The sequence below is a fragment of the Bartonella acomydis genome (genome assembly GCF_039543025.1).
GTDB lineage: Bacteria > Pseudomonadota > Alphaproteobacteria > Rhizobiales > Rhizobiaceae > Bartonella > Bartonella acomydis.
In genome coordinates, this window is the sequence record NZ_BAABIY010000044.1 from 1 (window position 1) to 43,537 (window position 43,537).

Sequence of the window (43,537 nt, forward strand, 5' to 3'; positions counted from 1 at the left end):
ATCTGTGCGTTTTAAAGATACTTTCCAGTTAGGTGCTTTTGGCTCTTCTTTAGAAGGTGGATTAGGTTTTAATGCTAAATTGTCTCCACAGTTTTCTCTTCATGGAGATCTTGTTTATCAGCATAAATTCAATAAGGCTGGTTTTTCTGGAACGAGTTTTTCTGGAGGAGTTCGTTATCGTTTTTAGTTTGGTTCTATGGTGATTAATGTTTCAAAAAGCCACAAGTTATACTTGTGGCTTTTTTCTTTCTGTCCATTATTTTTCTGACAATTTGACAACAATTCGTTTCGTTATTTTCAAAGTTCTTTCTCTTTAAATTTTCTTGCTTTTTGTTTGGCTGTTTCCTCATTCATATAAATTTATAAACTGTTTTGAGAGAAACTTTTTGGAGAGAGGAGATGAATCCATTTCTTTTCAGTTGTATTGTTGTGGATATCACAACTTTAAATAGTTCTCTTTTTGCTTTTAGCTTTACATAAATCGTGCAACGGATTAATAAAATACAAAATGTATTATATGCATTGTGCTTAATTCATAAAAGCAATTATGTAAAAGGCGGGTTGTTGTTTTTCATAAGAAGGGGAAGAAAGTTTATAGAAAAATTATGATCAAAATATTTAGAAGTCACTTCTCTTTATGTCATTTTACAACGATTATTTTTATTTTTGTACATAATGCTGATGCTCATGATCAATCTGCTGGAAAGAGACAATTTTCATGTAGCGAAAGTGCTTCATTTTATCGCTGCAATGATGGAAAAGAACATAAAATTTCCAAAAAAACTTATACAGCTACGGGTGAAAATCCTAATGCAGTCATAGAGGCATGGGGGAAAAATACAGTGATTGAAGCAGATACTATTATCATTAACGGTATCTCCTATGTAAATGGTCATACAGGAAAAAGCTCTTGGATAACAGGAATAAAAGTCTCCCAGCAAGGGGGAGGGTCTCTCTTTGATTCCATCTTAAAGGGTGTATCGATAGGTGCGCAGGTTGATGAGGGAGGAGCTTTTGAGATGCGAGATGGGGTGCTTGAGGTAACGCGAATAGGGGTCGGTGTTACTGGTAAAGAATCATTTGCTTTTTTACAGAATGTAGAAATTAAAACGGATAGCGGTGCGATAAGTCTTTTTAGCCAAACTGGTGCAACAATTCATATGAAAGGAGGGAAGATTGATTTTGCCAATGGTATCGGAGTTCAAACTGGAGGAGAAGGAAAAGTTACTTTAGAGAATGTCGTTATGAGAGGAAGAAGAAAGCAGATAACAGACAGTTATAGTAAAAATGCTGCTTTTTCTATGCTTCAAGGTCAAGGCTTTATTGATATTCAAAAAAGTATTGTGGATGTTAACAATGCTCATGGAATTTTACTGCAGGGGAATGATAATGGTACTGCGCATTTCAAAAATTCTATGGTTGTTGTTAGAAGCAAAGCTTTTAATGGTATGCAGTTTTTTTGGGAAGCTATATTTGACAAAGAGACAATAATTCTACCTGGAAAAGCAACTGTCCAGTTGGCAAAGACAGGATTTTTTGTTCTTGAAAGTGCAGCGATTTATAGCCGAAAATTCAACAGTCTTGTTCAACTCTCACAAGGTTCAAAGCTTTCTGGAGATTTATTGTTAAAGGCTAAAGAAAATTCTACTGTAAAAGTTACAGCAGATGCTTCTACTCTTATAGGAGGGGCTTATGTTGATGAAAGCTCTACTGCTGATTTAGAGTTAAAGAATGGTTCAAAGTGGGGTTTATCACGACCGGAATATGAAAAATTACAAAATGCGCATTCTTTTGGCTCACAATTGGGTGATTATTCGTTCCTCTCATCGCTTAATCTTACGGATAGTTCTGTTATTTTTGAAAAACTAAAATCCAAAACAGGTAATGATTATCAAACACTGCTCGTTGGAAAAGGCACAGGTGAGGTTTATCGTGCACAAGGAAATGCGCATCTTTATCTCAATACATATTTGGATAAGGGAGGAACACTTCAAGAGCAAAAAACGGATCGATTTTTAATCCATGGTAATGTTTCTGGAACAACAACAGTTTATGTGCAGAGTGTTTCTGGAAGTCCAGGGCAATATACGGGAGATCATGGAAATAATAAGGGCATTTCCATTATTCAGGTTTATGGAGAGGCAAAGGAAAATTCTTTTCAGCTGCATGGAGGTTACGTTACGCTGCAAGGTTCACCTTATCGGTATAGCCTTTATGCTTATGGTCCAAGTTCCTCTTTGGGAAAGGCGGACGTTGGGCAAAAAGTTCTTAAAGGGGAGGGAGATTTTTGGGATTTTCGCCTCGAAAGTGAGTTTGTTAAATCTTCCTCTTCTCGGCCAAACCAGTTTCCTAATGTTGGCGAAAATGAGGATATATTCCACAAAAACTTTGAAGATTTTCCTTCTGATTTTTCCAATAAAGTTAATTCTTCTATTGTTACATCTATTGGTACTGCTGTTACTGAAGCTAAGATCCAAAGTCAGTCCCCTGTTTCTCGCCCACCTTCTACTCTATCGAATTCTGTGCTGGAAGAGTCCATGACATCTGTTGTCATGGAGCTTGAGGCTTCAAAAAAACATTTTTCTGTGCCTAATGTTGCTGTATCTGTTACTGTCTTACCAAAGGATACTTCTATTCGCTCTGACGTGGATCGTATTTCCCTTATTTCTAAGCCTTTTTCTGAGTTTTCTCCCCATATTAAACAAAATGTAAGGGCCGTTGTCCCACAAGTGTCAACTTATCTGCTTTTGCCAAATAGCTTATTCCATACTGGATGGATGGATATTAGCAGTCAAAATAAGCAGTTGCAAAAACTGCGAAATGTTTCTCATCAATGGCTGAAAGTTGATGAAAATCCTGCTCTGTTTTTTCATATTTATGGCGGAAGTTATCGTTATGTCTCAAATTTATCTGTGCTTGAATATGGTTACGCAGGCGAGCTTGATTATAACGCTATAGAGGTAGGTACTTTGCTGAAAAATATCGAAAGTGCGTATAGTACTACATCTTTTGGGGTTATGGGAAGATATGGAAAATTATCTTTACAACCCTTGAATGTTAAACAAAGTCAAGAAAGCATGTTTGATAAATGGTCTTTTACAGCTTATGGCAGCATGCAGCATGAAACGGGATTTTATATGGATGGTCTTTTTTCTTATGGCCTATTTAGTGGGAATATTCTTACTCTTGCAAGGGGTAAAACAGTGATATTAAGGGGGAAGCCTTTAAGCGTTTCCTTAACTACTGGTAAAGCGTTTATGATGGGGTGTAAAAGTTTTGTTCTGGATCCACAAATACAATTTATTTATCAAAATCTTCAGTTTCGTAAGACACGTGATGTTGATGGTTTTGATATAGAAATGAGAAGACCAGATACTTGGATGATGCGTGTTGGTGGACATTTAATTAAGGCACTTGCAGCGTTCGAAGAATCATATGCGATTTCTTTCTATGGTAAACTTCATTTTGTTCGTGATTTTAGTGATAAACAATTTGTGTATTTGGGGAACTCTTTCCTATTAGGTAGCTTTGGTTCTTCCCTGGAAGCAGGATTGGGTGTTTATGCGCAACTGTCTAAAAAGATCACATTTCAGAGCGATCTGACCTACCAGCGTAAATTTACGAAAGCTGGTTTCTCTGGGACACATTTTTCTGGTGGCTTCAGCTATCATTTTTAATTGCATTTTCGGTGAAAATTATAAGGCACAAATTGGTGCTTTATTGTGTTTTTTTCTTGATTTTAGCTTTACATATAATCCAAAACAAATTACATGAAATTTACTAAATGGAGCTATCGGCAGATATGTCTCTTCAGTTTTTTATGTGAACGAGAGAAGAAAGTTTATAGTAAATTATGATTAAAGTCTTAAAGCACCGTGTATGTTTATATGCCCTTACAACGTCTGTTTTTTTCTTTGTGCCCAATGTAAGTGCTGGAACACAGGATTCTAAGCTTTCGTGTAGTTCCCTTTTTAAGTCCTATTCATGTGATGCTCTTGGAAAAATTAAAAGTACTAATTTTGTTCATCCTGATATTGCCGATGTTACAGTTATAAAAGGGTTTGGTAAGCAAACCATTCAGGTGGGAGAGAAAAAAAATAATGTTAAAAGAGACTTACAATTAAAAAAAGTTGGTCTGATTATATCAGAAGTATTTTCACCCAAAAAAACGAAAGTTATTTTTGAGTATAGTTCTATTACCGGCAGTGGAAAAAATACGCGTAGAGGTAAAAAGGTAAGTGATCACAATAATGACGTAAGTCAGGCAGTTTTCGGTGTGGAGCAAGGTGGCGCTCTTTTTGTTAAGAATAGTAAGGTTGATGTCACTGGTATTCATGGTTTAGTAATGGAGAGTTCAGAAGGAGTTTTCATTCCTGGCGGTAAGTCTTTGTATGGCGTATTGGATAATGAACTTTTGTATGGATCATGGGATTGGCTTTATTCTGGGGTTGTTTTTGAAGATTCAGATATTACGGTTAAGGGGCATGGGGCTCGCGGGATGTATTTTCAAGGAAATTCTTCACAAGAAGATTATGAAAAGGGAGAGGCACTGACTAAATTAGGGGAGATTTTTTTAAAGAAAACTTTCTTTAAAGTTCTTGGCGGTACAGCTGTTTATATTGATGATGCTAGAAGAATTCCTTATATCACTGTATCAGATGGTTCACGTATCTTTGCTAATCGGTTGTTAGAAGTTAAGAATAATTCGCAGGTGGTAATTGAAGCTAATGCCTCTTTTCTTGTAGGAGGAGCACACATTGATAAAAGCTCTTATGCTGAAATTGAGTTATCTAATAATTCAAAATGGACTGTGACACCAGGGAAAAATAATAACGGGAAAAGTATACAGTTTGCAGATTCATCTGTTTCATTTATGAGGGTTATTGACAGTTCTATTTTTTTCCAGAAACCGAAAGACGCTCATTATCAGACTCTTCAGATTGGCAGATTGGATGATGATAATAGTTTAGACTATGCTTATGTTGCAAGCAATGCGCATCTTGTTGTAAATGCGTCTCTTGCTACGAATGGTCAAAACAAGGGAATAAAGGCTGATAAACTTTTAATTTATGGTGATGTTTATGGAAAAACAAAAGTGCGGGTTGTGGAGGTTTCAGCTGCCTCAGCGCAGGGAAGGAATCATAGGCAAGATAAGAAAAAGGAGAATCACAGTGTTTCAATTGTTCAGGTTTATGGAAAAGCAGCAGCGGATTCCTTTAAACTAGCGGCTGGTTACGTAGCATTAAGGGGCACACCTTATCGATATCGTTTACATGCTTATGGTCCAGATTTTTCTCATGGACAAGCAAAAGATGAAAACAGGTTAGCTAAGGATAAAGATACCCAATATAATGGAGACTTTTGGGATTTTCGTCTTGAGTCTGAGTATGTTCAGCGTTCTCCTCATTCTGTTCAATTGAAAAACGCTCAGTTGAAAAAGAACGTGTCTCATTCTCGCGTACCTCGTTCTATTGGATCTGGTGCTGATCATAATGATGTTGTTACCGGTCATAATGGTTCTGTTCTTTATCCTGAAGAAGGGGTCAAGGCTGTTGTGCCACAGGTTCCAACATATCTTTTGTTGCCAAATGCTTTGTTCCATGTTGGTTTAATGGATATTAGCAATCAAAACAAACAGCTTGAAACATTGCGTGCTGCTGCTGGAGGCCTTTTGGAAAATAGTGAAAATCTTGCTATTTTTGTGCGAGGTTATGGCGGAAATAATCGTTATGTTACAGATCTTTCTGAGCTTGAATATGGTTATGGCGGAAATCTTGGTTATCATGCTATAGAGGCAGGGGGGGTGCTAAAAGAAGTAGAGAGTGCCTATCATAGTACTAGTTTTGGAATTATGGGAACTTATGGGAAAATTTCTCTACAGCCTCAAGATGTTATAGAGAGCAAGAAGAGTACATTTGATAAATGGTCGGTTACAGCCTATGGTAGCGTTCAAAGTGATAGTGGTTTTTATCTAGATGGTTTGTTTTCTTATGGTTTTTTGAAGGGTGATGTTCTCACTCTTGAAAGAGGAAAAACAGCAACATTGAAGGGAAATCCTCTCAATGTATCCTTGGTTGGCGGTAAGAGGTTTATGACAGGATATGGAGGTTTTGTTTTTGATCCCCAGATTCAGGTTGTTTATCAGATCCTGCAATTTGGTAAAACGTCTGATATTGATGGTTTTGATATTGAAATGGGAAAACCTGATCAATGGATAATGCGAGTTGGTGGTCGTTTAAGCAGGGCACTTTCTGCGTCTCAAACGGGCAACATTATTTCTTTCAACGGAAAGCTTCATTTTGTTCACGGTTTTAGAGAAAAACTGTTCGTGCATTTTGGAGATAAATTCCAGGTGGGTGCTTTTGGCTCTTCGTTAGAAGCTGGAATGGGATTTAATGCTCAGTTGTCTTCGAATTTTGCTTTGCATGGAGATGTGACTTATCAGCATAAGATTAGCAAAGCAGGTTTTTCAGGAGCGCATTTTGCTGGTGGTCTTCGCTACCGTTTTTAGATACCTTTGTAATATAAGATAAGTTTTACATAAGTTATAGTAGAGTATTGTGTGAAGTATAAATGAATATTGAATTTTTATACTTCGCATTGTTCGTATATTTCATTTAGCATTATTAGCGAATATTTTTTATTTTAAGTAAGGGGAGAAGAAGAAAATTGGTGATAAAGTTATGGTTAATGTATCGAGAGATTATAAATTTTTATTTATTACAACGGCTATTGTTTCTTTTTTGCCAATCGTAAATATTAATGCAAATCCTCATAATTTGGGAACTTCCTGTGAAGAAACGGAAAGTTCTTATACATGTAATGATGGTAAAAAACATACGATTAAAGATAAAACCTATCATTTAAAAAATTCTCAAGACAGCTCTCCTAATACTATGCCTCGTGCAGCCATATTCATAGAAAAAGCAGGAACTGTTGTTGATGCATCTCAGATAACAGTTTATGGCGATAATTCAAATAAAATATCTGCATATGGTGCAGTTGTACAGGATGGAGGAGCGCTTGTTCTGACGGATTCAAACTTTAAAGGTGTTGCTGGTTTTTCTGTTCAGAGTGCAGTTGTTAGCATGACAGACGGGGTGATAGAGGGGATTGCGCACGCGATTTATGCATCGGGGAAAAAAACAGATGTTGCTTTAGTTCGTGTAAATATTGAGACTAAGCTAAATGGTCTGGGAGATATAGGATTAATTAGTAGTTTTGGTGCAAAAATTAGGATGTCAGGCAGCAGCGTTACTTTTAATGGAAGTGGTGCGTTTTCATCACAGTATGGGGGACAATATACTTTTGATAATACTGTAATTAAGGGAATAGGAAAACAAGAGGCTGTTATAGTCGATGAGGGAAGTATTAATAAGCTACCAGAAGCTTTTGATGTATTTCAAGGCGGTGATATTCAATTGAGGAATAGTTCTCTTCAGCTTAGTGATATGCATGGCTTTTGGATTAAAAATTCTTCAGGCGATGTAGATGATCAAGGCAAGTTGTTGTGGCGAGGCTTTGATGGGTCTGGTACGTTTAAGAAAACAAATATTAAAATTGAAGAATCAGATATTTCTGTACAGGGTGAGAGGGCACACGGTCTGTATTTTGATGGTTTACATCCAGACGAATGGTTTGATCAATTTTGGATATTTACCTCAGATGCTGAAAACCGTTTACAAGAAAGAAGAGTTATTAGAGGAAAGGCGTTTGTTCAGTTATCACAGACAGCCTTAAAAGTTCCGGATGGTATCACCATTTACAGTACTGGGACTGATGGTTATGGTGCTGAAGCTATAGTTAAATTGAAAGAAGAAACAAATGTCTCTGGTGATTTATTACTCAAAGCTGAAAATGATTCTTCTCTTCTTGTGCAAGCCTATCATTCCACACTTACTGGAGGAACACGTATTAAAGATACGTCTCGTATTGATTTGCACTTAATGCAAAGTTCAAAATGGTATCTTACTAAAAGTAAAAAAGGTTTGCAAGAATCAGATTTTGCGAATTCATCGCTTTCAACTATTTCTCTTAGGGATAGTACAATTGTTTTTGATCATTATTTATCCAAGGGCTATCAAACGCTGCATATTGGGAGAAGAAGTAATACAGATAAAATAACATTAGACGAGGACGAATTCGTATACAGTGCAGAGGGTAATGTTCAGATTAAGATGAGTGCGTCTCCTAATGATGATGGTTTGTTTGATCCTCAAAAAACTGATCGCATTTTGATTTATGGTAATGTTTTTGGATCTACGCTGCTTAAGATTGAAGGTTTTTCCAAGATTTCAGAAAAAGAAGTAGGCAGTAAAGGCAACGAAAGCATTTCACTTGTTCAAGTTTTTGGAACAGCAGAAGAAGATTCATTCAAACTTTCTGGTAATTATGTTGCAATCGATGGTTTGCCTTATCAATATCATCTTCGTGCTTATGGTCCCAATTCTTCTCGTGGGGTGGTGCAGTTTGAGAATAGCTTAGTGGAAGCAAGTGGGGATTTCTGGGATTTCCGCCTTGAAGGTGTTTACATTAGTTCTCCACCAAATTCTTCGGAGACTTTACCTGTCACTCCTTCTTCATCTGAGCCATCTGTGCCTGTGAAACCTATACTACCAGATCCTGAGCCGACCTCACCTATACCTGTTCCACCTTCTCCGTCTGAGCCGTTAGAGCCTGTCGACACTACATCTTTAGATCCTGAGCTGATCTCACCTATACCTGTTCCACCTTCTCCGTCTGAGCCGTTAGAGCCTGTCGACACTACATCTTTAGATCCTGAGCTGATCTCACCTATACCTGTTCCACCTTCTCCGTCTAAGCCGTTAGAGCCTGTTGATCCTTCGTCTTCAGACCCTGAGCCGACCTCACCTATACCTGTTCCACCTTCTCCGTCTAAGCCGTTAGAGCCTGTTGATCCTTCGTCTTCAGATCCTGAGCCGGCCTCACCTATACCTGTTCCACCTTCTCCGTCTAAGCCGTTAGAGCCTGTTGATCCTTCGTCTTCAGATCCTGAGCCGGCCTCACCTATACCTGTTCCACCTTCTCCGTCTGAGCCGTTAGAGCCTGTTGATCCTTCGTTTTCAGATTCTGTTCCTGTTCAGTCTGATATTCAACAAGAGTTCCGAATTAGAGCTGTTGTTCCGCAATTGCCAACATATCTTTTGTTGCCTAATGCTTTGTTTCAGGTTGGCTTGATGGATTTGACAGTTCAAAATAAAAAATTAGAAAATATAAGAAGTGCTGCTGGGGGACTTTTGAAAAGCGATGAAATTTCTGCTTTTTTTGTTCGTGGTTATGGTGGAAGTCACCATTATACTTCAAACTTGTCTGCTTTTGAATATGGTTATGGAGCTGAACTCGATTATACGGCTCTGGAAGCAGGTGTTTTGCTAAAAGAAATTGAAAGTCTATGCAGTCGTACATTGCTTGGGGTTATGGGCACTTATGGAAGCCTTTCTCTGTTTCCTCAAGATGTTGAATATAGTAAAAAGAGTGCGTTTGATAAATGGTCTGTTGCTGCTTATGGAAATATGCAGCATAATACCGGTTTGTATATAAATGGGGTATTTTCTTATAGTTTGTTTAGAGGTGATGTTTTTACGCTTGTGCGAGATAAGACAGCAACGTTAAAAGGAAAACAGTTTAATACTTCTTTGACTGGTGGTACAATGTTGACCTTGAGGCATAAGAGTGTTGTTTTTGATCCACAGATTCAGCTTCTCTATCAGCATCTTCAATTTGATCATGTGCATGATGTTGATAATATTGATGTTGATTTGGGAAAATTTGATCAATGGATAGCGCGTTTTGGTGGGCGTTTAAGCAAGTATCTTTCTTCTTCTGAAGAAGGGCGTGTTATTTCTTTCTATAGTAAGCTTTATCTTTCCTATAATTTTAGAGAGAGACAGTTTGTTTCGTTTAAAAAAGATTTTCAGTTAGGAGCTTTTGGCTCTCCTTTAGAGGTAGGTCTTGGTTTTCATGCTCGATTATCTCCAAAATTTGCACTTCATGGAGATATAACTTATCAGCATCGGCTTACTAAAGCTGGGTTTTCAGGGGCAAGTTTTTCCGCTGGTTTACGCCATCTTTTTTAGCTATACATAAAATATAGAATAATTTATACATAAGTATAGATTTTTATGTTAAGTATTAAATTAGTTATTCTTTTTTGTATTTATTATATTTTAAGAAATTTATATATTAGATACATTTAAATGTTCTTCGTCAATAAATAGGGGTGAAGAAGAGTTATGGTAAATGTATTTCATAAACATGCATTTTTATGCACTTTTACGAAAGTTGTTACAAAAGTTGTTTTTTATTTTTTGCCAATTGGTTATGTTAGTGCTGCAGGAACTTCGGGTGATCTAGGAGAGGCATTTTATAAAGCTGATGATGGTAGAGTACACATGCTTGCAGATAGAGTCTATTACTTAAAAAATTCTCAGGATACATCTCCTAGTTCCGCGCTTATTGCAGCTCTGTATGTAGAAAATCCAGGCACTATTGTTAACGCATCTCAGATAACAATTTATGGCGATAATCCAGATAAGATATCTGCATATGGTGCATATGTAAGAAATGGTGGAAAGCTTAATATCATAGCTTCGGATTTTAAGAATATACCTGGACTTCGTGCTCAGAATGCAGTTATTAGTATGACTGTAGGGGGAATTAAGGGAACATCACATGCTGTTTATGCATGGGGAAGAGAAACGGATATTTCTTTAGTGAGTGTGAATATCGATATTGTACCAGATAATTTGAATATGAAAGGGCTTGGACTTATTAGTGGATTGGGAGCAATGGTGAGGATGTCAGAGGGTACTGTTACTTTTAATCAGACTGGCTCTTTTTCCACACGGTTTGGAGGGCGCTATCTTCTCGATACTATGGTTATTACGGGACTAGGTAAGAGAGAGGAACCTGTAATAAATGGTGATGGGGTGGTCCCAGAAGCTTTTGAAGTTTCTCAAGGCGGTGATGTTCATTTGAGAAACAATTCGATTCAGCTGAAACATATGCATGGTTTTTTGGTTAAAAATTTTTCAGGCTATGCAGATGAAAATGGCAAGTTGTTGCAAAAATATAATCTATCAGATAGCTTTAAGAGTACAAGTATTAAGGTAGAAAAAAATAATATTTCTGTACAAGGGGAGGAAGCACATGGTCTGTCTTTTAATGTTTTAACGCCAAAAGAGCTTGCAAAAATATTAGGACAACGAGATGATGAAAAACCTTTAGAAGCCAAGACAATCGTAACAGGGAAGGCATTCGTTCATTTATCACAGACAAATATGACTGTTCCAGACGGTATTGCTATTTATGCGAAGGGGGCTAGCGACTATAAGCTTAGCGGTTTTCTTGAATTATCAGAAGGAACAAAGATCTCTGGTGATTTGTTGCTAAAAGCTGAAAATAATGCTTCTCTATTGGTGAAAGCGAATTTTTCTTCTCTGACAGGAGGGACGCGTGTTGACGATAAATCGACTGTTGATTTAGAGTTAACCCGTTATTCAAAATGGTATCTTACTAAAAGTAAATACAACGGTTTACAGAAATCTATTTCATCACTTTCATCTCTAAGTCTGTCCGATAGTACATTAATCTTTAATGATGAAGATATATCGAATGGTTATCAAACGTTGCGCATTGGGAAAAAGAGAGATGAAAGATTAAATAATAATGATGAAGAGGGACTACATAGGCAAGCATATAGTGCAAAAGGAAATGCTCAGATTAAGCTTAGTGCATTTTTGGATGATGAAGGGTTGTTTGATCCCCAAAAAACCGATCGGATATTGATTTCTGGTGATGTCTCTGGAACGACATTCATTCATGTGCAAAATTTTCCAAAATATGCAAGTAAAGAAGTCTATGAGGGAAGAGATCAAAGCATTTCACTCATTCAAGTTGCTGGAAAAGCGCAAGCAGGTTCTTTTCAACTCGCTAATGGTTATGAGGGTTATGCTACGGTGAAAGGTTTACCTTATCAATATCGTATTCGTGGTTATGGTCCAGGTTCGCCCTTTGGAGAAGCGGATGCTAAGCAAAGATTAGTGGAAGGTGGGGGAGATTTTTGGGATTTCCGTCTTGAAGGTATCTATCTTCATTCTGGATTAGGTTCTTATAATGGTCCATTTGGTAAACCTTCTTCGTTTTCATTATCTCGTCCTGCGGATTCTTCGCCTTCCGATCCACTCCCTACGTTGTTGATGTCTGACTCTCCTTCTTCTTCATCATCCTCTGATCTTGTTGATCCTCCACCTTCTCCCTCCAATTCACCCCCTACGTTGTTGATGTCTGACTCTCCTTCTTCTTCTTCATCCTCTGATCTTGTTGATCCTCCACCTTCGCCTTCCAATTCATCCTCTACGTTGTTGATGTCTGACTCTCCTTCTTCATCATCCTCTGATCCTCCACCTTCGCCTTCCAATCCACTTCTTGCGTCATTGATATCTATCACGTCTTCTGTTCCGGTATCTCTTTCGTCTAAAAATTCTGCGTCTCCTTCTTCTGCAGCTATTGATGCAAAGTCTTCTAAACTTTTTGCTCTTGTTTCTCCTTCCTCTCATTTTCCTGTCCCGTTTGATGTGCAATCTGAACAAGGCATTAGAGCTGTTGTTCCTCAATTGCCAACGTATCTCCTTTTACAAAATGCTTTATTCCATGTGGGCTTGATGGAGATGATCTCACAAAATAAAACATTAAAGACCATGCGGGGAGCTTTTCATTCATCTTGGAAAGATGGTGAAAACACAGTCTTTTTTCTGCATGCTTATGGGGGGAGCCATCATTATGCTTCTAATTTATCTGCTTTTGAATATGGTTATAATGCTGAGCTAGATTATAATGCATTTCAAGCAGGTGTTTTGTTAAATGAGATTGAGGGTTTATACAGCCGTACACTCTTTGGGGCTTTAGGAAACTATGGCAATCTTTCTCTAATACCTCAGGATGTTGAATACAGCAAAAAGAGCCCATTTGATAAATGGTCTGTTGGGGCGTATGGAAGTCTACAGCATGATACAGGTTTTTATATTGATGGGGTGTTATCGTATGGTCTTTTTAAGGGAGATGTTTTAACGCTTGCACGGGGCAAGGTTGTAGCGTTAAAGGGAAAACAGTTTAGTGGTTCTTTAACGAGTGGCAAAACGTTTGCAATAGGCTATAAAGGTGTTGTTTTTGAACCACAGGTTCAGGTTATTTATCAGAATCTTCAGTTTAATCAGGCATATGATGTTGATCATATTGATGTTGATTTGGGGAAATTTGATCAATGGTCAGGGCGTGTTGGTGCGCGTTTAAGCAAGACACTTAATGTGTCTGAAAAGGGACGAGAGGTTTCTTTTTATAGTAAGCTTTCTTATTTGCATAGTTTTGAAGATAAGAAATTTGTTTTTTTTAAAAACGATTTTCCGTTAGGTTCTTTTGGTTCTTCTTTGGAAGCTGGGCTTGGGTTTAATGCGCGCCTTTCTTCAAAATTTTCTCTTCATGGGGATGTCACTTATCAGCGTCGCCTTAAGAAAGTTGGTTTTTCTGGAACGAGATTCTCTGGTGGATTGCGCCATCTTTTTTGACAAAGTATATTCTGTTGCTTTTACGTAAAAAGCAACAGAATATACAGCCTTTTTAATTATGCAATTTTCTCTTATTGCATCTCAAGGGATCTTTGTTTTTTTATGCCATAACGAATCTTGTTATGATTTCGAGTGCCTATAGTATAGTTATGAGTTAATGATTCCACTGTGATTTTGAGAAAGTTGAATGATAAATACTTTATATACGTGGCATAATGTTAAAAGAGTTATCTATATCTGTTATTGGTATTTTTTATCAATGTGAGTGGGGAAAGATTGACTGTTAGGGTGCTTTTTTTCTTAAAAAAAACATAAAATCTATGAATTCTTTGTAGAAGTTAATATATTATCCTCTTTGTTAGGAAGACATAGAAGATATTCATTTGATGGTTTTACAATCATTGATGTTTCAAATAAAAGTGTTGAAGAAAAGCAAAAGATTAAAAAAAATCACTGCTGGTGTTGTGGCAGGAATAACGTTTAGTGTTTTTTTGTAAAGATTTTTTCAAAAAGTTTCTTGGTGTATTTTGGCTGATTTATTTACAATGTTTATTTACAAGCGCAATGATTTTTTTGAATTTTGCAGTTTTTAAAAAAGCAGTTTTAAGTCGCATATCTTTTGATATTGAAATGGGCATGTTAGTATTTCCGGTGGTAATGGCGAAAGTGCTCTTCGTCAGATGCTTTAAGTGGGCAATAGCTCTGATGGAAATTTATCGTGTAGCACGATTTTATCTGGGCGTGCGATTATTTTGTAGTATGTTGAAGGGAGGAAGTTTTTGCTCTGCTGTAGAAGGGAAAAACAGTAATATTCAAAGATAAAAACTTAGACATTTTTAAGATATTTTTTCGTTTGAGGTGTGTTTTTTAGAGAGAGGGGAATGTTTATCATTACTGAAAGAGTGATGAAATTGTTTTTATCTGTCTTGTTATTGCTGATATTTCTTTTAAGCAGTGATGTTGATAATCCCGCATTCACCACTTTCACTCCCAAAGGCTAGGTTCTGCCCTGTTTGATTCCAATTTAGGGCTGAGATGGCACTTTTCCCACAGTTTTTAAGAAGAATTTCTTTGCTATTGCGAAAATGTGCACATAAAATCATTCCATCATTGAAACCTACTGCGACAATCTCTTTGCTTGGATGGCATGAAACGGTGGTAACAAGTGCATTTGCTCTTGTGCCAAGTTCCAAGGGTGTTTTCCCCATGGGGCCATCTTTTGTCTGAAAAGGCCAAATAATTGCTGCGGAGGCACCTGATGTTGCTAGCCATTTCCCTTTTGCACTCCATGACCAGCTTTTGACTTTGTTTGGATAGCCATTCATGCGTAAATGTTGATTGTCATTAAGACGCCAGCCATGAAGGGCATTTTCTTGCATAGTGGAAATCACATAGCGGTTGTCTGGTGAGAAGGTGACGCCACAATGGGCTCCTTTCCATACTAATGTGGTTGGGGATATTTGCGTTGAGAGCCAATGAAGGGTAACCCCATTGTAATGGGCAACAGCAAGCCGCAAACCTTTGGGGGCGAAAGCAAGGCCTTCCACACTGCGTTCATGAAGCAGTTCTTGCTGCTCTTCCCCAACATGTGTCCATGTCGTGCGTGAGGAGGAAAAGGCAAAAACTTTTTGTGGTCCAAAAGCAACGTTGTTAATCCACTTGCGGTCTTGTTTTTTGAATAGTTCTGTACAACGGTCTGCTGTTGTTTGACAAATTTTGCCATCTTCTCCACCAGTGATGATTGCTGTGTTATCAGGGGAAAAATGGCTTGAAATTATTCCTTGGTGTACGTCAAGGATTTGGGGGGAGGGAGTTAAAAAAACAATGAAGCCTTCCACGGAAACAAAGGCTGGTTTATTGTCTATAAAACCGCAAGAAAGGCAGTAGCTTTGCAGATCGTAATGGGTAATGCTTGGCATTGTTCCTCGCTTATGCACAATTTTCAAAATCAGTTTTCAGTGTCTTGCCATCAAGATTGCGACCGATAAAAACAAGTCGACTTTCACGTTTTTCATCTTCACGCCATGGACGTTGATGTTGTCCCTCAAGAAGCATGTGTATGCCTTGGATAACATAACGATCATCGTCTCCTTGAAAGGCAATAATGCCTTTTAATCGCAAAATATCAGGACCTTGTTGTTGTGTAATTTGTTGAATCCATGGAAAAAACTTTTCTGGTTGAAGAGCACCTGTTTTTAAGCTCACAGAAGTGATGGTAAGGTCATGCATAGCGGATACAGGGTGATGTTCATGATCATGCGTGCATTCAGGACCACAGACATGATGTGAATGCTGATGGCAGTTGTCTGAATGCTGCTGGTCGAGAAAATGGGGATCATCCTCTAAGATGCGTTGAAGATCAAAAGAGCCATGATTGAGGAGTTTTTCAAGAGGGATATTGGCACGCTCTGTTTCATAAAGAATGGCTCGGGGGTTAATGGCAAGAATGAGTGATCGGGTATGGGCACGCTCCTGTACACTGACAAGATCAACTTTATTTAAGAGAACAATATCAGAGAAAGCAATTTGTTCTTCTGCTTCTCGGCTCTTTTTTAGTTGGGAAGGCAAATATTTTGCATCAACAACTGCTATAACGCTGTCGAGAGCCATTTTGTCATGGATAGTATCATCCATAAAAAAAGTTTGTGCAACGGGAATGGGATCTGCAAGCCCTGTTGTTTCTATAATGATAGCATCAAATCGATGAGAGCGTTGCATCAGACTTTCCAGAATACGAATAAGATCACCACGCACAGTGCAGCAAACACAGCCATTATTCATTTCATAAATTTCTTCATCTGATTCAATGATAAGGTCATTATCAATACCAATTTCACCAAATTCATTGACGATGACGGCATAACGCTTGTTATGGTTTTCGCTAAGAATGCGATTGAGAAGAGTGGTTTTTCCTGAACCAAGATAGCCGGTGAGAACTGTAACAGGAAGTTTCGTGGGCATATTTTGTGTCTTTTCCATGGGAGCACATCTTATTATTGTAATGCATTTATTTCAAATCGCTTGATATCATCAAGTAAATTACGAAGTCCGCAAAGAGTGTGTGCAAAAATTGCTTCTCCTGCTTGTGATGTTGCTTGGCTTGCATTGCCTGCTGCTCCTTGTCTGTTTAAATCAGCCATTTTCCATCCAAAGGCATGAGGGCCATAAGCGCGTAAATAGCGATAATTGGCAATCATATCAGCTTGCTTATTATGAAAATTTTTAGCCTTTTCCATATGTACCTTTTCTGGTGCTAAATAGAGCATGAGGGAGGTTTCTATGAAGCCTCCATGGATATCAAGATGCTGTTTGGAGCGCTCCATAAGACCTTGCGGGAGACCAAAACGACTCCAGCTTGTCGCAACTGCAAGCATTGAAAAACGCCTTCGTAATTCAGTGATAACAATGCTCATTAAAGGCGAGTTTCCTCCATGAGCATTGAGCATAAGAAAACGTTTGATTCCTTTCTGATAGCAGTGCTCACCAATAGTTATCCATCGCTCGATAGCATGAGAAAAGCTGAGGGTTTTTGTGCCTGTAACATCCATATGCTCACCAGAATAACCAATCTTTTCAACTGGCAGGAGTGCGATAGAAAATTGCTCTTTCGTTTGTAAAGTGAGTGCTTTTGCAAAAGCTTCGGCGATAATCCAATCGGTTTCAAAGGGGAGGTGATCTCCATGATATTCGTGTGCGCCTAGGGGTAAAAGAGCGAGAAACGGCGTATCGGATAGCATAAATTATTACCCAAAAAGAAGTTCATAGAGATAAAGTTATCAAAAGCAGTAAAGTTACAGCTTTCAATTTAACCTATCTATGAGAGAAACACAAATATAGGAGTCTGTTCGTTTCAAATAGGGCGGAAACAAAAATAAAAGTTTTTAAATGGTGAAGCGTTTATTGAGAAAAATTATTTCAAGTTTTGATACGTTATGATACTTTCCAATATTCAAAGAGTTTAAAAATTAAAATTATGTTAATTTTGTGTCTTTACATACAATACATAATGTATTATATAATATATCTTATTGTGTTGTATGTGTTTATATAAATTATAAATATAAGTTTTGGTTTTTATATATATGAATATTCTTTTACTTTTTCAGTAAAGAAAAAGGGGAGCAAAGAAAGCTATGTTTAAAATATTTAAAAATCGTGTGTGTTCATTTGTCTTTACATTATTTATTCTTTTTTTTGTACAAACTGTGGAGGGGAATGCAAATTTTGTAAAAAATCAATTTCACGAGGAAGAAATTATTTCTACACTAGAAAAAAATGTAGTTATTAAAGCGGAAGATAGAGCTATTATCTATGATATTGGGAAACAAAATGAATTTTCTTTTGAGAAAAGTGAAAAAGTTGCTGCATTTTCAGGTTCAGCCTTTTGGGGGGGGATAGGGGTTGTATCATTTCTTATTTCTTTATGTGTGGGGGATTTTATTGGTGCTGTTGTATCTCTTTTAGGAATGTTTTGTACACTTTAGCAAAAGGCTCATCGACAAAGCCGATGAGTTTTTTTATTCATGCCATTCTGTTTAATAAAATAATATTGTATTGGATAGAAAAATTACTTTAGTTAATATTAAATGTATCTTTAATTGATATTATTAAAGTTTAAAATTATATAATTGATGTTTTGCTTTTCAAAGTAGTGAGATTTAATTTTTTACAGTTTATGGTTATTTTATCGTTATATGCTTAGCAATTTTACCCTCTTTTATCAGCCTTTTCATATTGTCTATCTGCTTTTGTGTAAAAGTTATTTATAAAAAGCACGTTAAAAGTTTTTTATGTTCCATGATAGGATAAAATAAAAAATATTTCCGTCTTCAGAGCTCTCATGCAATAAGAAAAATGATAGATTATAAATACAAATTAATGAGATGAATTTAAAAGTAATAAGGGATTATTTATGCATGAGAAGGAAGAGTTTTAAGTAAAAGATTTTGTTTGGTACGAAGACGCACAATCCACTGATCTTCACGAATAGCAGTATTATGCATCGTAATAAGTTCATTTTTTTTAATTTCAGCTGTTACGGTTGCTTTTTCTAAAAGTCCACAGGGAATGGCTTGGTGTGTGCGGGCTTCTGTATGGCTCATTAACCAAGCACGATAAGTATAAAGGCCGATAAAATCTAGCTGATCACCAGGATGTAAATCTTTTTTAGCAACAGCACAGACTTCTGCTACGGGGTGATCAAGAGGAGCCATATCTTTTTTGCCATAAAGCATAATTCGTGCACAGGTTAAGGGAACTTCCATTGCTGTGAGATGATAGGGGCGATGAAAGGTAAAGTAAGGACCCTGACCAATTTTTAAATCTTCCATACGTTCGCGCAGACGCGGATGTGCTATTTCTGCAATGACAAAAACACCAGGGGAAACGCCATGACCTGTTGAGTAATCTACAACACCATAATGTTTTAAAAGACCACCATCTTGTTTTGGGATAAGCACTTTGCTTAAATCTTGTAGGGGAACTTGTGGACCATGCATTCCTGGACAATCGGGGAGAAGACCAGTGGCATTGGCAATTGCTGCCATTTCAACCATCGTTTTTGAACCATCAATAAATTCAACCAACATGCGCACATTCATATTACGCCGTAACGCTTCTTCTTCATAAGCATCAGGTGTGGCATCAAAAAGCAGAGGATTATTTTTTCCCTTCCCAGCTGCCACAATCTTATGCCCAAGAGCTGAAACAAACTCGATGAGCTCCATACAAGAAGTTGGTTCATCGCCGGCACCAAGTGTATAAATAAGTCCTCGTTTTTCTGCTTCATGTTTGAGATAAGCGCCAATTGTAACATCTGCTTCAACATTCATCATGACAAGATGTTTGTTATTCTCAAGCGCTTTGATACCAATTTCTGCTCCAGCTTCAGGATAGCCTGTTGCATCCACAATAATATCAATTTGTTCATGGCTCAAAACAAGGTCAATATCATCGGTTGCCGCAATTAAACCTTTTTCAATAGCTCGCGTAAGGGCATGGGCATTTTCAACTTCCCGTACATGCCCATCTTCGCCATAGGCTAATATTGCGGCATCAAAAATACGCGTGGGCGTTCTTGTAGCAATAGCGGCGACTGTTATACCCTCCATATGTACAACAGTGGACAATAGATCTGTTCCCATTTCCCCACAGCCAATGAGCCCAATACGAATGGGGGGATGCTGTTCTGCACGCTGCTTCAGATCACGTGCTAAACCTGTTAGGTTCACATTGCTTGCCATTCTTTTTTTCCATTTGAAAATTACCTTATCAAAAAGGTATTTTCTACTTAAAAGGTGCCTTTGCTTTTACAATAATTAATCTTTTATTCTTGATGCTCTAATCAATGGGTTTTATAAAAGCAAGAGGCCTGGGCAGCTTTTATCAAATAAAATAGGAAGTACGTTATGCAACAAAAAATGGCAGTACAAGATGTCGTTAATTTTATTGGGAAAGAGATAGGAGTATCGGAGTGGCGTCTTGTGACACAGGATATGATTAATCAATTTGCATGCGCAACAGATGATCATCAATGGATACATGTGGATGAGGAAAGGGCTAAAAAAACACCTTTTGGTGGCACTATTGCTCATGGTTTTTTAACATTATCACTTTTGTCTACGCTTGCTTATGAGGTTCTTCCAGTGTTGGAAGGTATAACAATGGGAATTAATTATGGTTTTGATAAAGTACGCTTTATGAGTCCTGTAAAAACAGGTGTACGGGTGCGTGCTCATTTTGTTTTAGATGATGCTGAGATTCGTCCCTCTGGTCGTGTTGTTTTTCATTATGGCGTTACGGTGGAAATTGAACAGTTAAAAAAACCAGCTCTCACGGCTCAGTGGCTTGTTGTGGCTGTGGTTGGAGAGGAGTCTACAAACTCTTAAATCGTTTTGTGCTTTGTTCTGTCGCGTTTTTGTACAATTATTGTCAGATAATCACTAAATAGTAACATTGAGAATGATCTTAAGGGTGATAACACTTATGATGATAGGGGTTTTATAACGTTGCTCAATCCATCGCGGATTGCCATATCGCCTAAATTTCTTAAGATGTATAGCAAGTGAAGTAGTTTTGGTGACAAGAAATAATAGCTATGACGGCAAAATCCGTTATCATGCGAAGTGCAAGGAATAAGAACAACAATTTGCTCTTATAGAATGGATGGCTTTAATGAGTTTTTCCACTGTTTTGAAAGAGAACTCTGCTCTGCATGCATAGATTAAGGAAGAGCTGAAATGATGATAAAAATCACAGAAGCTATTTCCCCATGTTCTGTTACCATATGCATAAGTGGGAAAAGGTAAAAGACAAGAATAAAGAGAGTTTATGCTATGGGAAGAAAGACGAAAACTTTTGTTATTCTAGTGTTTTGTTCTATCGAGTTTTTGTACAATTTTGTCAGAGGACCATTGGGTGATGACATTGAGAATAATCAAAAGGATGATGACACTTGTCATAATAGAGGTATTATAACGCTGGTAGCCATAACGGATTGCCATATCACCTAAGCCTCCTCCGCCAAGATAGCCAGCAAGTGAAGTAGCCCCTATCAGAGAAATTACCATGACAGCAAACCCCGTAATCAGGCTGGGAAGTGCTTCAGGAATAAGAACATGCCGGATGATTTGCAGACGGTTTGCTCCCATGGAGCGGACAGCTTCGATGAGACCTTTTTCCACTGTTTTAAAAGAGAGTTCTGCCAGGCGTGCATAAAAGGGAATTGCTGAAATGGTGAGAACAAAGATCACAGAAGGCATCCCCACACCCCTTCCTACTACCATACGCGTAAGAGGAAGAAGATAAAATGCAAGAATAATAAAGGGAATGGCACGAATGCTATCAATGATGATACTTAAAGGGCGATGAATAAGAGATGAGGCAAAAATCCCTCCTCGTGCAGTGGTATAGAGCAGGAGGCCAAGGGGGAGGCCTATCATAAGTGCCATCAAAGAAGCGCTTATCGTCATCAATATTGTCTCAAAAACAGCATTGGGGAGTTCATGAGATAGAACATTAAACATAACCTAAAACCTCGCAATATCGTCCCTTTTTGGTCAACCACTCTACGGCCTTTTTTAAAGCTTCTTTATCTTGGGCTGGAAGACCTAAGAAGAGTCGTCCGATAGTTTCACCTTGTACTGTATCAATGCCACCATGCAAAATACGTGCTCTTAAACCAATTTCATCTTCTAGAAGATGGAGAAAAGGTTGTTGGGCAATTTCACCAGCAATATTAATTTCAATGACAGCTTCTTTTCCTATGGATTTGAGATCTTTGGCAAATTTTTCAGGAAGTTGTGGCATAACAAGTTTGAGCATGGCAATAGTTGTTTCTTCTTGAGGTGAGGTAAAAATATCTTTTACACGTCCTTCTTCCACAATCTTCCCTTGATTGAGGACAACAACGCGATGCGCAATGGTACGCACAACTTCCATTTCGTGGGTAATGAGCACAATAGTGAGGTGAAGACGTTTATTAATATCGGCGAGAAGTTCTAAAATAGATTGTGTAGTTTCAGGATCAAGAGCAGAAGTTGCTTCATCTGATAACAATATTTTAGGATTCGCAGCAAGAGAGCGTGCAATACCAACGCGTTGTTTTTGTCCCCCTGAAAGTTCGGCTGGATAATTATATTCTTTACCAGATAATCCTACCAATTCAATGAGTTCAAGGGCACGTTGATGGCGCAGCTTTTTATTTATACCATTTAATTTAAGGGGGAGTGTAATGTTATTGAGAATATTTTGTGATGAGAGAAGATTGAAATGTTGAAAGATCATTCCAATACGTTGGCGATAAGGTGCCCATTCTGTCTCTGTGAGATTGGAAATATCTACACCTTCAAAAAAAATAGATCCTGCATCAATTTGTTCTAATCCATTTAAACAGCGAATAAGTGTTGATTTTCCTGCTCCACTGCGTCCAATAATGCCAAGAATTTCACCTGCATGGATATCTAAGGATAGATTATTAACCGCTGGAATACCAGCCGTCTTGTTAAAACAACGGCTGATATTTCTTAAGGAGATAAGAGTGGGTTTTTTCATTCAATATTACCAAGATTTATGGCAATACTACCAAGATTTATGGCAATACTACCAAGAGAAGGGCACAATTACCAAGATGTTTGAGCGGCTGGCCCAAAAATTTCTTTGATTTTTGCACGGACAGGTTCGCTGTTGTAGGCAGCAACTAATTTTTTGACCCATGGCTCATCTTTTTCGCTCGCGCGTACAACGATGATATTATTATAAGGATTGTTTTCAGCCTTTTCCCATGCAATCACATCTTGTTGTAAGTTTAATCCAGAGACCAAAGCCCAATTGGTGTTTATGACCGCGATATCAAAATCATCAATAGTGCGCCCTAACATGCCAGCATCAAGTTCACGAATTTGCAAATTTTTAGGGTTTTCAATAATATCAAGGAAAGATGCAAGAATATCGTGGGGATCTTTAAGTTTAATCAGACCTAAAGAATTGAGAAGAAGTAAGGCTCTGCCCCCATTTGATGGATCATTTGGAATGCCAACATGTGCTCCATTACGCAGTTCTTTTATAGCTTTTATTTTGTGCGAATAGACACCAATTGGGGCAATAAATGTATAGCCTACAATCGAGAGTTTATAACCACGTTGTTCTATTTGATTTTTAAAGTAGGGTGTATGCTGAAAAGCATTGGCATCAATCTCTCCTGCATTCACAGCATCGTTAGGCAGAGTGTAATCAGAAAAATAAACAAGTTCAATATCTAGACCAGTTTGTTTTGCTTGTTCTGCTGCGGTTTGCCAAATAGTAGCTTCATGCCCCTCCATAACACCAAGTTTGATCTTTGCTTTATCTGCAGCCATGGAAAAACTCATAGACAAAAAAAGTACAAAGAGAGAAAGGAATAATCCAGTGGGAAAATTTCGGGATAATTTCTTTAATGTCATGGCTTTTGCCTTTCTTTATTCTTTTCTAAGAGATGTCTTGAGAGAAGATTCAATGTCTTATTTTAAAGAAATTTGAGACTATAAAAGCTTCAGAAAATATTCAATCATTTTATTCAAAAGTAGAATATTATTTTCCTATGTTGTAAGCATTTTTTACAAAATAATAAAATGTGCGAGCAGTCTTGCTACAAAATTCAGGAATAAATTCTTCATTTTTCATTCTTTGTTTGGGGAACCAAAGACAATTTCAAAACTTCTTTAAGTGACGATTGGCAAAAATCCAAGCGGTCAGATGAGGTTTTGCCAGTAAAGCCATAAAGAAAAGTACATTCCATAAGGGAATATTGCACAATCAAAATAATAGATCGTGCATATAGGGTACTAGGGGATACGCTTTTCTCGAATTGTGGTGCATTTCTTTGAATCAGCAAAGAATTGATCACCATGTAACTTAAACACGGAAATTTTTTGCAAAGACGTATATTTTGTCCTTTGCACTTTGGAGAGGAAGAAAAGAATGTTCAAGAAAAGTTTTTTATCAACGACAGTTATTTTATTCGCTTTGGGGGGAGGGAAGCTGGGAATGACTGCTGCTTATGCGGGCGATGTAACAGTTGCTCATGTGGCATCAGACCAAACCGTTTTGCGTACAGGTCCAGCGGATACTTATAAAGTTATCGCAACTGTCCCTAAAGGAGAAAAAGTGCAAATTCATGGCTGTCTTTCCAATAAAGCTTGGTGTTCTCTTCGCTATAATGGAAAAGTTGGTTGGGTATTTGCAGGTTATTTAAATGTCAACAATGTGCCTGAGATCTCTTTTACAGCGATGCGTGCTAAGCCAAATTCTAAGATGAAAGCTAAAAAGCAACACGTAAAACAGATTATTTCCAATTTTAAAAACCTGACTGTGCCTCATAAAACACGGAAAAAGACGCCAAAATTTTACAGAACGGATATGATTATTGATGCCACTGGAGTCAAAACAAGAGATGAACGAACGATTTTTAATCCATCGCCGAAGGCGCAAAATGTTTCTGTAAAGCATGTCAATGCTTATAATCCTTTTTTTCCTGATGATGTCAATTTCAAGAATTTTGAGCGCAATGAAACACGTTACCGTATCGTAACTTATCCTGCTCCATAAGGGTAAAAAATTTATCGTTGTTAGGATAACAGAAAAAAATGATGGCAGCGTGAAGCGGAAGAATACTTCATGCTGCTCTTTTTTTAATTTTCCGCTTTAGGTTTTATCAAATTACGAGAAATAAGGAGTTCAGCAATTTGCACGGCATTCAATGCTGCTCCCTTTCTTAAATTGTCAGCAACAACCCAAAAGGCTAGGCCATTTTCAACGGTGATATCTTCACGAATACGGCTAATAAAGGTGTCATCTTCACCAGTACATTCATAGGGAGTGGTATAACCTCTATCTTCGTGTTTATCGATAACTTGGCAGCCAGGTGCATTACGCAGAAGGGTTCGTGCTTCATGGGCGCTTAGAGGTTTTTCAAATTCAACGTGAACCGCTTCAGCATGACCGATAAAGACAGGAACACGAACAGCAGTGGCTGTTAATTTGATCTTAGGATCAAGAATTTTCTTCGTTTCAGCCGTCATTTTCCATTCTTCTTTTGTATAGCCATCTTCCATGAAAACATCGATATGGGGAATAACATTAAAGGCAATGCGTTTGGTGAATTTTTTTACTGAGATTGGATCTGCAACAAAAACCGCTCGTGATTGTTCAAAGAGTTCATCCATTCCTTCTTTTCCAGCTCCAGAAACCGATTGATAGGTGGAGACAACGACACGTTTAATGTTTGCTGCATCATGAAGAGGTTTTAAAGCTAAGACCAGTTGAATAGTTGAACAATTAGGATTGGCGATAATATTGCGCTTGGAAAATTCACCAATGGCTTGTGCATTGACTTCGGGCACAATCAACGGCACATTTGCTTCATAGCGCCAAGTGGAGGAATTGTCGATGACTACACAGCCGGCAGCAGCGATTTTAGGGGCATATTCTTTGGAAATGCTTCCCCCCGCAGACATGAGACACAGATCGGTATCGGAAAAATCATATGTATCTAGTGCTTTTACTTTTAAGGTTTTATCACCATAAGAAACCTCTAGCCCTAATGAGCGCCGTGATGCGAGAGGAACGATTTCATGGGCAGGGAAACCACGTTCTTCTAAAATTGTGAGCATTTCACGACCGACATTTCCTGTTGCGCCAACAACTGCAACTTTAAAACTCATTTTTCTGTACTCCTGTTCCTCTCCACATTTCTCCCTTCGGGCTATACTCAGGAGAAGGTGCGTTGGTCAAGGAATATTTGGGTATCTTGTCTGATTTTCAGAAGGTTAATCTTTATGCACAGGTCTTATGAGTTAGCAGATAAGCTTATTTGGCATGGTCGTATTTTGGGTATCTTTGAAAGTAGAGAAAATTTGAATATTTTATGCTAAGCTTGTACGAAGATGACTTCGATAATGTTTCAATTTTTTAAATTCTTCAGCTTTTATCCGTTTCTTTAAGACATTTGTCTTTTGTAACAGTTTGTGCTGTGCTTTTTTACATCAGCAAATTTTTTGTAGAAGTCTCTATACCTTTATCTTTTGTAATAAGCTTCTAAAAGGTTTTTATTGCAGAAAGTTTGAACAAAATTATGAAAATAAGTTGCTGTTTTTTCATAAGAAATTAATTGCAAGATTGCTCGTTGTTTTTTACGGGTAAGCATTCTAAAATTTTTCAAAAGCAGAGATTCTGCTTTGCTTGATATTCTCTCATCATCATCGGGATTTGTCGTCTCTGCTTTTGTTGAGATATCTGCATAAAAGAAGGAAATTAAGACATCCAGTATATCGGCAATTTCCTGTAAGCGTCCTGCGCTCACACGATTTATGCCTTTTTCATATTTTTGAATTTGTTGAAAAGTGACACCTTCTTATGTGCTATTTTTCTCATTATTTTGCAAGGGACGTGCTTCTGAGGCAAGCATAATGGGGACACCATCACGGATAGGATAAGCAAGTTTTGCTTTGAGTGAAATTAATTCTTGTGTTTTTCGGTTTAATGAAAGTGTTGCTCCTGTGATTGGGCAAACAAGCAATTCAAGCATTTTGGGGTCAGTCGTTATTTTTTTCATATTTTATCCTGCATTTGTTTCAATGGTACTCCGCTCCTGTTTGTTTCATCAGCGAGCGCTCCGTTAAAGCAAGAAGAGTTTGGGCACGGCTGCCAATATCTGGGGCCTCCAGTAAAGCTTGTTTTTCTGCTGGTGTAAAGGGGATAAGGGCTGAAAAAGCGTTCACCAATAGCGGGGTAGGTGCTTGTATGATACTGTTCCAATTATATTCCATTTCATTTATCGTGAGATATTGTTCAACAATATTGAGTAAATTTTCTCGATTAATGTCTTCTGCAATATCGGGTTCTTGTAAGTCGTTTATATTTGAGCGGACAAGAGCAGTTCGATAGGATTTGGTGTTTGCCAATTCCTGTTCTAGAGTAAAGCGGCAAATGCCTTGTAAGATAATGAAAAGCTGTCCATTGCCTGTTTCACTATAATTGGTAATACGCCCTATACAACCTGTTTTGTAAAGCTGTGTGGAGCAGCAATCTGGTGCCGATGAAAGCGGTTGAATGATTCCCAATAAGCGATTGGATACCATAACATTTTCAACCATTTCAAGCGCTTCTGGTTCAAAAATATTGAGTGATAAAAAACCACCAGGTAGTAAGAGTGCTCCCTCTAGTGGGAAAAGAGCAATTTGTTTTGGAAGATCATTTTCGCAATTGTAATGGATATTGCCAGCTTTCATGAGTGTTTTGTAACCTTTATCCGATGAAGTTTGGTATGTAAATAACCGCAATTTATGACACTATTTAGAGACAAAAAAGTGAGAGAGAAGAAAAATCAATCTCTTGTGTTAATATTATTTTATAAAATATGTAGAATCTTTCCTCTTAAAAGATATGAAACCTCGTGGTTTTAATTAGCCCGTGTGGTTTTAAATTTGTTTGTGCAAGAGGGATACTGCTTTATGATTTTCTTGAAGACACGAAATCTTTGTTTTTTCTCAAGGTCTTTGTTTATGGCCCTTTTTATTTATAGCTTTGGCAATTTTTCCTTATTGATTTCCTGAAAGGCGGCCATTTGCAATTTTTAGGATCTCAAAAGATTTCCATTATAAGTCTTGTAAAGCAGTTTATGCAAGTTTAAATTTAGAATGCTTTCATCACTTTACTAATGACAGCGTGATAAAGATAGGTTATAGATCAAAATCTGTCGGAAAGAGCATTATTGTTTCTTTCATTTTTTTGCGGGAGAGTGCAGATTGCAAGCTTTCGTATCTGCCGCCGAAGGGGAAAATAGCCCATAATCTCTCAGGCTCTAAGGACCGTGAAAGAACAAAGACAGATCTGGAAAGTCGGAAAGATCCGCGCCGAAGGTGTAAGCGAAAGATCTTTTCGCGAGTCTCTCAGGTTTATGACAGAAGGGTGCAGAGACAGCCATATTGTGTGGCATGAGCGCGACTTTGGAGATATTATGGGTACAACACAAGAACTTGAAACATATTCTTTAAAAAGACTTCCCTTACATGAATTGCATGAAATGGTGGGAGCAAAATTTGGTGCTTTTGCGGGGTGGAACATGCCTTTAACTTATCCTCTTGGGGTGATGAAAGAGCATCTGCATACCCGTGCACATGCCGGACTTTTTGATATTTCTCATATGAAATTGATTGCTGTTGAGGGAGAGCAGGCAGTGGAATTTTTATCCTACTCCTTTCCCATTGATGCAGCACTGTTAAAGATTGGACAATCGCGGTATAATTATTTGCTGAATGAGCAGGCTGGTATTCTTGATGATCTTATCATTACTCGTTTAGCAGAATACCGTTTTATGCTGGTCGTTAATGCTGGGAATGCAGAGGCTGATTTTGCAGAACTGCAAAAGCGTGCTGTTGGTTTTAATTGCCAAGTTATTGCTCTTGAGAGGGTGTTGTTGGCACTTCAAGGTCCTGAAGCAGCGGCTGTTATGTCTGATACGGGGGTGCCTGGTAATGAATTGTTGTTTATGCAAGGATTTGAATCACAACAAGATTGGTTTATTACGCGTTCTGGTTATACGGGGGAAGATGGTTTTGAAATTGCTTTGCCAATAGAGTATGCGCGTGCATTGGCTGAGAAATTGCTGCAAGATCCTCGTGTGGAATGGGTTGGTCTTGCCGCACGTGATAGCCTTCGATTGGAAGCGGGGTTGTGTTTACATGGCAATGATATTACCCCTGAGACTACGCCTATTGATGCAGCACTGACATGGGCAGTGCCCAAAAATGTTCGGGAAAAAGCACAATTTTATGGCGCAAAAGCCTTTCTTGCGGCTCTTCAAAATGGACCTTCTCGTTGTCGAGTTGGATTAAAACCGCAAACACGTCAACCTATTCGTGCAGGTGCGGTGCTTTTTGATGGTGAGGGCAATCAGATTGGGGTGGTAACATCAGGTGGTTTTGGTCCTTCTTTTGATGGTCCTGTAGCGATGGGTTACGTTCCTGTTGAATGGAAAGTGGAAGGAACAGAAGTCTTTACAGAGCTGCGTGGCAAAAAGATTGTAATGTCAGTTCATTCTCTCCCCTTTGTTGAACAACGTTATTTTAAAGGATAATTTTTATGTCTAAAACTTATTTTACAGAAGATCACGAATGGCTGCGTGTTGAAGGACAAGAAGTTATTGTTGGAGTCACACATTATGCTCAAGAACAATTAGGGGATTTGGTTTTTGTGGATTTGCCGCAGATTGGAACACAACTTTCTAAAGGTGATGCTGCTGCTGTGGTAGAGTCAGTGAAAGCGGCTTCAGATGTTTATGCACCTCTTAATGGGGAAGTGCTCGAAATCAATAAAGCGTTAGTAGATAATCCCGAGTTGGTTAATCAGAAAGCCGAAAAAGAAGGTTGGTTATGGAAAATGACATTGCAGGATGAAACGCAACTGGAAGGGTTGCTGGATGAGGCTGCTTATAAAGTATTCATTGGATGAGTGTTATGTTAGAGCGTCATTTTTCTTCTCGCCATATTGGGCTTCGTCCTGATGAAACACAAAAAATGCTTGATGTTTTAGAGATTGATAGTATTGATACACTTATCTCTCAAGCTGTCCCACACTCTATCCATTTGAGGTGTTCGCTTAATCTGCCAAAGGCAGCCAGTGAAAGCCACGCCTTGGACGAACTCTCCAAGATCATGGGGAAAAACCAAGTGCACAAAAGTTTTATTGGGCAGGGATATCATGGAACATCCATACCTCCTGTTATTTTACGAAATCTTTTTGAAAATCCAGCTTGGTATACTGCCTATACACCCTATCAGGCAGAAATTAGCCAAGGTCGTTTAGAACTTTTGTTTTATTTTCAGACATTAATTAGTGAACTCACTGGTTTGCCTGTTGCAGCTGCTTCACTTCTTGATGAAGCAACCGCTTTAGCGGAAGCCAATGCCATCGCTGTGCGTTTTGCGCGTGAAAAAAAAACAAAGATTTCTCTTCAGAGTTTTTTGCATCCCCAAACCTTGAGTGTTGCGCAAACGCGTGCTGAAACACAAGGCATTCAGATGAACCAGAATGGTGAAATTTGTTCTCATACCGCTGCGATTGTTTTGTCTTGGCCCGATACAAAAGGTTTTTTTCATGATTACCGTGACGTTATTAAAGAGGCAAAAGCAAAAGGCGCATTGGTGATTGTGGTTGCTGATCCTTTAGCACTCTCTCTTATGGAAGCACCAGCAAAATGGGGCGCTGATATTGTTGTTGGTTCGATGCAACGTTATGGAGTCCCCATGGGATTTGGTGGACCTCATGCTGGTTATCTTGCTGTTAGTGAAGCTTTAACGCGTCTTATTCCAGGGCGTATTGTTGGGCAGTCTGTTGATACAAAAGGGCGTGTTGGTTTCCGTTTAGCATTGCAAACACGTGAACAACATATCCGGCGCGATAAAGCAACGTCGAATATTTGTACGGCTCAGGCTTTGTTGGCAAATATGGCAACGGCTTATGCTGTTTGGCATGGACCACAAGGTTTGCAGGAGATTGCACGGCGAATTCATCATTTAACATGCCGGTTTGTTGCTGGTTTAGAGGTAGCAGGTATTCCTTGTGAAGGGAAAAGCTTTTTTGATTGTGTCAGCATTGTTGTGAAGGGAAAAGCACGGGAGATTGCACACCAAGCCAAGGCAGATGGACGGATGCTTCGTATTCTCGATGATGATAGGGTGGCAATCAATTTTGATGAATTGTCAACAGAACAGGATGCTCATGCTTTGGCACAGCTTTTTGGCGCACGGTTGGTTGATCAGGCCTCTCCAAGACTTATGGGAGAGGGACGTGATGCGGCTTTTCTTTCTCAGCCCTTTTTTCATGCGGTTCATTCAGAAACAGATATGATGCGTTTTTTGCGTCGTTTATCGGATAAAGATTTGGCATTAGATCGAGCAATGATCCCACTTGGTTCTTGTACAATGAAGCTTAATGCGGCCGCTGAATTGATGCCTGTCAGTTGGCCTACGGTTGCCAATATGCATCCCTTTGCTGCTCAAGAAGATACCATGGGCTATTTGGAAATGATTGAGCAACTCAATGCGTGGTTGTGTGAAATCACAGGTTTTGCACAAGTGTCTTTTCAGCCAAATTCTGGTGCTCAAGGTGAATATGCAGGGCTTTTAGCAATCCGCCGATATCACCAATCGCACGGGGAACATCAACGTACAGTTTGTCTTATTCCTGCATCGGCACATGGTACCAATCCAGCTTCTGCCCATATGGCGGGCATGGAAGTTGTGGTAGTGAAGTGCTTGAGCGATGGTGATGTTGATGTTAATGATCTCAGAATGAAAGCACAATTGCATAAGGAGCGTTTAGCTGCTTTCATGATTACTTATCCTTCAACCCATGGTGTTTATGAAGAAAGTATTAAGGATATTTGCTCTCTTATCCATGAAAATGGTGGACAAGTTTATTTTGATGGGGCTAATTTGAATGCGCTTGTTGGGTTGGCGCGTCCGGCAGATATTGGTGCGGATGTTTGTCATATGAATCTTCATAAAACATTTGCTATTCCCCATGGCGGTGGTGGTCCTGGTGCGGGGCCTATAGGAGTCGCAGAGCATCTTAAGCCATTTTTACCAGGTCATGAACAAGAGAGGACAACCCATGCGGTTTCAGCGGCGCCTTATGGAAGTGCTTCTATTCTTGTGATTACTTGGATGTATATTCGCATGATGGGTGCTGATGGCTTGAAATCTGCAACACAAACAGCAATTTTAAATGCCAATTATATTGCTGCACGTCTTTCGCAGACCTATTCTATTCTTTATCGAGGCAAACATGGGCGGGTTGCCCACGAATGTATTGTCGATACACGTTTGTTGAAAGAACAATATGGTGTGAGTGTGGATGATATCGCAAAACGTCTCATTGATTATGGCTTTCATGCGCCGACGATGTCGTTTCCTGTTCCTGGAACTTTGATGATTGAGCCAACGGAATCAGAGCCAAAGGCAGAAATTGATCGTTTTTGTGATGCTTTGCTTTCTATTGCTGAAGAAGCTAAGAAAGTCAGTAGCGGTATTTGGCCAAAAGACGATAATCCACTGGTGAATGCACCGCATACGTTGGTTGATACGGTTGATGATGCTTGGGCGCGTCCTTATTCGCGACAAGAAGCTGCTTTTCCCAACAGTTCTCTTGATCCGGCCAATAAATATTGGCCGCCTGTTTCACGTATTGATAATGTTGCGGGAGATAGAATGCTTATTTGTTCTTGTCCACCATTGGGAAATAGTTATTAAATAGTGTTTCAATTTATTTGTTTACATTGATGAAATGCCCACACATTTTGTGTGGGCATTTTTCTCATTTCTTATGATTCCTTGGGTGATCTTCCCTTGGTTTTCGTTTTTTTCATAAGAGCCTGTAAATAAAGTGATATTTTGCGTTCTTTTGTTTAAGCATTTTGGTGGAGAATCTTGATGAATAAAATTGGGAGGAGAGTATTTAAAAATCCCATTTGGCAGTGCTGATTGCTTCTTTTAATTGATAGGATGATGTTGTCATTTTTTTCTTGAAAGTGTTTTAAACGTAAACGCGTTGATAGCGGTTACTTAGAGATGTCAGAATTTCATTGGGAATGGTCTTGGCATCTGTCGCCGCTTTTTCGAGGGTTTGATGGGGACCAATGAGTTCTATCCAATCACCTCTTTGAGGTTTTTGGTTAAGATCGGTTGTGTCTATGATAATAGAATCCATAGAAATGCGTCCAACAATGGGAAGCTTGTGCCCATTGAAATAAACAGTACCTTTATTTGAAAGAATACGTGGCCAACCATCTGCATAGCCGATAGAAATGGTCGCAAGAGTGCTTGGTCTTTGGGTCATAAAGCTTTCTCCATAGCCTACAGGTATTCCTGCATCAACAGAGCGGCTTTGAAGAATTTGTGCTTCAAGTTTTAGAACGGGTTTAAGAGGTGTTGGTTGTGTGCCACGGGGATCAACTCCGTAAAGTGCAATGCCGGGACGAACAAGATCAAAATGAAAATCGGAACCAAGAAAAATACCTCCAGAATTGGCAAATGAGACCTTACAGACAGGCAACTTTGCAAGGAACTTTCTAAAAGCAGCTAATTGTATCTTGTTGGACAAATGTGTAGAATCCTCTCCATTTGCAAGGTGACTGAGAAGATATTTTATCTCTGCTTTTTCAAAAATTGTCGGTTGTTTGATGAGTTTTTGTAATTCTTTTTTATCAAGACCTAATCGGTTCATATTGGTATCAATTTGAATGATTGCGGGAAATTTTTGATATTTTTTTTGGCAAAGTGTTTGCCAGCTTTCAATTTCCTTCCAAGAATTGAGAACAGGAACAATATTAGATTGTGCAACAAATTCTTCTGCGGTATGTGGAAGACCATTCAAAAGAGCAAGTGTGATATTGGAGGGTAAAATGTTTTTTAGTTGGAGGGCTTCTTCGATTTTGGCAACAAAAAAAGTACGGCAACCAGCTTGATAAAGTGCAGGGACAATTTTATGGACACCCAGTCCATAAGCATTAGCTTTGACAACTGCAGAACATTCTGCTGGGGCAACATATTGGGCTAAAGTTTTATAATTTGCAATAATAGCACTCACATTGATGGTTGCTATAGCTGTGGCAGGAAATAATGCATGTTCTTCATCACTAACGGATTTATTCATTTTAAAACCCTCTCTCGTATCTGTGATACACCAAGTTTTCTTTGGTTAGCTCATATCGTTTTCTATGATATATAGAAAGGAAGCCTGTAGAGTTTGTTATTGTCAAAATCATGCCCATTTCACCTTGAGTCATATGTTATCAAAATACTTTTTTAAGGTAAAATACTTGCCTTTGGATCGTAAAGAGATTTCGTAGTTTTATTGGTGTAATTATGAACATCTTATCCTCTGACAATGGAGAGAAAAATAGGCTTTTTCTGTTTGCAGCTATAATATGCTTTAAAAATAAAAACACATCTATGTTGTATTATTTTTATTTGCCAAATTATGCTGTTTTGTTGAGGAATTATTTTTGGTTCAAGCATGTATAGTTTATTCATTTGCGTTTGATCAAACTTCTTTCTTCATAGACAATAATAACGCAATTTGGCGTTTTGTGTATTTTTTCTTTGCAACTCATTTGGATATAAAAATGTTAATCTTAAGGCTTTTGTTTTAAGAAAAATATTGGCAGATGATGATACAAGTATTATATCATTCCGCAAGTTCAAGATTTAATGTTTAATGAGATAGAGGGAAGAGTTTTATGAATGCGTCTGCTACCAATGTTCAGTCAAACATCAGCGGCGTTGCGTCAAGCTTTCCAATTCCTGAAAATGTGTTTGCGCTTACTGTCCAAGAAGTTTATCATTATACAGACCGCTTGTTTAAATTTCGATTGAATCGTCCGGAAAGTTTTCGTTTTCGTTCGGGTGAATTTGTGATGATCGGTTTACCAAATGCAGAAAAGCCGGTTTATCGCGCTTATTCAATTGCAAGTCCTTTTTGGGATGAACAGCTTGAGTTTTTTTCAATCAAAGTTCCAGGGGGACCTTTAACCGAGCATCTGCAAAAAATTAAAATTGGTGATACAGTTCTCATGCGGAAGAAATCTACTGGGACATTGGTTCTGGATGCTCTTATTCCTGGTAAGCGTCTTTATCTTCTTTCAACAGGGACGGGAGTCGCTCCCTTTGCAAGTCTTATCCGTGATCCTGACACTTATGAAAAATTTTCAGAAGTGGTGCTTATTCAAACAACCAGAGAAAAAAATGAGCTTGTTTATGCAAAAGAACTTGTTGTCTCTTTACAACAGGATCCACTGATTGGTGAATACGCAAAACAGTTGAAATTTTATCCTATGACAACTCGAGAGACTTCCGAGCATATGGGCCGTATTACGACTGTTATGGAGAATGGTACTTTTTTTGAAATGACTGGTTTACCAAAAATTTCTCCTGATGAAGATCGCGTCATGATTTGTGGTTCCATGGCTATGTTGAAAGATTGTGCAAGGATGTGTGAAGGTTTTGGTCTTGTTGAAGGAGCCAATAATGCACCGGCTACTTATGTTGTAGAGCGTGCTTTTGTCACGTGAGAGGGGAGCTTGTGTTGCTGTAAGTGCTAATGCGGTAATAGTATTCCAATCACCTGCTGTGATAAGTTGTTTGGGTGTTATCCAAGAGCCACCAACACAGAAAACATTAGAAAGCTTAAGTCATTGCATTGCATTTTGGGGAGTAATGCTGCCTGCTGGGCAAAACCGGATTTCAGAGAACGGGGATGCTAAAGCTTGGAGGAAAGAAATGCCCCTAATTGCTTTGGCAGGAAAAAATTTGAAATATGAGTAGCCTTTGTCTAATGCTTGCATGAGTTCACTTGGTGTCATCGCACCGGGGAGAAAAGGGGTTTTGCTGTTTTTTGCACAATCAATTAATTCGTTTGATAATCCAGGGTTTACAATAAATTTTGTCCTGCGCGTTCGGCTTGTTCATAGTGCAGAGTCTTAGCAATTGTTCCTACTCCAACAATTGCTTGCGGTACTTTTTGTGTAATTGCTTTTATTGCCTTATATGCGTTGAGGGTTCGCAGTGTGATCTCCATTGTTTTCAATCCACCTTTGATAAGAGCACGCGCTAAGGGGATGGCATTTTGCAGCTCATCAATTTGCAAAACAGGTATAACAGTTTATTCTTGGAGAAGTGTTAAAAGGTTGTTTATTTTCTGGCACATGATGTTTTTTCTTCTTGGAAAGAATATGGTTTCATAGAGTTTGATTAAGCATAAAATGTTAAAGAGTCAGTGAATAGATCTTGAAATTGAGTAAAACGCGCGTTATGCCAGAGCTCATGGAAAAGAATTTTAAAGTTGCTGCACTTTATTGCTTCGCGGATTTGAAGCATTATCGTCAATTACAAAAACCTTTGCAGGATTTATGTCAAGCAAAGGATATTAAAGGTACTTTGCTTTTAGCACAAGAGGGCATTAATGGAACTGTTGCAGGATCTTGTGCTGCAATTGAAGCATTGGTAGATTTTATTACGGCTGAACCAGTGTTTCAAACGCCGGAGATTAAGTATTCATGGGCTGCAAAGATGCCTTTTCACCGTATGAAAGTACGGTTGAAAAAAGAGATTGTAACGATGGGGATTGAAGGTATCGATCCATTAAAAGTTGTGGGAACTTATGTAGATCCGCAAGATTGGAATACTCTTATTCAAGATGAAGAAACAATTCTCATTGATACGCGTAATGATTATGAATATGCCATTGGAAGCTTTCAAGGAGCCATTGATCCGCGTATTAAAACATTTCGTGAATTTCCTGCATGGGTGCGCGAACATGAGGCTGATTTGAAGAAGAAAAAGAAAATTGCTATGTTTTGTACAGGCGGTATTCGCTGTGAAAAATCAACAGCTTATGTTCGTGAGCTGGGTTATGAACAGGTTTATCATTTAAAAGGTGGAATTCTGAAATATTTGGAAACGATTCCCAGAGAAGAAAGTTTGTGGTGGGGCGAGTGTTTTGTTTTTGATGAGCGCGTTTCTGTAAAACACGGTCTTGAAGAATGTGGGCGTGAACTCTGTCGTGCATGTCGTTCTCCTCTTAATGCTGAGAGTAAATTATCAACGCATTATGAAGAAGGTGTTTCATGTGAATCTTGTTATGGTACGCGCAGTGATGCTGATAGGCAGCGTTTTCGCGAACGTCATAGGCAATTCCAATTAGCAAAATTGCGTGCAATTGATTCACATCAAAAGTTTTAAAAGCATTATATTTTAGGACTTGAAACTTTTACTTTTTCCTTTTGTTAAGAGAAAAGTGTGCAATGTTATTAGAGAAGTTTTTTAGAAGACGTAGAACATTGTTTAACCTTCTGTTTGCTGTGCAAAGTTCAAGCTATTGACTTGTAAATCCACATTATCATTACCTGTTGTGAAATAGCTATTTTTCACTTTGTCGTGTTTAATTTATTTTAAGTATTCTTGAAATTAATAAAATGATGCTATGCTCTCTCCATGGAGAAATAATATAAGAGGAGCGTATTAATGGCGTGGAGGAATGGGGTAGAAAAGTTGTAGTTTTATTAAGGGATGTTGTCTTTTTGCATTATATTTTCTTTAAAAGTTAAAAAATATTAAAAATAAAAAAAATCATTGCAATCAATAAGGATTCGTTTTATATCAAACCTTGCCCAAAGTCGCACGTGCCTGTGGGTGTCCGCTGGTTCTCAAATGGTGAGATTAACCGGTACGGTACCTGGAACTAACCGCTCCAGTCATTCTTACGGCCAACCGAAAGAGTGAGGACATCTTGAAGCAACGACGGTGCGGGCCTTTCTGGTGTCTTCCAGCTGTCCAAATGCTGGGATAACTATAGAGGCACACCTCATTGCCTTCAGTGCGGAAGTGGTTTTCTCATCCAATCAAAAAGGCAGATAAAATAGGACAACGTAGTTTTTGCGCTGTTCTTTCGTTTCATACAATATCGGTTTCTCGTTGATTATTCAGGTCATCAGAGTGCCAAGGGGAATTGTGTGTGTTTTGTCCTTTGGTTATTGGCGGCTCTGTGCTGTCCAAGCATAGAGTAGGGGTTTTATTCCCTAAGGAGAATTGGTGATGGCGACACAACGTATTCGTGATTTTCTTGCAACACATCGTTCTGAAGGTCCATGTTTGGTTGTTGACCTTGATGTTGTTCGTAAAAATTATTTAAATTTTGAAAAAGCTCTTCCTCAGTCTCGTATTTTCTATGCGATAAAGGCTAATCCAGCTCCTGAGATTTTGCGTTTTCTTGTTTCTTTAGGCTCGTCTTTTGATGCAGCTTCTGTTGCAGAAATTGAAATGGCGCTAAAAGCAGGAGCAACCTGTGATCGCATTTCTTTTGGAAATACGATAAAAAAAGAGCGTGATATTGCACGTGCATATGCACTTGGTATTTCACTCTATGCCGTTGATTGTATTGAAGAAGTTGAAAAAATAGCACGTGCTGCTCCAGGAGCTCGCGTTTTTTGCCGCGTTCTTACCGATGGAAAAGGTGCAGAATGGCCGTTGTCACGTAAGTTTGGTTGTGCCCCTTCTATGGCGGTTGATGTATTACGTAGGGCACATCAATTAGGTTTGCAGGCCTATGGTGTTTCTTTTCATGTAGGGTCTCAGCAGACTGATCTTAATGCATGGGATCGTGCTTTATCAGATGTGGCTGCAGTTTTTAAGCATTTGGAGCAAGAAGGGATTTCTTTGAAATTGGTTAACATGGGTGGTGGGTTTCCAACGCGTTATTTAAAAGATGTTCCTACAGAACAAGCTTATGGTACGGCTGTTTTTGATTCATTGAAAAAATATTTTGGGAATCGTATTCCCGAAACGATCATTGAACCAGGGCGTGGGATGGTTGGTAATGCTGGTGTTATTCGTACAGAAGTTGTATTGATATCCAAAAAGGCAGATAATGATAATGTCCGATGGGTTTATCTTGATGTAGGAAAATTTAATGGTCTTGCGGAGACCATGGATGAAGCAATTCGTTATCCTATTGAAACTCCTCATGACGGTAAAACTATGGAGCCTTGCATTTTAGCGGGACCTACCTGTGATTCAGCAGATGTTCTCTATGAAAAAACACCTTATTTACTGCCTTTATCTCTGACAGTGGGTGATGAATTGTTAATTCATGGAACGGGTGCTTATACCGCAACTTACGCATCTGTTGCCTTTAATGGTTTTGAACCTTTGCGATCCTATGTGATTTAAATCTTTCTTTATAGTGGCAAAGAGTATAGCGGGATAGAGTGTTGGGTGTGTGATAAGCATGAATATGATCAATTTTCAAACAAAAGATGGGGCACTTTTTACACTTTCATGTGAGCAAGAAGCTGATAAACCATACCGTGAATGCTTGCTTGACTTAGCTTTAGGAAAAGGGCGTAAACGTAAGTCATCAGAAGCTTTACGCTGTGGCCGGTTGGCTGCATATGGACTTTCCTTTGTTGTCAAAAATGCGCTTGGAGAGCTTGTGGGCAGTGTACGTCTTTGGAATGTTCGTTTTAACAAAGGGCAAAATGGTATACAGCATGCTTTGTTGTTGGGACCTTTGGCTGTTTCAGCAGAATGCTCCGGTTTAGGGATAGGATCGGTTCTTATGCAACATGCAATTAAAACAGCAAGAGAATTGGGGTATGGTGCCATTTTTCTAGTGGGGGATTGTGCCTTTTATCAGCGGTTTGGTTTCTCAAGTTGTTTAACAAAAAATTTGGCAATGCCTGGTCCTTATGAGAAACATCGTTTTCAGGCGTTGGAATTGATACCAAAATATCTTTCTGCATGTCATGGCACATTGATTCCTAGTGGTGAAAGAGAAAATTTGAGTCGTGTTCCGCATCATAAAGTTGCATAAAGAATGGATTTATTTTTAACAATTTTGCTTTGGGGGAAAAATTTTATAAATTGCGATGCTAGAGACGAACATCTTTTCTGATGATGCATATGAATATAACCATAACGAAACGAAAACATTCAGTTAAATTTGTATTTTTCGAATTTTGCCAGCAAAAATAGTGCTCTTTTTCAATAGGGAAGGGTAGATTCAAGTGTGCCCTTTAATGAAAGGAAATGCTGTTGTCTGAAATGAAAGAAAATATGCACTTTTAATGGTTTGAATAACTGAATAAACATTGCCTGCTGAAAATACAAAGTGTTGTTGTTGCTTAACAGTTTTGCATACAGCCATGCGTGGAAAAGATAGCAAGCGTTGATCATTCATATATGATCAATTCTCTTGATAAAAAATAATTCTTGGAGAGATGTGTGATATGCTCGCATTTAACAAGCTTTCTATTAGGAATCATCATTCCATTTCATGTTATATCCTTCATACTTTCTATTTAATTAAGAGAGAAGTGATGGATGAAAGATAAAGGATGTTCCGTAGTTTTCATGAGGTTAAGTTCAATGACTTGAGGGAGGATCAGAGAGCGGTGGTGTTTTTTTGAGAAAAACAGTCATAAATGTCACAATGCTAAAGATTATGGTGATTATAACGAAAATGTCGCTAAAAGCCATAATTACTGCTTGTATACGCGCCATATTAAAAAGTTGGAAGAGAGCAAGCGTATGGGAATCAAAAGTTGCAGTTTTGAAATACAGTGTAAGGTTTGAAAGCATTTCCATTGCTTGTCTATTACCGTGATGGAGCGTTTCTGCTATTCGCGTATAGTGCAAGTCTGTACGTTTTGTTAGAATAGTGCTGATAATAGCAAGTCCTACGGCTCCACCAAGATTTCGTGTAAGATTAAAAAGTCCAGAGGCATTTTGCATGCGCTCTGGGGGAAGTGATCCGAGGGCAATATTATTAATAGGGACCATACATAACATAACAGAAAAACCACGGAAAACTTGAGGCCAAAAAAATTGCCAAAAATCCCAATTGTCTGTGATAGAACTCGTCATCCAGGTTCCTATCGCAAAGCTACCAAGTCCTATCGCCATCATCAAACGTTCATCAATTCTTGCGGAAAGAAATCCAGCAAGAGGGGCGGTTAATAACATGGTGAATCCTGAAAGGAACAATGTTTCTCCGATCATAAGGGCGTCATAATGTCGGATTTGACTCAGATAAACAGGATAAAGGTATGTGAGCCCATAAAGTCCTATGCCAATCGTAAAAGAAAAAATTGCTGCAGTTGAAAAGTTAAAATTAGCAAAAGCTGTGAGATCAACAATCGGTTCTTTTGCAGTCAATGTACGCCAAAAGAAAAGGGCGGCAGACAAAATCATAATAATGAACGCGTTTAGAATCAGCTTATCATTAAACCAATCATGGCGTGCTCCCTCTTCTAGAATATATTCTAAGGTTCCTAGAAAAATAGCCATAGAAATGAGGCCCAACCAGTCAAATTTGTTCATGAGAGATGGGTTTGCTTTATCAAAATCAATCAATTTCCAAGCAAGAATTGAAATGATAATCCCGCAGGGCACATTTATAAGAAAGAGCCAGTGCCATGATGAGAGATGACAAAGATAACCTCCAACCGTTGGGCCAATGGTCGGAGCGAGTGTTGCGACCAGTCCAACAATAGGGATTACGATGGGACGTTTGGAAGGAGGAAAAAGGATGTAGGAAGCAACAAAAACACTAGGAATAATTCCTCCACCAATAAAACCTTGTAGTGCGCGGTAGATAATCATCTCTCCAATAGATGTTGCTGTTGCACAAAGGATAGAGGTAATCGTAAATCCGATAGCTGATAGCGTAAAAAAAACGCGTGTTGAAAGCAATCTTCCTAAGAATCCAGAAAGAGGCAACATAATGACTTCAGCAATGAGATAAGAGGTTTGAACCCATGAAATCTCTTCGGAGCTTGCTGTAAGACCAGCTTGTATTTCAGCTAAAGAGGAGGAAACGATTTGGATATCCAAAATAGCCATAAACATGCCAAAAGACATAGCAATAAAAACCACGATTTTATGAATTTCTATGCGCTCTTGAGAATGTGTAGACTCTGTTATGGGAGTTGTCATAATAAGGTCATTTACCTGTTGTTATAAGGGACTTTTTTCTTGTGGCTTTATCGGGTATCAATTTCTACTAAAACGCTCATTCCTGCTCGGATATTTCCGGTTTTTAGTGCTTCTTCTGGAATAGAGATACGTACTGGAATACGTTGAACGATTTTGGTAAAATTACCAGTGGCATTTTGTGGAGGAAGGAGAGAAAAAACAGCTCCTGTTGCAGGTGCAATAGAAATCACTTTTCCTGTAAAAAACTCTTTTTTGAAGGCATCAACAGTAATATAAGCCGTTTGACCAACACGAATATTTTGCAACTGTGTTTCTTTATAGTTTGCTTCAATATAAAGCGCCTGCATAGGGACTAATGCCGCAAGATGTTGGCCATTGGCAACAAAGTCTCCCGTCTTTGCTGTTAAGTTTCCGATAACGCCATCAAATGGAGCTCGTATAATGGTTGAATCAAGGTCACGTTGTGCTTTTTTACGTGTGAGTTCTAAGCTTTTTGTTTGGCTTTCTGTTTCATTTCGTTGTGCTTCTAGCACTTGAATTTTCGCATGTGCTGCGGCTATTTGTGCATCTGCTCTATTAACATTGGCAATAGCTTGTTCATAAGCTGACTTGACATCATCAACATCAGCTTGAGAAGCATAACGATTCGCTTTCAGTTCCGTAGTACGTTTTAAGGTGAGTTGTGCATTGGTTGCGATGGCAGAAGCCGCAGCTTTTTGTGCTTGTGCATCATCTAAAGCACTGTGAGCAGCTATAATTTGCGCATCAATACGCTGAAGTGTTTTTTGTTGTGTGTTGAGACGTGCTTCTGTCTGTTCCAAGGCTATTTGATAATCTCCATCGTCTAAGTAGAATAAGATATCATCTTTTTTGACAATTTGGTTGGCTTTAACAGCAATTTTTTCTACACATCCACTTAATTTAGGTGCAATAGCTGTTATATCTCCTTGTACGTAGGCATCATCAGTGGCAAGCATATAACGCCATTGTGTCACCCATTTATAGCTAAACCAAAGCATGCTAAGTGCAAGGATAATAAGAAGAGCATAGATTATTTTCTTTTGTGATGTTTTATTGAGATATTTGGTTGAAACAATTGTTTCAGATGTAGACATAATTTATACTTTCAATTCTACGTTTCAATAAGTAAAACGCGCTCATCACTATAAGGAGGGAGTGATATGTATGCAAAAATGAATAAGAGCTTTTCAAATAATTAAGATGGGGAACATAATGCTAAATATAAAAACTTGCAAGTATAGAGATATTACTCTGTTGCGCATTTTTTACAAGTGCCTCGTATTTCTAAAGTACTTTTCCGCGCTTGAAAATCAACGGACTGAACCATTTGCTTAAGGTTGGATAGAATCATTTGATTTTGTATTTCGTTTACTCTGCCACAGTTTTCGCAAATAATAAAAGTGGTAAGTTCGTGTTGACAATTTTCAGGATGTAAACAGACCATAAAAGCATTTACACTTTCAAGGCGATGAATACATTTTAATTGTACAAGTTTTTCTAAGGCACGATACACTTGGAGAGGTGCTCTAAAACCTTCATCGCGTAAATGATCAAGAATTGCATAGGCACTTAAAGGTCCCTTAGCATTCTTTAGAGTGTTTAGAACCAATGTTTGGTTACGCGTAAGTTTAGAGGACATTGATATCTTCCTGTTGTTCTCCTGAGAAAGCATAAAGTGTATGTAATGTTTGTGCAATGAAGAATAAAGAATATGTGAACTTTTTGTCATGAAGTTTTTATTTATGTCAAAATGCTTTACAGTGTTTGTTTCAGCCTTTTCATAGAAAATATTTTTATAGAAAGTATAAAAATGATATTGACTCTTTAGTGTTAAGGGTTCTATATAGCGTTCGTTGACGAGGGCAGTTTCTGCTAGCGATGGTTGGTTTTGTCCTTGTATTTGCATTA

At 38.4% G+C, this 43,537-nt stretch carries 29 protein-coding genes, 2 pseudogenes and 1 riboswitch; of the genes and pseudogenes, 15 read left to right on the plus strand and 16 right to left on the minus strand.

Annotated elements, in window-relative coordinates; translation table 11 throughout:
• The 5 genes from ABD909_RS06765 to ABD909_RS06785 form a co-directional block, all read left to right on the plus strand.
• The coding region (locus ABD909_RS06765; protein ID WP_345097200.1) for an autotransporter outer membrane beta-barrel domain-containing protein at positions 1–187 on the plus strand (187 nt) is incomplete at its 5' end.
• Positions 188–605: 418 nt separating this feature from the next.
• Positions 606–3,677 (plus strand): autotransporter outer membrane beta-barrel domain-containing protein, encoded by a 3,072-nt coding sequence (locus tag ABD909_RS06770; protein ID WP_345097201.1) that lies wholly within the window; start codon positions 606–608, stop codon positions 3,675–3,677.
• Positions 3,678–3,853: 176 nt separating this feature from the next.
• The gene (locus ABD909_RS06775) at positions 3,854–6,511 is read left to right on the plus strand and encodes an autotransporter outer membrane beta-barrel domain-containing protein (protein WP_345097202.1); all 2,658 of its coding nucleotides are present in this window, start codon (positions 3,854–3,856) and stop codon (positions 6,509–6,511) included.
• Between the two features lie 172 nt (positions 6,512–6,683).
• A complete protein-coding gene (locus tag ABD909_RS06780) occupies positions 6,684–10,097 on the plus strand; it encodes an autotransporter outer membrane beta-barrel domain-containing protein (protein WP_345097203.1) in 3,414 nt (1,137 codons plus the stop codon).
• Positions 10,098–10,253: 156 nt separating this feature from the next.
• Positions 10,254–13,583, plus strand: coding sequence for an autotransporter outer membrane beta-barrel domain-containing protein (locus tag ABD909_RS06785; RefSeq protein WP_345097204.1), 3,330 nt, complete (start codon positions 10,254–10,256; stop codon positions 13,581–13,583).
• A gap of 947 nt (positions 13,584–14,530) precedes the next feature.
• On the opposite strand, the gene ABD909_RS06790 is transcribed toward ABD909_RS06785, so the two are convergent.
• From ABD909_RS06790 to ABD909_RS06800, 3 genes are read right to left on the minus strand one after another with little or no spacing between them, the layout of a single operon-like run.
• Entirely contained in the window at positions 14,531–15,502 is a 972-nt protein-coding gene (locus tag ABD909_RS06790) for a WD40 repeat domain-containing protein (protein ID WP_345097205.1), read from the minus strand.
• A 10-nt stretch (positions 15,503–15,512) separates the two neighbouring features.
• Positions 15,513–16,562, minus strand: coding sequence for a CobW family GTP-binding protein (locus ABD909_RS06795; RefSeq protein ID WP_345097206.1), 1,050 nt, complete (start codon positions 16,560–16,562; stop codon positions 15,513–15,515).
• A gap of 14 nt (positions 16,563–16,576) precedes the next feature.
• On the minus strand, positions 16,577–17,320 hold the full coding sequence (locus ABD909_RS06800; RefSeq protein ID WP_345097207.1) for a creatininase family protein: 744 nt from the start codon (positions 17,318–17,320) through the stop codon (positions 16,577–16,579).
• Positions 17,321–17,716: 396 nt separating this feature from the next.
• Here ABD909_RS06800 and ABD909_RS06805 point away from each other — a divergent pair, with 396 nt between their 5' ends.
• Positions 17,717–18,067 (plus strand): hypothetical protein, encoded by a 351-nt coding sequence (locus tag ABD909_RS06805; protein ID WP_345097208.1) that lies wholly within the window; start codon positions 17,717–17,719, stop codon positions 18,065–18,067.
• A 426-nt stretch (positions 18,068–18,493) separates the two neighbouring features.
• Here the strand turns inward: ABD909_RS06805 and ABD909_RS06810 are convergent, their stop codons facing one another.
• Positions 18,494–19,825: an NAD(P)H-dependent oxidoreductase gene (locus ABD909_RS06810; protein WP_345097209.1), complete on the minus strand. Its 1,332-nt coding sequence runs from the start codon at positions 19,823–19,825 to the stop codon at positions 18,494–18,496.
• A 165-nt stretch (positions 19,826–19,990) separates the two neighbouring features.
• Between ABD909_RS06810 and ABD909_RS06815 the strand changes: the two genes are divergently transcribed.
• The gene (locus ABD909_RS06815; protein ID WP_345097210.1) at positions 19,991–20,470 is read left to right on the plus strand and encodes a MaoC family dehydratase; all 480 of its coding nucleotides are present in this window, start codon (positions 19,991–19,993) and stop codon (positions 20,468–20,470) included.
• Positions 20,471–20,947: 477 nt separating this feature from the next.
• On the opposite strand, the gene ABD909_RS06820 is transcribed toward ABD909_RS06815, so the two are convergent.
• The 3 genes from ABD909_RS06820 to ABD909_RS06830 form a co-directional block, all read right to left on the minus strand.
• Positions 20,948–21,607, minus strand: coding sequence for a methionine ABC transporter permease (locus ABD909_RS06820; RefSeq protein ID WP_345097211.1), 660 nt, complete (start codon positions 21,605–21,607; stop codon positions 20,948–20,950).
• Positions 21,600–22,634, minus strand: coding sequence for a methionine ABC transporter ATP-binding protein (locus ABD909_RS06825; protein ID WP_345097212.1), 1,035 nt, complete (start codon positions 22,632–22,634; stop codon positions 21,600–21,602). The genes ABD909_RS06820 and ABD909_RS06825 overlap by 8 nt, the downstream gene beginning before the upstream one ends.
• 68 nt (positions 22,635–22,702) lie before the next feature.
• Positions 22,703–23,521: a MetQ/NlpA family ABC transporter substrate-binding protein gene (locus tag ABD909_RS06830; protein WP_345097213.1), complete on the minus strand. Its 819-nt coding sequence runs from the start codon at positions 23,519–23,521 to the stop codon at positions 22,703–22,705.
• A gap of 517 nt (positions 23,522–24,038) precedes the next feature.
• Here ABD909_RS06830 and ABD909_RS06835 point away from each other — a divergent pair.
• A complete protein-coding gene (locus tag ABD909_RS06835; RefSeq protein WP_345097214.1) occupies positions 24,039–24,665 on the plus strand; it encodes an SH3 domain-containing protein in 627 nt (208 codons plus the stop codon).
• Positions 24,666–24,748: 83 nt separating this feature from the next.
• On the opposite strand, the gene ABD909_RS06840 is transcribed toward ABD909_RS06835, so the two are convergent.
• The 4 genes from ABD909_RS06840 to ABD909_RS06855 all read right to left on the minus strand — a co-directional run bounded on the left by ABD909_RS06840 (position 24,749) and on the right by ABD909_RS06855 (position 27,346).
• On the minus strand, positions 24,749–25,780 hold the full coding sequence (locus ABD909_RS06840; RefSeq protein WP_345097215.1) for an aspartate-semialdehyde dehydrogenase: 1,032 nt from the start codon (positions 25,778–25,780) through the stop codon (positions 24,749–24,751).
• A 353-nt stretch (positions 25,781–26,133) separates the two neighbouring features.
• Positions 26,134–26,448: a helix-turn-helix domain-containing protein gene (locus ABD909_RS06845; protein WP_425547956.1), complete on the minus strand. Its 315-nt coding sequence runs from the start codon at positions 26,446–26,448 to the stop codon at positions 26,134–26,136.
• Positions 26,449–26,469: 21 nt separating this feature from the next.
• Entirely contained in the window at positions 26,470–26,670 is a 201-nt protein-coding gene (locus ABD909_RS06850; RefSeq protein ID WP_345097216.1) for a Trm112 family protein, read from the minus strand.
• A 19-nt stretch (positions 26,671–26,689) separates the two neighbouring features.
• The gene (locus ABD909_RS06855) at positions 26,690–27,346 is read right to left on the minus strand and encodes an LON peptidase substrate-binding domain-containing protein (RefSeq protein WP_345097226.1); all 657 of its coding nucleotides are present in this window, start codon (positions 27,344–27,346) and stop codon (positions 26,690–26,692) included.
• A gap of 492 nt (positions 27,347–27,838) precedes the next feature.
• Positions 27,839–27,938: riboswitch (glycine riboswitch) on the plus strand.
• 136 nt (positions 27,939–28,074) lie between these two features.
• On the opposite strand from ABD909_RS06855, the gene gcvT reads away from it, so the two are divergent.
• The 3 genes from gcvT to gcvP are packed head-to-tail and all read left to right on the plus strand — an operon-like array spanning position 28,075 to position 32,368.
• Entirely contained in the window at positions 28,075–29,193 is a 1,119-nt protein-coding gene (gcvT, locus tag ABD909_RS06860) for a glycine cleavage system aminomethyltransferase GcvT (protein WP_345097217.1), read from the plus strand.
• Between the two features lie 5 nt (positions 29,194–29,198).
• Positions 29,199–29,567, plus strand: a complete 369-nt coding sequence (gene gcvH / locus ABD909_RS06865) for a glycine cleavage system protein GcvH (RefSeq protein WP_345097218.1) — start codon at positions 29,199–29,201, stop codon at positions 29,565–29,567.
• A 5-nt stretch (positions 29,568–29,572) separates the two neighbouring features.
• The gene (gene gcvP, locus ABD909_RS06870) at positions 29,573–32,368 is read left to right on the plus strand and encodes an aminomethyl-transferring glycine dehydrogenase (RefSeq protein ID WP_345097227.1); all 2,796 of its coding nucleotides are present in this window, start codon (positions 29,573–29,575) and stop codon (positions 32,366–32,368) included.
• A gap of 283 nt (positions 32,369–32,651) precedes the next feature.
• Here gcvP and alr read toward each other — a convergent pair whose 3' ends face one another.
• Positions 32,652–33,770: an alanine racemase gene (alr, locus tag ABD909_RS06875; protein WP_345097219.1), complete on the minus strand. Its 1,119-nt coding sequence runs from the start codon at positions 33,768–33,770 to the stop codon at positions 32,652–32,654.
• A gap of 586 nt (positions 33,771–34,356) precedes the next feature.
• Between alr and ABD909_RS06880 the strand changes: the two genes are divergently transcribed.
• Positions 34,357–35,187, plus strand: a complete 831-nt coding sequence (locus ABD909_RS06880) for a ferredoxin--NADP reductase (protein ID WP_345097220.1) — start codon at positions 34,357–34,359, stop codon at positions 35,185–35,187.
• On the opposite strand, the pseudogene eda reads toward ABD909_RS06880, so the two are convergent.
• Positions 35,157–35,771: pseudogene (eda, locus tag ABD909_RS06885) on the minus strand (bifunctional 4-hydroxy-2-oxoglutarate aldolase/2-dehydro-3-deoxy-phosphogluconate aldolase). The gene ABD909_RS06880 and the pseudogene eda overlap by 31 nt on opposite strands.
• A 167-nt stretch (positions 35,772–35,938) precedes the next feature.
• Here eda and trhO point away from each other — a divergent pair.
• The 3 genes from trhO (at position 35,939) to ABD909_RS06900 (ending at position 39,485) form a co-directional block, all read left to right on the plus strand.
• Positions 35,939–36,856, plus strand: coding sequence for an oxygen-dependent tRNA uridine(34) hydroxylase TrhO (gene trhO, locus ABD909_RS06890; RefSeq protein ID WP_345097228.1), 918 nt, complete (start codon positions 35,939–35,941; stop codon positions 36,854–36,856).
• An 852-nt stretch (positions 36,857–37,708) separates the two neighbouring features.
• Positions 37,709–38,842, plus strand: coding sequence for a type III PLP-dependent enzyme (locus ABD909_RS06895; RefSeq protein ID WP_345097221.1), 1,134 nt, complete (start codon positions 37,709–37,711; stop codon positions 38,840–38,842).
• Between the two features lie 58 nt (positions 38,843–38,900).
• Positions 38,901–39,485, plus strand: a complete 585-nt coding sequence (locus ABD909_RS06900) for a GNAT family N-acetyltransferase (RefSeq protein WP_345097222.1) — start codon at positions 38,901–38,903, stop codon at positions 39,483–39,485.
• Positions 39,486–40,036: 551 nt separating this feature from the next.
• Here ABD909_RS06900 and ABD909_RS06905 read toward each other — a convergent pair.
• The 3 genes and pseudogenes from ABD909_RS06905 to ABD909_RS06915 form a co-directional block, all read right to left on the minus strand.
• Positions 40,037–41,608 (minus strand): DHA2 family efflux MFS transporter permease subunit, encoded by a 1,572-nt coding sequence (locus ABD909_RS06905; protein ID WP_345097223.1) that lies wholly within the window; start codon positions 41,606–41,608, stop codon positions 40,037–40,039.
• A 21-nt stretch (positions 41,609–41,629) separates the two neighbouring features.
• Positions 41,630–42,723, minus strand: a pseudogene (locus ABD909_RS06910) (HlyD family secretion protein).
• A gap of 152 nt (positions 42,724–42,875) precedes the next feature.
• Positions 42,876–43,268, minus strand: coding sequence for a Fur family transcriptional regulator (locus tag ABD909_RS06915; protein WP_345097225.1), 393 nt, complete (start codon positions 43,266–43,268; stop codon positions 42,876–42,878).
• Between the last annotated feature and the right edge of the window lie 269 nt (positions 43,269–43,537).

Bases quoted from the DNA above. Each gene is read 5' to 3' on its own strand.
- ABD909_RS06770 (WP_345097201.1), top strand. From the start codon at position 606: ATGATCAAAATATTTAGAAGTCACTTCTCTTTATGTCATTTTACAACG.
- alr (WP_345097219.1), bottom strand. From the start codon at position 33,770: ATGAATAAATCCGTTAGTGATGAAGAACATGCATTATTTCCTGCCACA.
- ABD909_RS06805 (WP_345097208.1), top strand. From the start codon at position 17,717: ATGTTTAAAATATTTAAAAATCGTGTGTGTTCATTTGTCTTTACATTA.
- ABD909_RS06795 (WP_345097206.1), bottom strand. From the start codon at position 16,562: ATGGAAAAGACACAAAATATGCCCACGAAACTTCCTGTTACAGTTCTC.
- gcvH (WP_345097218.1), top strand. From the start codon at position 29,199: ATGTCTAAAACTTATTTTACAGAAGATCACGAATGGCTGCGTGTTGAA.
- ABD909_RS06775 (WP_345097202.1), top strand. From the start codon at position 3,854: ATGATTAAAGTCTTAAAGCACCGTGTATGTTTATATGCCCTTACAACG.
- gcvT (WP_345097217.1), top strand. From the start codon at position 28,075: ATGGGTACAACACAAGAACTTGAAACATATTCTTTAAAAAGACTTCCC.
- ABD909_RS06820 (WP_345097211.1), bottom strand. From the start codon at position 21,607: ATGTTTAATGTTCTATCTCATGAACTCCCCAATGCTGTTTTTGAGACA.
- ABD909_RS06880 (WP_345097220.1), top strand. From the start codon at position 34,357: ATGAATGCGTCTGCTACCAATGTTCAGTCAAACATCAGCGGCGTTGCG.
- ABD909_RS06800 (WP_345097207.1), bottom strand. From the start codon at position 17,320: ATGCTATCCGATACGCCGTTTCTCGCTCTTTTACCCCTAGGCGCACAC.
- ABD909_RS06835 (WP_345097214.1), top strand. From the start codon at position 24,039: ATGTTCAAGAAAAGTTTTTTATCAACGACAGTTATTTTATTCGCTTTG.
- ABD909_RS06830 (WP_345097213.1), bottom strand. From the start codon at position 23,521: ATGACATTAAAGAAATTATCCCGAAATTTTCCCACTGGATTATTCCTT.
- ABD909_RS06900 (WP_345097222.1), top strand. From the start codon at position 38,901: ATGAATATGATCAATTTTCAAACAAAAGATGGGGCACTTTTTACACTT.
- ABD909_RS06840 (WP_345097215.1), bottom strand. From the start codon at position 25,780: ATGAGTTTTAAAGTTGCAGTTGTTGGCGCAACAGGAAATGTCGGTCGT.
- ABD909_RS06915 (WP_345097225.1), bottom strand. From the start codon at position 43,268: ATGTCCTCTAAACTTACGCGTAACCAAACATTGGTTCTAAACACTCTA.
- gcvP (WP_345097227.1), top strand. From the start codon at position 29,573: ATGTTAGAGCGTCATTTTTCTTCTCGCCATATTGGGCTTCGTCCTGAT.
- ABD909_RS06785 (WP_345097204.1), top strand. From the start codon at position 10,254: ATGGTAAATGTATTTCATAAACATGCATTTTTATGCACTTTTACGAAA.
- ABD909_RS06780 (WP_345097203.1), top strand. From the start codon at position 6,684: ATGGTTAATGTATCGAGAGATTATAAATTTTTATTTATTACAACGGCT.
- ABD909_RS06815 (WP_345097210.1), top strand. From the start codon at position 19,991: ATGCAACAAAAAATGGCAGTACAAGATGTCGTTAATTTTATTGGGAAA.
- ABD909_RS06850 (WP_345097216.1), bottom strand. From the start codon at position 26,670: ATGAAAAAAATAACGACTGACCCCAAAATGCTTGAATTGCTTGTTTGC.
- ABD909_RS06810 (WP_345097209.1), bottom strand. From the start codon at position 19,825: ATGGCAAGCAATGTGAACCTAACAGGTTTAGCACGTGATCTGAAGCAG.
- ABD909_RS06790 (WP_345097205.1), bottom strand. From the start codon at position 15,502: ATGCCAAGCATTACCCATTACGATCTGCAAAGCTACTGCCTTTCTTGC.
- trhO (WP_345097228.1), top strand. From the start codon at position 35,939: ATGGAAAAGAATTTTAAAGTTGCTGCACTTTATTGCTTCGCGGATTTG.
- ABD909_RS06895 (WP_345097221.1), top strand. From the start codon at position 37,709: ATGGCGACACAACGTATTCGTGATTTTCTTGCAACACATCGTTCTGAA.
- ABD909_RS06905 (WP_345097223.1), bottom strand. From the start codon at position 41,608: ATGACAACTCCCATAACAGAGTCTACACATTCTCAAGAGCGCATAGAA.
- ABD909_RS06855 (WP_345097226.1), bottom strand. From the start codon at position 27,346: ATGAAAGCTGGCAATATCCATTACAATTGCGAAAATGATCTTCCAAAA.
- ABD909_RS06825 (WP_345097212.1), bottom strand. From the start codon at position 22,634: ATGAAAAAACCCACTCTTATCTCCTTAAGAAATATCAGCCGTTGTTTT.